Raw genomic sequence first — 57,671 nt, forward strand, 5'->3', positions numbered from 1 at the left:
TCATCTTATTCAGATTAATAATTGCAGCCTGCATAGAATCGGGATTAGCATTGTATGCGTCCATGATGATGGTATTGCTACCTTTCTCAATCAGCTGAGAACGTTTGTTAGAAGGTTGGTACTGGCTTACTGTCTGATTAGCAGCTTCAGCTGGTATTTCAAAATATTTACCTATACAAAGCGCCGCAGCAATATTTTCAAAGTTATAAGCACCAATCAGCTTAGTCTCAGTTACTTGGCCGTTTTCATGCTTATATATGATAAATGGGTCAGCACTGATCAGCTTGCAATGAAAATAATCACCTTCTGCGGGATAAAACAGTGGCGCTTCAAAGCGCTTTGCCATATTACTGAGAATGGGGTTTTCCGAATTAATAAAGACAGTGCCCCTTGTTTGGATAAGATAGTGGTACTGCTCACTTTCACCGCGAATAGCACCTTCAAAGCCCCCGAAACCTTCCATGTGAGCTTTCCCGATGTTGGTAGTCAAACCATGCGAAGGTTCGGCGATTTCACATAACATGGCAATTTCACCAACGCTATTTGCTCCCAGTTCAATAATTGCTATCTCATGCTCTTTTCGGAGCTGAAGTAAGGTCAGAGGTACACCAATATGATTGTTGAGGTTACCTTGCGTAGCCAGCGTTTTGTATTTCACACTTAATACCCGGTTTACAAGTTCTTTGGTCGTTGTTTTACCATTAGTACCATTAATTCCTAGTACGGGTATATCAAATTGACGGCGGTGATGACGGGCTAATTTCTGCAAGGTCTGCAGCGTATCCTGAACTAGAATAAACCGTTCATCCTGCTGGTATTCTGCCTCATCAATCAGGGCATAGCGGGCGCCTTTCTCCAGTGCATCGGCAGCAAATTGATTTGCATTAAACTTTTCCCCTTTTAGTGCTATAAACAAGCTGCCTTGTATGATATTGCGGGTATCTGTAGAAACTTGGACACATTCCAAAAATTTCTCGTAAATATCTTCTATCATTGTGATTTAATAGTTCTTAGAGTTATGGTTCTATAGTTTTAGGGATAATGATATCAAAGATTTTGAAACATATAAATGCTGTTTCATGTAAAACCTCACTTAAGGAAAAATGATTACGTCTATGAAAATCATATAGCCTTGAATCACATACAACACTAAGAACTATAATACCATCGTATCTCACGCAAGTAAGCAAAAAAATTAACTATGAGCTATATTCTGAGCCTGGAAACCGCTACCAAAACATGCTCAGTTGCACTGCATCGTGACAGACAACTTTTAGCCTTGCAGGATTTTCATCTGGAAAAATCACACTCCTCCATTTTGCACCCACTTATTGCTGATCTTATGGAATATTGTGAGGTAGATAGAAAACAGTTAAGTGCGGTAGCACTTTCTATGGGGCCCGGTTCATATACAGGCTTGCGGATAGGTACATCTACTGCTAAAGGCTTGTGCTTTGCGCTGGAGATACCTCTAATTGCTATTAACACATTGGAAGCGATGGCTCTAAGTGTTCAAAAATATAACAAGAAAAATGCTTTGCTCTGCCCTATGCTGGATGCGCGAAGAATGGAAGTGTATTATCAGATAAGAGACTCAGCAGGTGAAGAAGTGCATGCTACAGCCCCTTTAGTAGTAGAAGAAAATAGTTTTGATAAGTACTTAAACGACAGGGAAGTTTGGTTTTTTGGTGATGGAAGCGATAAGTGCCGCTCCTTCTTAGAAAATCGTTCAGAACATGCTATTTTCATAGAACACATACAGCCTTCAGCCAAAGAGGTCGGAGAACTGGCATGGCAAAAATTTGATGCAAAAAGCTTTGAGGATGTTGCCTACTTTGAACCTTTTTATCTCAAAGAATTTCGCACGACTAAACCTAAAAAGAAATAGTTGCGTTGCCTAAATTGTAAAGCATTGAAGAAAAATTATGAGACAGCAGGAAGGAGAAATTATCAATAAAGTCGCCCAAAGTCCTCTGGTAACATTTAATCTGGAAGACTACTATCCAAAGGGTGAAAGAATAGTGTATGACATCAAAGATAATCTTTTTCAGGAAGCTATCCTGAGGGAAAAAGACTTTAGGGCTTTTGTCAAAGAACACGACTGGTCTCAATATGAAGGGAAGTATGTAGCACTTAACTGCTCGGTAGATGCTATCGTACCTACCTGGGCTTATATGCTTCTTACTATTAAGCTGGAGCCATATGCGGCCATGGTAACCTATGGAAGTTTAGAAACTTTAGAAGTGGCACTTTTTACTAAAGCATTGGAAAAAGTAGATATTGAAAAATTCAAAGACGCAAAAGTTGTAGTAAAGGGCTGTGGAAACTTGCCGGTGCCTACTTATGCTTATGTTGAGATCACACGCATGCTTCGCCCTTATGTAAGCAGTATCATGTATGGTGAGCCTTGTAGTACAGTTCCATTGTATAAAAAGCCAAAGAAATAAATTTATTCCCAATATTTTCATAACGTTAAGAGCAGGTGCCAATTGGGTATTTGCTCTTTCTTTTTTTTAAGAAATTTTTTTATGCTCATCACTTTACAGATTTAATGAAGTGAAATTAGTCAAGTGTCTGATTTTCTAGCTTTTGTAGCTAAGCATAGAATTCCTACCTGCCTGGTAGAGCATTGCGCTGACCAAAAACGACTTTTTTATCCGACATATATCTATAAATTCGTAAGCTCCTTAAATCTCTATATCATTAAAATACAATCTAACCTCATGATACGAACCGAAAGGTTGCTGGATACGCTCATTGGTGCTGCTAATCTTGGTATGTGTGTAGTAGATGACCGTAACAAGATTATTGATGTCAATGAATTTTTCTGTGCTATTTATGAATACGAAAGAGAAGAGCTGATCAACAAATCTTACTCTATCTTGCAACCTGAGAGTTATCGTGCTCGTGCTAGTTTATACTACCAGAATTATATTGAAGGGCATCAGAAGTCTGGACTGCGTCAGATTATCAGTAAAAATGGTACTCGCAAAAATGTTTATTCGTTTACTGCTAATACTGTAGATGAAGAAGGCAATAAACTAAAGGTTTTCAATGTGGTGGAGGCCACAGAGCCGTCCGAAATTAGTAAGGAAGCTCCTTCTACACCTTTACAAACAAGCACTCAGGAAGTTGTAATCGGAAATAATGTAAAGACAGGAATTCTCAGGTGTAGCCAAGAAGGAGAATTACAATACGCCAACCCTCATGCACGAACTTTATTATTCTTACCAGCAGGATCAAAGAGTTTGCATAATGAAGTTACGGTTTATAAAGGGCAGCATTCAAGAAAGCTTACTTTAGTGCAACTGTTAAATGAGGAGCGCTTTGTCGACAATCAATCACTATTAATAGAACGACCGGATCACCCTCCGTTCTGGGCCGTATTAAGCGCATCTACAACCATTACCGATGAAGGGCAGGTTTGCTTTGACATTACAATCGTAAGCCTGGAAGATCAGAAACTACTGGAGCGAAAACTCAACAAGAGGATTGAAGAACTGAAAAATTCTAATAAGAGCTTAGATCATTTTGTATATGGTGCCACACACGATCTGAAAGCACCTCTCGCATCTATTTCTGGCTTGATTAATATTTTGAAGAGAGAGCAGGATTTCAGTCAAAGAGAGCTGTATATTCAGATGATGGAAAAGAGTGTGCACCGTCTTAATGAATTTATTAAAGAGATCGTTGACTATTCTCGTAATGCTAATCAAGATTTGAAGCATGATCATATAGAATTTCAACCCCTGGTGGAAGAGATCTTCGAGAGTATGGCTCATTTGGAAAATGCTGCCAAAATAAGACCTGTGATACAGGTTGAGCAGGATTATCCCTTTCTCACAGACGCACACCGCCTCAAAGTAGTATTAAACAACTTAGTGAGCAATGCTTACAAATACAGCAGCACTCATAGAAGAGATTGCTTTATAGAAGTTAAGGTAAAGGTTAGTCCGGTAAAAGCTACTATTCACGTGAAAGACAATGGCCAGGGCATTGGAGAAAGTCATATTGAAAAGATTTTTGATATGTTTTTTCGTGCTTCTGAAGGACAGACGGGTACAGGCCTAGGACTCTACATCGTCAAGGAGACACTTGACAAAATGCAAGGTTCAATCCACGTAGTTTCTGAGCTGGGTCAGGGAACGAGCTTTGTTGTAAATATACCCTCTGCAAGTACATTTGGCAGTAACGAGAAGCAAATGAAACTGGATATATAGCGGCAGCATGCCTACCGTAAGGGACAATATGATAAGCCGTTAGCAGTAAACGCTAAGCTGTTTCAGCCTGCATTTTTTCTTTGATAGCCTCAAGATCTTCTGTAAGCAGAGGCTTGACAATATAATCAGTAACCAGATGGTAGTTTTTTGCTTTGTTAATATCTGACTGCTCAGAGGAAGAAGTCAGCATATAAATGGCGGTACCCTCAAAATAATGATTTTTATTGAGCTTACTTAATCTTTCCAGGAACTCCCATCCATTGACAATGGGCATTCTGATATCCAGAAAGATTATGTTAGGGGGAGGGGCTTGCTCTTCTTCCAGCTTTTGTAAGTAGTCAAGGCTATCCACCGCACTAAGAAATGGTATGATTTCCTCTGCAAAATCTACAAATTCCGATAATTTCTGAAAAATAATGTTGTTTATAGGGTCATCATCAATGACAAATACTTGCTTAATTTTCTCCATCGTATGCTTTCTACAATCTAAAGATCAACACCATGTATTTCGTTGGGCAAAATCACCTCAAAGCAACTCCCTTCTTTGAGTTTGGATTGTACACTTATACTACCGTCCAGTTTGTTGATCGTTTCTTTAACTATAAATAAACCTAAACCTGAACCTGAAGATTCGCGGGCTGCCTGAAAAAACATGCCAAATATTTTATCCAGGTGCTTCTCTTCTATTCCTATACCATTATCTTCCACCAAAATATGTGCCTCATCGGGTTTGATCATTACTTTTATGTTGATATAGGGGTTAGTTTCCTCGTATTTATGATATTTTATAGCGTTAGAAATCAGATTTATCAGTATGACGTACAGGCGAATTTTGTCAGTATAGAATTTACTTTCTCCCCCGATAAAGGTGTGAATATTAACATCATCAATATGTTCCAGGTACTTTAAGCGTTGCAGCACGTCAGTGATCAGGCTTTCAAAATGGATCTCTTCACACTCTATTTCCAGGCGGGCGTTTCTGGAATAGTCAGTAATATCCTGAATGATTTTATCCATTTTATTTAAGCTTTGCTCCATCATATCCAGATAGCTCATGCGCTCACTTTCATTTTGTGTGAACCTTGATATATTGATGAGGCCTAAACTTGACGCAAGTGGAGCCCTCAGGTCATGTGAGGCACTGTATACAAAGCGGTCAAGCTCTTCATTCGTTTTTTGAAGCGCAGTATTTTTTTCCTGCAAAATCTTTTCAGATTCTTTGCGCTCAGTGATATCCCGAATGGCCCCATCATAGTATTTGATACCCTGATCTTCGTTGATGATGAAGCTGGTAAGTCCCCAAAAGGTTGTTCCATCTTTACGTTTAAATTGGAATGACCTGTTATTGACCATCCCTTTGTTTAAGGCTTCTTCAAATTTTGTGGCAGCTTCTTTATTCGCGAATAATTCTTCCAGGCTGATGTTTTCATCCCTATAGCCAAAAAGATCCCGGAATGACTGATTGGTATATTGAAGGTGTTTCAATGCATCAGTACGCAAAATGGCTTCCTTGATATTCTTATTGATAGACTCAAGAAAACGCTCCTGATGTCTTACCTTTTCTTCGGCTTTTTTTCTGGCACTAATGTCCCGATGGATTGAGATCCAATGTGTTACCTCACCCTGATCGTTTTTGAGGGGTACAATTGAGAAGTCAACCCAGTAATAACTTGCGTCTTTTTTATAGTTAATGATTTCGGTACGGACCGGTTCACCATTCTGTACAGCCTGATTAATGGTATCTAAAGCATCAGTAGACGTAAGCGAGCCATATAAGAGGTTATGACTATTACCAATCACCTCATCTTCCTCATATCCGGTAAGAGAGGTAAAAGATCGGTTGACATAAATGATATGACCATGGATAAAGTCTAATGATTTTACTTCAGTGATCAAAATCGCATCATTGGTGTGAACTATAGCAGAATTCAGAAGTCGAAAGAGTGCTTCCTCTTGTTGTTTTTTTGTAAGATCCTGAATGAAGCAGGAAATCCCTCTTACTTTTTGTTCTCTGAAGATTGGAAAAAGTTTAATGTTAAGTATTGCGCTTTTACCATTTGTACTTAGAATTTCAGAAAACTGACACTGCTCACCCTTGATTGCTTCATTGAAGTATTGCTGCCATTGCTGCTGGAAAGTAGACATACCTTCCAAAGTCATCAGTTTTTGACCTGCTTCAAGCTGTTGGCCAAAGAAGTTTTCAAAGAAAGAAGTAAAACGTTGATTGCAGTCTACCAGATTACCTTCTTCATCCAGCAAGCCTACACACATATCCGTACTTTCGATTACTGCATATAAATTGGCCGTTTTACGGTTAAGTGCTTCCTCTTTTTCCTGCAGCTGATTGAGCACATCATTTTCAAAGTTATTAAGTAGCGCTTTGATATCATTCAGTGAAGAAGGATTATTATCTTCTTTCTCTTTTACATCAATTTTTTCACGAATCTGACTGATGGCTTCTTGTGTATGCTCAGACGAAGACATCATTAATGAAATGATGGCATCCTGCTGAAGCTTCTGGGCCTGGACGATGTTGATCAGGTCATGTTTATCAAGATGTTCCAGGTTCTGATAATCACTCACATGCTGTTTATACTTGTACTTCATACACATTTTGTAAGCTTCTTCAGAAGTAGAAGCGATCGTAATGCTTTCGTTGTGTACAAGGGCAGCCTGTACTTCGCTCACCTGACTTTTTGGAACCACATAGAAAATAAAGCCATGCTCAGAAAATAACTCATCAGTACGCCTGCTGATCAACTGGGCTGTTGCAAGAGATAAGTTTTTGACTAAACTTAAGTCACACACATAATAGGGATAGGGTTTGTCTTTAATTACATCTCTTAGCGCATGTTTAGAAAAGAAAAAAGTCTTTTCATCCAGATTTCCCTTATCCTGAGAGTAAATCATGTCTGGAAGAAATTGCTGAACATTCAGACTATATTCTGCTATTGCATGAAAAAAAGAGTAATTATTAGAAGAATTGTTAAGTGTATGAAATGACAACTGCTGCTCTTGACGTTTTTGTGGTTCGTTTGATTCCTGGTACAAGTAATTCATACGATTGTAAAAAGCTTATTCTTGATGGATTTTCTTACAGAAAGTGAAAATATGTAAAATCAGTTTGACCAAGAAATCAGGCAAAAATCTGCCAGTTGATAACAAGTAACAAAATGGAAACAATTTCAGAAATAATAAACTATACGTAGTGACTTTGATTTTATGGAATAAGAAACATTGCTGCAGAAAAAACAGATTGATAAAGTGAATTCAAGATCAACAAATAGCTCTCTACAACAGTAAAATTTCAGGCTTCTGAACCGAGGAATATGGCTGGATAAATATTGTGGTTATAGCGAATTTTTATTGTATTATTTTAATACTAATATTTATAAAGTTTCATTTTGATTTTAAATAGTTATGGATTGACTACATCAAAAAAGCCCACCATTTGTATTAACTTTAACTGAAATCATTACACAAAACCGACTTGCTACAAATAATATTTTTATAGGATAAATGAACTCTGTTTATGTTTTCTTAGACTGAGATTTTTACTTTGAAAGCAAGATGTAAGTTATTTGCTCAAAAAATGTATCCATTTAAACAATAAAGGGCTCTATCGCAAGGACAGTAAAGCCACATTCTCTACATGATGAGTGTGAGGAAACATATCAACTGGCTGGAGCTTTTCTACCACATATTTTTCACCAAGTAATGCAATGTCCCTAGCTTGGGTAGCTGGGTTACAGCTTACGTATACAATACGAGAAGCGTCAAGCGAAAGTAGCTTTTGAATCACATCAGGATGCATGCCACTTCTGGGTGGGTCGGTTATGACCACATCTGGCTTTTCGTGTTCATTGAGAAAGTTATCATTGAGCATATCTTTAATGTCTCCGGCAAAAAATTGAGTGTTATCAAGCTGATTAAGCTCAGCATTAATTTTCGCGTCCTCAATTGCTTCCTCAATATATTCAATGCCAATCACCTGCTTGGCAGATCTGGCTACAAAGTTAGCGATGGTACCAGTACCAGTGTACAGGTCATAGACTGTCTCATGCCTTTGAATATCCGCAAAGTTACGTGCAAGCTGGTATAAATGATAAGCCTGTCCGGCATTGGTCTGATAAAATGCTTTAGGGCTGATCCTAAAGGTCAGGTCTTCCATTTTTTCGGTGATATAGGGCTTTCCGTCGTATAAAGTTACCGGAAGGTCATAGTAAGTATCGTTTTTCTTGGGATTAATAATGTATTGCAGAGCGCTAATTTCAGGAAACCTTTCTTTCAGGAAGCTCATCACCTGCTCTACTGTTTCCTTTTTTGCTGATGCATCACCGCCAAACTGCACAATTACCATCACCTCCTGGGTATTGCTGGTTCGTATAATCAGGTTCCGCAGCATCCCTTCGTGTTTTACATGATCGTAAAATGCAATATCATGCCTTTTGGCAAAATCATCCAGGGCCAGTCTGATCTGGTTTGAAGGTTCAGGTTGGAGATAACAATGCTCAATGGGTAGTATTTTCTCAAAACTCTGAGGAATATGAAAGCCAAGTGCCCTACGGTCAAAGTCCTCACCAGTACTGATCTCCTCTTTGGTCAGCCAGCGGTTAACGGAAAAAGTGTATTCAAGTTTATTGCGATAGTAGGTGGTTTCTTCGGAGGGAAGAATCGGCAGTATTTCGCCAATCTGAATCTTGCCGATACGCTCAAAGTGATCAATAACCTGCTGTTGTTTGTATTCTAATTGTAATTCATAGGGAATATGCTGCCATTTGCAGCCCCCGCAGATTCCAAAGTGACTACAAAAGGGCTCAGTACGGAGTGAAGAAAGTTGATGAAAGTGTACGGGACGCGCTTCCATAAATGATTTTTTCTTCTTAGTAACTTTAAGATCTACCACATCTCCGGGAGCTACATCCTTTACAAAAATCACCATGTCATCATGATGGGCTACACATTTCCCTTCAGCAGCCATACGTTCTACCGTGATATTTTTCAGCTTCAAGTTTTTCCTTTTTCCCATAGCGCGCAAAGGTATCATATTTGAATTTTAGATGTATGGATTTAGGATAATATTGTTAAATTTAGAGATTAGCCTACAACCAATGCTATGAAACAGCTTGTCTTTGAGTAGATAGCAAGGTTTACATCCATATGAAGAAGCTTCTCACATTCTTGTTAATCATTCTTCCATGTATCAGTATGGCTACTCATATTGTTGGGGGTGAGTTCAGACTAATTCATATTGAAGGAACACGTTATGAGCTTCGGCTGATTCAATACTTTGATGAAGTAAATGGCGATCCTGAGGCAGAGGATGACTTCGCTCAGATTCATATCTTCCGAAAAAGTGATGATGTGAATATGAGGATTTTGAATGTGTATCAGGTTTCATCCGCATTTGTGCCCTACACTAACCCTTCTTGTACAGATGAGAGTATTCTTTTCCGACAAATCATTTACAGTGCGGAGCTGAACCTACCTCCGGCTCAGTTTAATGACCCGGAAGGATATTATGCTGTTTTTGAGCGATGCTGCCGTAATAATATTGTCAGCAATGTGGTATCGCCTGAAACTACCGGACAAACCTTTTACATGGAGTTTCCTCCGGTTTCTTTTAACAACCAGTCATTCCTCAACTCTTCTCCTGAGCTATCAGCGCCCATCAGCGATTATGCCTGTATCAATGAAAGTTTTGTATACGATTTCAGTGCTACTGATCCTGATGGTGACTCCCTGGTTTACAGCCTGGAAGCACCGCTCAACAGTTCTCGCTTTGAAGCAGTGCCTACACCAACGCCTGCACCGCATTATCCTGTAAATTTTACGGATGGAATTGAGGTCAATAACATGATCCCCGGAGCACCACCTTTGCGCATTGACAATGAAGGTAAGCTCAGAGTTATTCCCAGCGAATTGGGAGTTTTTGTGTTTGGAATCAAAGTAGAAGAGTTTAGGAATGGTAATAAAATAGGAGAGGTGAGGCGTGATTACCAGCTTTTGGTAGTAGACTGTAATCCCGGCGAAGCACCTGAAATATTTGCACGGCATGAGGGTGTTTTTTACAATGAGGGTGAACTGTTAAGTCTTTCTAAAAATGGAAACCGCTGCCTGGAAATTTTAGTAACAGACCAGGATCCTTCTGAAGTAATTCGGGTAAGTGCCGAAGGAATCAATTTTGATGATGACATAGCTTCGCTCATTAACCCTTCTTTGCAATTAATGGAAGGCCCTGACGATACTTTGAGGTTTGAGCTTTGTCTTCCCCAGTGTCCCTATACCGAAAGACCTATGCAGATCAACCTAATCGCCTATGATGATGCCTGTAGCCAGCCCCTCTCGGACACATTGCGCATTGACGTAGTCATAGACGGAGCTGAAGATAACGATCCGTTTATCGTGGGTAACCCTAATGTAGTGGAGGTAAGTCTTGAAGAAGGTGAATCTTTTAGCTACCCAATTCGGGGGCTGGATGAAGATGGGGATCTGCTGCAACTGGAAGCGGTAGGGGATGGCTTTGACGTTGCTGATCTGGGCATGAGGCTGCAAGAACGACTACTTATTCCCGGTGAAGTGCAGAAAGTATTTGAATGGACGCCCAGCTGTGAGCAGGTGGACTTTAGTGAGGGCAATGAGTTTGAGGTAGATGTAATTTTGAGCGATAATAGTGATTGTCCGTTTGGTGAACCTGACATATTACGGTTTCGTTTTACAGTTAACCCACCTGATAATGAGCGCCCCATACTTACTACCTCAGGACTGGAGGAAACAGAAATCAGTATACGTATTGACGAAACGCTCTCCTTTAAGGTTCTTGCCGAAGATATTGACAATGATTTTATCGTACTAAGTGCCGAAGGTGATGGATTTGAACTAAATGACTATAACATCTATTTTCCGGGAAATCAGGGGATCAAGAGTATAGAAAGCCCATTTAGCTGGCGACTTTCTTGTAATGTGATTGATCTTGCGGAAAGAAGCAGGTTTGAAATTACATTTCTTGCCCGGGATAATAGTTCTTGCGGAGCACCTTCTGTGGACAGTTTGAAATTAATTGTAAACGTATTGCCTCCTCTCAATGAAGCCCCCGAACTATATGTGAGAAATTTTTCTAACGGTGATACCATAATTGCACAGGTGAACAGGCTGGTCAGTTTTGATGTGATCAGCACCGATGCCGATAATGACATCGTAACCCTCAGGCTGGCAGGTGCAGTATTTAATGGAAATGAAGTAGATACCGAGATTATTAATTTCAACTTTTTTCCGGTAAGAGGAAGAGGATCAGTAGGTTCTATTTTTAATTGGGCACCTCGCTGTGAAACCGTAGCGGCTGATAACCGCGACTCTTATTTGGAGCTCTTTTTTGTCGCTATAGACAGTAAGTGCTTTAACAATAAAGAGGATACCGTTAGCATAGTATTGCGTATCGTGGATGAACCACTGAACCTGGAAGCTTATGAGCCAAGAAATGCGATTACTCCCAATGGTGATCAGCAGGGTGACTTCTTCTTTTTACGACTTTGTAATGATCCTGACGGAAATTGTGATCTCCCTTCTGGTAATTGTTCCAATATTTTTCAGAGAATAGACATTTTTAATCGTTGGGGTAAAAAAGTGTTTTCTTCGGATGATATCAACTTTGAGTGGCATGCTGAAGGAGTACCGGCTGGTGTATACTACTACACACTTTACTACAATACCGAAAGCTACAAAGGACAGGTATATGTATTTCTTAGAAAGCCTGACTAGGCTACGTTAAGTACGGCTGTTGTATTAAATCTAAAGCAGTAAGAACGATGGCTCATTCATATCGCAATGACTCAATCGGGTCCAGGCGGGAAGCTTTGAAGGCAGGGTAGTAGCCTGAAAATAAGCCAACCCCGATACAAATGAAAAGAGAGGATAAAATCCATACCCAGGGAACCAGAAAGCGTTCTACATCCATAAAGGTAGCTACTACGTTGCCCATGCCCATGCCCATAAGTACACCAGCTATGCCTCCGATCTGACATATGACAATCGCTTCAATCAAAAATTGCTGCCTTATTCTTTTTGGTGAAGCTCCCAGTGCTTTTCGGATGCCAATTTCACGGGTACGCTCAGTTACAGATACCATCATAATATTCATCAAGGCTACGGATGCACCCAGGAGTGTGATCAGGCCAATGGCAAAACCGCCGATTCTCAGATAGCCGGTAATTTCACCCAGTTGATCACTCAGGGACTTTTTTTCCTGTATTTCAAAGGATAATTCTGCGCCTATCGGATCCTGGCGAACAGCACGCATAAGGCTGGTGGCCTCGCCCATTGCCGCTTCAAGTGTTCCTGTGTTACTTACAAGTACATCTATCCTGTAGTCAAGCTCACGGTTTGAGCCTAGCTGTCTTCCTTTGGCGAGAGGGATCAAAATCTTACGGTCAGCATTACCCCCTCCACCTACTGAGCCCATCTTTTCCATGAGCCCGATTACTTTAAATATGTTGCCATAAAGAGAAATCTCCTTGTCTATAGGATCTTCATTATCATCAAATAAGGCTTCATAGGTTTCATAACCAATGATGGCTACATTCAACCCCTTTTCAAGATCAAAACTGCTAAAGTTACGTCCCCACTCAATGTTATATCCTTCCGTAATGATATAACTTTCGTCAGTACCATATAAACGGATGTTGGGGTTCGTTTTCTCAGAACTACGTTTTACTTCAGCATTTCCGGTTACTTGGGTATTCACCGAAATCTTAGCGGGATAATCATAACGTTTCTTGAACTCTCTTACATCGCTAAACCTGATGGGTGGGTAACTTTTCTCTGTTCTTCCCTGCTGCCGCCTTCCGCTTCCACTTCTCTCATCAATAGAAAAAGTATTTACGCCTAGACCGGCAAAACTATCATCTACTGAAGCCTGAATTCCGTCTATGGCGGTAAGTATACCTACCAATGCAGTAATCCCTATTGCGATAATCAAAGCTGTAAGCGTGGTGCGCAGTAGATTCTCCCGGATAGACTTAAGACTTTCTTCTATATTATTCAGTATATTCATTCAATAACCTACATGAGTTAAACAAATAACGGAAGGTACGAGTAGTTAATTTAAAATGCTCAAAATATTTTAGTAGTTTCAATAATAGCCAGTCTTAAGTTGATAACTGCTTTCTTTCGCAATAAAATACTTATACGGGCATTTTATTATAAACAGGGATTCATATGATGAAGCTAAGGTTATTTATTTTCTTTTGTGTATTTAGTTTTCTTTCATTTAATGTGAGGGCTTCGCATTTATTAATGCCAATGGATCAGGCACAAGCTAACCACCTGAAAGCCTATGGCATCTCCTACTGGGTTTTGCAAAATGAGGGAACGGTGGATTGGCTGTTGAATTACAGAGGCGGAAGTTTTGCCGTTGAGTATTCTCAGAAACTGGAAAATGAGTGTGTGATTCGTGGGGTAAGTTATGAGGTGATCTCCGATGCTCAGTACAATCAAATCATCAGTACGATTGCCAGCCCATCTTCAAACAAAGATCTGATGAAGCTGGAAAAGCATCCCAAAATTGCGGTCTATTCTCCTAAAAGCAAACAACCCTGGGATGATGCTGTAACCCTGGCGCTTACGTATGCTGAAATTCCTTATGATGTGATATTTGATGATGAAGTGATGTACGATAAGCTGCCCGAATATGACTGGCTGCATCTGCACCATGAAGATTTTACCGGACAGTACGGTAAATTTTATCGCATTTACCGCAACACTCCCTGGTATATTGAGCGACAAAGAAAATATGAGGAAACTGCGCGTGAACATGGATTGGAGAAGGTCTCACACCTCAAGCTGGCTGTGGTAAAGAAAATCAGAGAGTTTGTCTCTGGCGGAGGTTTTATGTTTGCTATGTGTTCAGCCACAGATACTTACGATATTGCCTTAGCTGCTGATGGAGTAGATATCGTAGAGTCTATGTACGATGGTGACCGAGCAGATCCCAATGCGCAGGAAAAGCTTGACTACAGTAACACCTTTGCATTTCAGGATTTTAAATTAGTGCGGAATCCTTATGAATATGAATACTCAAACATTGATGTTGACCCTCGCTCCCGTGGATTGAGTCAGGACAATGACTATTTCAATCTTTTTGAGTTTTCAGCCAAATGGGACCCCATCCCTACCATGCTTACCCAAAACCATGAACGCATAGTGCAAGGATTTATGGGCCAAACCACTGCTTTTAATAAAGCGCTGATACGTCCTGATGTGGTGGTACTAGGTGAGAATAAAGCCGCCGGCGAGGCCAAATACATACATGGTGTCTACGGAAAAGGCTTCTGGACATTTTATGGTGGCCATGATCCTGAAGATTATCAGCACAGGGTAGGTGAGGCTCCGACGGACTTAAATCTTTACCCCAACTCGCCGGGCTATAGGTTGATCCTTAACAATATTCTGTTTCCGGCAGCGAAAAAGAAGAAACAAAAAACCTGATTTCTTTCAAACCGTTGAAAATCTCAACGGTTTTTTTTGTGTTGCCGCCCCTGAGGGGAGTCAGATTATTACAAAATATGGCATCTTTGAAAAGTGATGAAAGATGGGCCAGAAGAATTTACAAAGGCACATAAAGCACAAATTTTTCTTTAAAATAATCTTCTTTGAAATAATCAGATATTGGGTATAGTGCGTAATTCAACTGTACCTCCTTCACTTCATCATCCAAATTTCCTCCTTTCAGACAGATCAATCCATTGTATAAATCATGCTGAGATTTGGTTTTGACCTTTTGTCTTGACCAATGATAAAGGGTTTTAAGAGGAGCGACGGCACGAGTGATAACAAAATCATACTTGCCTTTAACTTTTTCTGCCCTCAGGTGGTCAGAACGTACGTTTTTAAGTTCCATTGCATCTGCTACGGCCTGTACTACTTTAATTTTTTTGCCGATAGAATCTACCAGGTAGAATTGCGTTTTGGGAAACATAATCGCCAGAGGTATTCCGGGAAATCCGCCACCCGTACCAATATCAAGTATATCAGTACCCGGTTTGAAAGGGCTTACTTTGGCTATAGCTAATGAATGAAGTACATGATGAAGATAGATATGAGCAATATCTTTACGTGAAATAACATTTATTTTAGCGTTCCAGTCCTGGTAGAGGTCAAATAATTGGGCAAACTGGTTCATTTGCTTTTCACTCAACTCCGGGAAATAAACAGATATTTTTGAAAATTCGTCCTCTACAATTTTATCAGTAAACATGGCTGGTTTTTTCTTGATTCAACTTGTTTAAGAGTGATTTCAGTTCTTGATACACCAAAGGTGCGGTTTCAGGACCCACTGAGTTAACCTCTCCGTAGGGTGATTTCTCAGCGTCATAGAGATAAGGAGGTTCCGCATCCCATTCACTTTTCGGTATGATGTAACCAATCTGGTCATTGGCTAACCCAATGACAAATTTGTACTTCCCCGGCATGAGTGAGCGCAATGGAGGAGTTTCAATAGGAGCAATCTCAAAATCCTGTCCTTCGGGGCTTTCAATGCCGCCATTTACTATTTCGGGATAGATCTCTCCCGGTACACAAATGATGCTCACCGGACCTAGTCGTAGGGCTGCTACCTCGGTACGAATCTTCATCCAACCGCTATAGCCCCGGTCCAGAAGTCCGATGATGGAAGCTAGCCGGAAGTTGGTATTATCCAGGGGAATATTAAATGAGCTGGCTTCAATCTGAATGGGGGCTTGTGCTGCACTGATTATTTCTGCTGAATCGCTTAAGGTCCTGAGTACAATCTGAGCCAGTTGCTTTCCCTGTGTTGCCGCTTTGGCAAAAGATGGCGCCAAAAAAGTAGTATCCAGCCATGGGTCTTGTATTGGCCAGTCAGGATCGGTAGTCATGAGGCCACCTATGGCTCCGTTTATATATACGCAGACTCCCCCCAGGCCAGGAGCAATTAAGCTGTCATTCACATAAATACCTTCTTCAACACCTTGTCTGAGGTAGTGAGGGAAGTCTGAACTAATCATTAAATTTTTACTCCATAGTGTTTCCGGATGATTGCCCCAACTCACCAAAGTACCCAAGGTTACAGATGAATCAATGGCGATAGCCTGAATTACTCTGATCCCAGGATCTAACACTTCGGGCTTGCGGGAATCTGTAACAAAAGGAATGGCTGAAGATCTATCTCTTCCTATTTTTAATATGGCTTCCTCCCGCTGCTTATATGCCTGTACAATGGACTTAGCGGCCTGCTGTTTAACAAATTCCATATAAGCGGTGTCTACTCCGCTTTTGAATATACCAGGTCCCCAGATTCCCTGTAAGTCGGGAGCTTCATGTGTATGTGTACTGCTAATAATGGGAAAAGTGATTTCTGCCTCCTCAGTAACCCGTGCTCTGACATCCAAAACATCATCATGCCCAAATCCGATAGCATCCAGGGCTGTAATAGAAATGACCGAGCTGCCATCATCAATGACCATCGTACGTGCCCACAGCTCATCATGTATGCCTTGTGCAGGGCGGTTCTGGTGGAAACCGGCCATCCAGACAGCATCAAATTTTCCGTTATTATTATTGTCGGAATAGGTATCACCGTCGCTAAGCTTATAGCGGGCGTCATTATTGACATCAACCCATGTATCTGTTACTTCCGGGCTGATAGGCAGTGCAGCAAAACCAATTTTAAATGTAGGCGCACTATTTTCTGAATTTACCTCCAGGTTTAACTGATAGTTAGGGTGTCTGTCTCTAACATTAGAATATGCCCAGAAAAAAGTGCTGATGAAAAATAGCATAACAATAGCACCGATACCCTGCCACCATCTTTTCATATACAATAGTTTAAAAGTTGGCCTGAAGGTAAGAAAAGAGATAGAGACTCACTATGCTGAATATAAGAAGTTCAGATATGCTCTTTCTTATTTTTCACCAGGTCGTACATCAACTCACGGGCACGGTGTAGCTGTGCCTTAACGGTACCCAGGGGAGCATCCAGCTCTTTGGCTATTTCGTCGTAGGAATACTCCTGAAAATAGCGAAGTTTTACAAGTCGCTGGTATTTAGGCGGCAGTTTGGTTACAAAAACACGTACCAGTTCTTTCTTCTGGCTTTTGATGGCCTCTTCCTGGGGATCAAGATTATTGTCTTCTACATCAATATTTACCGCATCGCCATTATCATCCTTGAAAGAAGTGTTCAAGCTAAGCGTCTCCAGCTTCTTTTTACGGATAAAGTCAATGGTATTATTAGTCGCAATACGAAAGAGCCAGGTACTAAAAGTATAATCTTTCTTAAAACGGTGCAGGCTGCGGAAGGCTTTGGCAAAAGCTTCTATTGTAAGGTCTTCAGCATCATCGACATTGCGCACCATTTTCAGTATCATATGGTAAACCGGCTTCTTATAGCGACGCATCAGTTCTGCATATGCCTGCTGGTCTTTATTCTCTGTCGCTTCATCTATTAGTCTGAAATCTTCTAAGGCCTTTTTAGAAAACTGTTTTTTTAATTCCATCTGGTATTATTTGAGGAGAGTGCGCGAATCCCAAGAACTACATAGTAAATAACGTACAAAAAATCTAATATTGGCAATAGTACTAGATCAATAGGATCGTTTAACTTACGACTGGCAGTTTTTATAAATATAAACTGCACATAACCCTTTATTATCAAACCTGATATTATAAAGTAAGGTTCAGTTCCCGCCAATATAAGCACTATAAGTCCTATCCAGAAAATTATTTGCGAAATAGATAATGCACCCAACCATTTTTTGTCAAATTGTTTATAATATTTGCCTACACTTAGATGACGTATTTTCTGGCGATAATATGCTAACAAAGTAGTTTTTGGGATGGAATGCACCTTGGTCTGTGGGCTTATACGTATAGCTACATTATCTGAAGTGGCATGCTCATTGATAAACAGATCATCATCCCCTCCGGCTATCCTTATGTATTTGTAAAACCCTTTTTTTGCTAAAAAAAATGACTTACGGTAAGCAAGGTTCCTTCCAACGCCCATATAGGGCTTGCCAGCCAACGCTGCCGAGCAGTATAATGTTGCTGTAAGCAGGGTTTCATAGCGTATGAAAGCATTGAGCAAGCCTTTTCTTTTTTCGTAGGGTGAATAACCAAGCACAAAGTCCTTTTTATTCCGCAGAGTGGAGCTCTCCGGAGTGGAGCTCTCCAGAGGGGCACTCTCCAGTGCGGCACTCATTCCCCGGATCCAGTTATTGCTATCGGGCAGGCAGTCGGCATCGGTAAGCAGAATTTTGTCATGACTTGCCGCCCTTATGCCTAATGTAAGTGCGTATTTCTTTCCTTTGATATATTCGGGGCGAGCACGTACCCACACGATTTTAAGATTGGGATGATTTTTTTTTTCCTGATACAGGAATTCAAGCGTTCCATCAGTTGAGCGGTCATCTACCACCACTATCTCAAACCTTTTAAAATTCTGTGCATAAAGCACTGGCAGTAGTTGCTTCAGTCTTTCTTTTTCATTGTGAGCACAGACAATGACTGATACGGCTTCAGGCAGACTTTTATTCCTGTGAAGGTAAGGAGTATCGTCTTCAGTATATTTGCTCAATAGAGCATGAGCATACCAATAAATCCCAGATTGATATAGGATACAAATCATCCAGAATATCCAAAACCCCCAAACCCACATACTGAAAATGCTTGAATCATATTGACTAAAATGTCAAAAATAATAATAATATCAGGCTGATTATTATGCAGATTGAAAAATTCGCTTAATTATTTATATCTTTAATTGTAATGAATATTATCATTTATACGAATTTTTTACTTTAGATTTTACGTTCTTCAGTTAAAATCATCTGAATACTGTGGCAGACCTAGATTTCTTTATTCTTGCGATACTCGTACTTTTTTTCCAATACCTGGCAGTATATCTATTTATCCGTTTAGGTGGGAGGTGGCAGCCTAAGCATCCTCTCAGTTTTTATGTGCTGGCAGCCCTTGTAGGAACGATTGGCTTCAGCCTTATTTTCAGCCTTTTTAAATGGTATTTTAATTATACTTTCGTAAGCCTCAATTTTGAATTTGCCCGTAACTGCATGGGCTTTGCCATGTTTTTGATGATCGGGAAAATCTACGGTCTGATGCCCATGGAATTTATGGTCAGACATCTGCAACGCTAATTCTTCCACAAAAAGTTTGTATTGCTGAGCGGCTTGGTATATTTATGGCATTTTAAACCAAGCCCTTTTTGCTATGGAGCAAATATCAACCTCTTCTAACTGGGAAAAGCTTAAGGAGATCATTGAACTCAGGGATAAGCAGCGATTAGAAGAACATATAGAGAGTATCAGTACAGCTGAGATGGTGCATGCCATGGCGCATTTGGACAAAGAAGATCAGCTGCGCTTGCTCAACCTGCTCTCCCCCGATTATTCAGCTTATCTTTTTGAGGAAATTCCAGATGCTCAGGCTTCTGAGCTGATTGAAAAACTGTCAGCAGAAAAAGCGGCTACTATCATACAGGAAATGTGGAGTAATGACCAGGCTGATCTGATAAGCAGTCTGGAGAAAGAAGATGCTGAGGCTATTCTCGCAAAAATGAGCCCCGAAGAGGCGGAAGAAGTACGCCGACTTGCCCGCTATGCTGATGATACCGCCGGAGGACTGATGATCACCGAATTTCTGGTTTTTCCGGAATCTGACAAAGTTTCTGATGTCATTGAAGATATGAATGAGCATGCGGAAGAATACTCCGACTATAACGTACAGTATTGTTATGTCAAGTCTGTGAAAAATAAGCTGATAGGGGTGCTAAGGCTACGCGACCTGCTCTTATCACCTCCCAGAACACCTATCCGAAATATCATGCTCAAAAATATACTATCAGTTCCAGCAGACCAAAAGCTGGATCAGTTGCTGGACTTTTTTGAAGAACATGATTTTGTAGGCGTTCCCGTCACAGATTATCATGAACAGTTGGTAGGAGTGGTACTGAGAAAAGATGTGCTGGAAGCCGCTGCTGATCGTAGTGACGCTGAGCTTATGAGGACCCGTGGTATAGTTGGGGGTGAAGAGCTGAGAAGCATGCCTCTCTTTTTACGTTCCAGACGCAGGCTTTCCTGGCTAAGTGTGAATATAGTGCTGAATGTGATTGCTGCCAGTGTCATCGCTATCTATCAGGATACACTTAGTTCAGTGATTGCTCTGGCTGTTTTTTTACCGATCATTTCCGATATGAGCGGTTGTTCAGGCAACCAGGCCGTTGCAGTAAGTATGCGGGAACTTTCACTTAATATTCTTAAGCCTAATGAAATTATCAGGGTGGTATGGCAGGAGTTATCGGTAGGGATTATCAATGGAATAGTGCTGGGTGTGCTCATTGGCATTGCTGCCTGGATATGGAAAGGTAATCCGTATCTGGGGATAGTAGTGGGAGGAGCTTTGGCTTTGAATACTTTGGTGGCAGTAGGGCTGGGAGGTGCAATTCCTCTTTTTCTAAAAAGAATAGGTATGGATCCTGCTCTGGCTTCCAGTCCTATCCTAACTACGGTAACCGACATGTTTGGCTTCTTTTTAGTGCTAAGTCTGGCTTCCGTCATGCTGCCTTTATTAACCTAGTGCATAATCTTAAAACCATTTCCACGGTTAATGATTATATATAAGTAGGATCTGCCACAAGGGTCCTGCCTATTTTTTAAAATTATATACATGAGCCGTGTGAAAGATAATCCATCTACGGCTTCTGAAAAGGATAAAAAGAGAGATATAATCAGCTATCTCCCTAAAGGCTTACAGGATAATTTTTTAACAGCTGCAGGACTTTTTCAGTTTGCCGTAAATTTTTTTAAAGAGCTATTCAGAAGACCATATGAGTTTAAAGAAGTCCTGAATCAGGCCTATCGCCTGGGGTTTGGATCTTTGCTGCTGGTAGGTGTATCCAGCTTTATCATGGGCATGGTATTTACCTTACAGACACGTCCTACTTTAGTGGAGTTTGGTGCGGAGTCTTACATTCCTGCCATGGTATCGGTAGCGATCATCAGAGAGATCGGCCCGGTCATTACCGCCATGATATGTGCGGGAAAGGTAGGTTCGGGTATTGGTGCGGAGCTGGGTTCTATGAAGGTTACTGAACAAATAGACGCCATGGCGGTTTCAGGTACTAATCCCTTCAAATATGTAGTGGTTACCCGTATTCTTGCGATGACCATCGCTTTGCCGATTCTGGTTTTTTACGCTGATTTTGTGGGGTTAATTGGTTCTTTTCTGGGAGCCAATATAGAAGGAAATATTTCTTTGCCCTTGTATTTTATTGAAAGCATAGGGGCAATCAATTTTATAGACATTTTTCCTGCTACCGTAAAATCGTTCTTTTTTGGCTTTGCCATTGCCCTGGTAGGTTGCTATAAAGGCTATACTACTGGCAAAGGAACTGTAGGTGTAGGTATTTCAGCAAATTCTGCGGTGGTAGTGGCTTCATTGCTGGTTTTTATCATTGACCTGATCACAGTACAGATCACACAATTTTTTAACTGATTTATGGAACGTCAGGAAGTACATACACAAATGAATGAGCAGCAGAGGAATGAGGAGCCTGTTCTGGTGAGGGCAAGAGGTTTTAGAAAAAGCTTTGGAGATACTGATGTACTACGCGATATCAATTTTGAGCTCCGAGAAGGAGAGAACATGGTGGTGCTTGGCAAGTCTGGTACCGGCAAGTCAGTACTGATCAAAAGCATGGTGGGCTTGCACATGCCGGATGAAGGTGAACTCAACGTCTTGGATTATAACCTCACCGGTATTAATGATGAAGACCTGCTGAAATTAAGAAGAAAAGTAGGCTACCTGTTTCAGGGTGGTGCTCTATACGATTCCATGACAGTCAGGGACAATATGCGTTTTCCTTTGGAAAGACAGGTAGAAACAAAGCCGGAGGATGAAATTGAGGAACTGGTGGAAGAAGGACTTAAGAGTGTAGGTTTGATTGATGCCATTGATAAACTACCCGCCGAGCTTTCTGGAGGTATGCAGAAAAGGATTGCCCTGGCAAGGACGCTTATCTTGCGTCCGAAGATCATGCTTTATGATGAGCCAACCACTGGTCTTGATCCCGTTACTTCCAAAGAAATCAGCCATCTGCTGATGGATATGCGGGATCGTTATAATATAACTTCTATCATCGTTACGCATGATATTGCCAGTGCGGAAATGACAGCTGACAGAATACATATCCTGCGTAATGGCACACTGGACATACAAGGAACTTTTAACGAACTAGCGAATTCTGACGATGAATGGGTTCGCGCATTTTTTCAATGATAACAATTTATTAGCTATGGATGATAGCAAGAAAAAAAATATAAAACTGGGTTTATTCGTAATCCTGGGTCTGTTGCTCTTCGTGGCAGCCATCTTTTTTATAGGAGCACGTCAGAATCTCTTTGGATCTAATATTGAAGTAACTGCTACATTCAAAAATGTAGAAGGTTTGCAGGTAGGAAGTCAGGTGCGATTTTCAGGCATCAATATAGGTACAGTTGAAAGTGTAACGCTGAAAAATGATTCGGCAGTACAGACTACGCTCCTGCTGGAGCAGAGGGCAAGCCAGTTTATCAAAGAAGATGCGGTAGCAGCAATATCTACTGCCGGCCTGATGGGGAACAAGATCATTACCATATCCTCAGGTTCGCAAACAGCGGCAAGCATAAGCGATGGGGATCAGTTAGAAACCACTTCACCGGCAAGTGTTGAAGACATTATGGCCAACCTGAAAGAAACCAGTAATAGCGCCATGCAAATTGCCAGCAATATAGAACGAATCAGTACAAGAATAGAAGAAGGGAAAGGTGTAATTGGCAACCTGGTAGCGGATACTACCAATGCCGAACAGGTAGAAAGTATGATCAATTCTTTTGAGATGGCTACAGGAAATGTACAGAGCATATTACAGGATATAGATGCCCTGGCAGAACGTACACGAAACGGAGAAGGCGCTTTAGGTAAGCTGATGGCTGACCAGGAAACCGCAGAGAAGGTAGAGATGATCATTGATTCTTTGGCTAAGACCGGATCTATTTCAACCGATGTAGCACAGAATATCCTTGAGTTTAGCGAAAAGCTAAGCAGTGACAGAGGAGCACTGGATAAAGTGCTGACAGATACAGCCTTTGCCAATGATATCAATGAAACGGTGAATTCTGTAAAACAGACTTCAGAAAGTATTGATCAGACTACAGAAAGAATTAACGACAGCTGGATTCTAAACATATTTGGTGGCGGAAAGGACCGGGATAAAATTGAGGAAGAAAATAAAAGTGATACAAGCAGCGTGGAAGAATGATAATCCTTGTGAGTTGGCAGGCGGAAGACCACATTTACGGCAAAGCCTAAACCTGCGGTAGTGGGGGAGGGACTATCAACTCACTAGCCGTATATACAAATGGGTTGGTTATTTTTTGATTTCCTTTATTTCTTCTTTGAGGACAGGAATATCCTTGAGCAATATTCGCCATAACGTGGTTGGATCAATTGAGTCATAAGCATGAACGATCATGTTTCTTAGCCCAATGATTTGTTTGTAGCCGGATATCTTTAAGTGTGGATCAATTTCTTTGAGTTTTCGGACTGCCTCACCGATAATTTCTAAATCACGTTCTACGGTTCTTACTGCCATGAAATTTGAGCTAAACTTTGTGTAGTCTCCGGCATGTAAGCTTATTACATTCTCAAGTTCCTTGATTAAAGACTCAATATCAAGAATATATTTAAGCACTTCTTTAGGCGGCATAAAGAACTACTTTAGTTTTGTCAAGTTCCTCCTTAAATATAGGGTTTTTAACGACTCTATAAGACAATAAATCAATTTCACGACCAAATAAATTCTCCAGGTCTTCTTTCAAGGAAAAAAATGCATCTCCATGTTCTAAGGGCGACAAAGACTCAAAAAATAGTACAGCAAAATCTAAATCGCTCTTGTCAGTAAATTCTCCGGTGGTAGCTGATCCAAATAAATAAAGCTCAGAAACCTTGTTTAATTTACATATGGAATTAAGCGCTTCAATATTTTCCTCTATTATCCTGATCATATTCCAAATATATTGAATTAGTAAGATATATAGCTTTGTACACCAGGGCTTTAAAAATCCCAGTGGATGAAGTAAATCACTAACGCACTATCTGCACACATCAAGGTAATAAAGGGTAGTAAAACTTGCTACTCCAATAAACCAACCGCTATTATTTTCTTGCTTGTGGTGAGCATGGGAATACGGAAGACCACAACTTACGGCCAGGCCTAAACTTGCGGTAGTGGGGGGAGTTTTCATAAATTGTTCAATCATACCTTATGCCGGGTATATGTAGAGTTTAAACAGTTGGTTTTCTTTCAAGTTTTTTCATTCATTTTAATCTTCAAAAATTGGATCTATTAATCCGCGAGTTCGCCACCGGTTCCCGTTAACTAAAGATTCAAATGAAACCCCATTAGACAATGTCAAATTATCCGCATGGTCTGTCACGATGATTTGAGGGCTAAAGCCTTGACTTTGCTCTAACTCATCACAATAAATCGAAAGGCGACTGAATAGATTTTCTACAGCTTTAATGTCCTCATCGACGTCTTGTTGTATGTCAGATTGTTTTCGTTGTTCGGCTTCTTTACTCTTTTGCTCTTCGAAAGTCGTAGAATTATCTCTATTGAAATTCGGGAAATACACCTGAGTGGGTTGATCGAAGAATATTAGCGAAGGTATTGCGCATTTATCACCCAGTTCTACAAAATATTTGTGTAATGCCAGAAAGAGCGTTACATGGCAATACAACCAGTTTGCACCGCTGCCCATTGATCTTAGGTAGATTTTTTCGTCCTCTGATGTTAAGTGGTACAGGTCAAATGTCTCAAAAGAAAAATGAAGATTGATAGGCTTATAACTAGTTTCAAATTCAAAATAACTACCAATTTCAGCCATATATTCATTCACTTTTTTAGAGGCATTTTCTAGTCCTTTTTGCACGTCGTATTGTTTAAGAGCTTTGTTGATATCTTTAAGCTGTTTGTTTAATGCCTTAATTTGCTTTTCAAGCTTGGCATCATCTGCCATGTTGAGTATGTCAAGAAGTGTAAAAAGCTTGGCCTTCTGCATCAATATGCTTTCATATAGGCTCTTCTGTTCAGCCAACTGTTTTTCAGACTTCTCTATTTCCACTATTTGCTGGTTTAGCGCCGTAAGTTCTTTATCAGAAACCTCAATGTTGCGTTGAACTTCAACCAAAGAAGATTCAAACTTCGCTTTCATCGGTCGAGCTTGCGCAAGATTACCGGATACTTTAGTTATGGCTTGCTGTAACTTAACTGCACTTTTATGCAAAGAATCTTTTTCAGTATTGCAAAACGGGCAAATTGAAGCTGATATGTGAACATGTTTTGGGGAGCTGAATTCCTTTATGTTGTCAACAAAGCGTTCTTCTTCTTGAATATGTTTCTCAATCGACGTTGCTTGGCGCTGTAACTTTCTTAGTTCGGCTGTCTTTTGGTTCCTCTCCAACTTGAGTTGATTGTAACGTTGAGTACCCGCATCAGAGTTATAATTGATTTTTTCCGGGACGATAATTCCATCGAGCTGGTCTTTTGCGTCCCGAGGGTGACGAAGTACCTCTTCTAAAGATAGCGGCCACTCCTTAAAACCCATCGAAGCATAAAGCTGACTTAAAACAGGACTAACCTCTTGTTTATAGTTTTCAGAGGCACGTTTGTTTGTTTCTTTCCGACGTTCCAAGCGTTTAACATCTGCGCTTAAACGCTCTTTTTCTTGTGACAAGTGAAAGTATTTCTGATCAACTAATCCTAAGAAAATCTTAGTGTGACTTATTACCTGATCACGCTTTTCCTTTTCATCAAACCGATAAAACAGAGCATGTTTATTGGCGATAAGGTTTTGATGCTGAAGAATGAACGACGAAAAACTACGTATTGATGGGGTAGCAGCTTTAGCGTTAAAGCGACGGTTAGATCTAGCAGCCAAAGATTCATCCACATCATCTATGTCTAAAAAAAAGTCTCTTAGATGTTTTTTAAAATCATCTAACGGTCGGAAATAGCTATTACTAAAATAATTACGCTCTATATCCTCAGAATTGAATGAATCGACTCGACGAAAGAAGCCCTTACTTGCTATTTCAGGGTCACGGGCAATCACAATATCTTGCTCATTTATTGAAAGTGCAACATAATAGATTGAGGCTGTCTTAGTAATAACCCCCATAGGAATCGTGTTTTCAACGCTCCCGAAGCAATAATCGAAAATTTCAATCAAGGCGCTTTTACCAGTAGATGACTTTCCTGTAACGACGTTTAGCCCCTTTTTGAAATTAACAGGATGTTTACTCCCTTGCTTATCAATGACGCCAATTTCATGAATTAATGTTTTCATCGCGGTTTCCCTCCTAAAAATGCATATATTTCAACCACTGAGTGACCGATAAATAATCGCCCTAACTTCTCAGCACTTTTTTGATTGGTAAAGACTAAATTAGAATCATCATATGCATAAAGTGATAAACACTCTTCATTCACAAACAGCCAATCATTAACTAAGCAATATTGAATGCTTTGCTCTGTTAACTCTTGAAATCCATCTATTCGTTCTTGTAAATCATAAAGCTTGGTACGATCGCTAAAAACTGACCAGATAGTGCTTCTAACATTAGAGTTGAATAACTTCTGGCCAAATATAGGATGGCTACAAAGAGGGATCACCAATGGAGCGAGTAAAAGATTATTTTCTAACTCGCCTAAAGCACGGTAAAACGAAGCAAAATATGCCCCGTACTCAAACGGGTTATACTTCAACTCGTACAGGGTATCGACAATACTGCTCATAGCTCAACTCTCCATTTTAGGTTACGTTCATCATCATCCATAGCATCATGTATTAGGCCATTTTTGTATTCTAAAGGAGGGATATTATTACCCATATTTAGCGGTGGTTCGCCAATAGTTTTGTTATAGAGTAATTTGGAACTTTTGATTGGATCTGTGGCTTCGAGTTTAGCACTTGAATAGGCAAGCTTATATTTAGTGACCAGTTGATTTTGGTATGTAATTGTCTTTTCTTTATAGAATGCGAACTCATCTAGTTGTTCTAGCAGAGAGTTTTGCAACTCAATCCAATTACCTACAGCATCAGGAATCATCTCAATATGCTCAATTTCAGCAATCTTTTGTACAAAAGGCCTATCTTGGTGTGATTCTACTTCTAGCTCAGAGGCTTCATAGCCTGAAAAAATCGGGAAGGTAAACTCCTTTTTACAGAGAAGCGTGGTTAATTCTTCACACTTAGCGTAAAATTCTTGATGCTTAATAACCCAAGATTGCTGAGTCGCTTTTGCATACACAAAACCAATAAGCCCATGTAAGTAACTTTTTAGGTTGTTTTTTGGAATGCCTACAGGTTTGGAGAGTATCTGCTTTTCCAGCATTTCTTTGTTATCAGATTGCGTAAACAAGGTGACTTTGCCTAGTAGACTCTTAAGTAATAAATCATCAGATGCCATTACTGCCTTATGTAGTTTGATAACTTCTGAGGGCTGTTCGGCGTTCAGTTGATCTTTGGATCGTTCAGCAAAAATATCACTAAGTACTTGCAGGCGTTGTTCTGCACTTTGTGAGTTCCAGTCTTTTAGAAGAGTAGTGGTCCCAAATGCTTGTGTTGTGTGAAGTACCAAAACCCCGTATTGCTCGTGGTTAAACTCTGGTGCAAGCCAGTTCTTCAGGGTTTTCCAAAGGTTTTCATGATGATCAGTCAGTGGTGCAGCGTAGTCTTTAACTTCAGTTTGTGTAGATTCCAAAGTATCTGGTGAAATCAGGCTTACATCACCGTCTTTTTCAAACCAAACTGACTGGTTCTCTTCAAGCGAGAAGCATTTATCTAAGCCAATCAGTACTTGGTAGTGAAAGGCTAAGGCGGTTGTTAACGCTGCATTTTTAGTCTTTCCCTCATTCATCTTTCAGGTTAAACGCATTTAAACGTATGTAAAAAAAGAGGAGAGAGCTAACTTTGCCAGATGAATTGGCAAAAGGTTTTTGGAAGCGTTCCTGATTTTAGGATAAATCGGCGCAAGAAGCATAATCTGGTAGATATTTTAGTCATAGCCTTATGTGCGATAGTAAGTGGAGCAGATGATTTTGAAGAGATAGAAGCCTATGGTAAACGAAAGGAGGTATTCTTGAGAGGATTTTTAGAGCTACCGAATGGTATTCCCTCTCATGACACTTTTAATCGCGTGTTCAAATATATGGACAAATCAGCTTTTGGAGGTTGCCTGTATCGTTGGTCTAAGGAGTTATTAGGGTTTATCAAAAGTAGTATTGTCCAAATCAACGTGGATGGTAAGGTGCTTTGCGGTACAGCAAAGTCAGGCTTTAAGAAGAGCGGCATTTGTATATTAAGTGCCTGGGTAGCCGAACACCACTTGATATTAGGTCAGGAAAAAGTAGATGCTAAAAGCAATGAAAAGACCGCTATTCCTGAATTGTTGAAGTCTTTGGATTTGGAAGGCTCCTTAGTGAGCAGTGATGCAGCCGGTTGCCAGCTCAAGAATGCAGACGGTTCGCCGTGCGATTTAATTATAGAGAAAGGAGGAGACTATTTGATAGCTATCAAGAAAGATCATAAGCATATGTATGAGCAGATTACAGACTGGATGAGTAAAAGAAAAAAGCATATGTGCTTTGATGAGTGGATAGATTTTGGTAGTGGCCGCATTGAGAAGAGAGTCTGTTATGTGGAAACCCAGCTTGCATTACTAGATGATTTATCAGAATGGAAACATTTAAAGTCAATCATAATGGTGGAAGCAAACCGGGAAAAGGGTGGAAAAATTACCTATGAAAACCGCTTCTATTTAAGCAGTTTAGAGGTTACTGCTAAAGAGTTTAATAAACTCATTAGAAATCATTGGAGCATTGAAAATCATCTGCATTGGAAACTTGATGTTGTATTCCGAGAAGATATGAGTAGAACTAAAACAGGCAATGCTGCTGAGAATATGACAACCGCTCGGAAGTTAGCTCTGCAACTGCTCAATCAAGTTCAAGATAAGGAAAGCGTGAAGAACAGAAGAAAGACAGCAGGTTGGGATGATAATTATCTGCTAAACATTCTTAAAAACTTGACTAAAAATTAAATGCGTTTAACCTGTTCATCTTTGACTACCAAATATTTTTTCAAATATTTATTTTTCATTTTTTCTATCTGCAAAGGATAGCAAATTTTTTTGGCAAGTATTCTACTTATATAACCCAAATCGAATTTGGATAAGCCATATAGGGGTTATTTCTAATACAATCTTCAATATAGGTTTAATTTATATACTTTTTAAATATAATGTATGAAAAAAATGGGGAGTTACCCGATTGGTTATAATCATTTACAAAGGTTTGTACACATTTTTATTGCTTTTTGCTCTACAGCGGAAGGTTTTGCTAATCATCTTATTGAGCTGGCATACAAAAAGCCTGAAAATGCCTAAGCTAATGCCCTGCATACTCCCAAAAATTGTAAAATTCTCATGACTTAGGGGCTAACATATCCCGAAAAACCGTTTTTCATGACCATTTCCCAGCTAAATGGTGACGAAATGACATAAAACGTGAGTGTTTACCTACTGAGCAGTGACGAAAAACGGTTTTTTGCCACCCTTTCGCAAGGTAGCAGTGTGCAAGGTGTAAGTTTTGTGACTATGGACTTAGTGAGCAGTAATGTCGGTGTAATTTTTCAGACTGATACAAACCTCCCCATAAAGGTGAAAATGACAGTGTGACAGAAAAATAGTCTGAAAACAGGCTTTATTGCATTTTTTGCCTAAAAATTACGGGGTAATGGCATTATTCATTTGCCTAAGTATATGATACACAATCATGCTTACTTGCGGGGCTGTAATTTTATAGCTACAGCACTATTAGTAGAGCAACATTATTCTTCATTTAAATTACGCATCATGCCAAGTCTTTCTATATCCAAGCAACTTACTACTGCCCAGTCGGCGATCTATAACGCGATGGAACTACCCGGCATACAGGAAAAACTGAACAAATACGGTTTTAATGCCAAGCGTATGCAGGAAGGCAATGCGCTGGTGACCCATGCGGTTCTGCTCCATAATGCCAAACATGATATTTATGGTGAAAAGCAGGAAGTAGCCAGCCAGCTGAATGCCCAGGAAAAAGAAACGCGCCAATTGTTTAGAAAACATATAGATACGGTCAGACTTGCTTTCCGTGAGGATGAGGTAACGCTGGCAAAGTTTCGCGTAGAGCGTATTGCTAGCAGAAAAGACGCATGGCAGCTACAGGCCAGCTATTTCTATAGCAAGGCTATCCTCCATGCGAATGTATTGGCAGGTTATCAACTATCACAGGAAGAACTGGCACAAAACCAGGCCAGTGTAGAGGCCCTTATTGCCATACGCAATCGTCGTTTGCAGAAAAAAGGGGAAGCCGAAGAGGCCACATTACAGCGAAATAATGTGATGAAGGAGTTGAATGCATGGATGAAAGAATTCCGTACCATTGCACGCCTTGCTCTGAAAGATAGCCCCCAGTTGCTGGAGGCATTGGGCATGAAAGTACCGAGTAAGAAGGTGTTTTAGGGAAGACCGAAGTCGGTAGATAGGAGACCGAAGTTTAACTTCCGTCCCGGAGGGGCACCACTTCGGACTCCTGACTTATACGTTTTCAAAGTCTCACTTACTCTCCTTAATTGCTTCCAGCATTACGTCCACTACCGTATTCAGTTCATCCAGGCTGATGACCAATGGAGGCACGAGTCTAATGATATTATCTCCGATAGCATTAGCAATCACGCCTTTCTCCATCATTTTCATGACAATAGGGCGGGAAGGGATATTAAGTTCAATACCAATCATCAGCCCTTTGCCCCGAACGTCCTGGATGGCAGTTTCCTGATGAGCCTCTTTGCGGACACGCTCCATGATTTTATTTCCGTTTTCCAGCGCTTTTTCCATCAGGCCTTCCTCTTCTATTGCTTCAATAGTAGCCAGGGCAGCCGCACAGCCTAAGGGATTACCGCCGAAAGTAGTGCCATGATCTCCATAGGTTAGCGCATTTGCTACATGCTCACGGGCAAGAGAAGCGCCAATAGGAAAACCTCCTCCTAATGATTTAGCCAAAGACATGATATCCGGCATCACGCCATAGCCCTGAAAAGCGAAGAAATCACCGGTACGGGCCATGCCGCACTGTATCTCATCAAAGATCAATGCCATTTTGTGCTTATCGCATAGCTCACGGAGTCCTTGAAGAAATGAAGCATCCGCAGGGTGAATACCACCTTCCCCCTGTATAGGCTCAACCATAATCGCTGCTGTCATGTCAGAAACAGCTGCTTTTACTGCATCCAGGTCATTGAACTCAATAAGTTGAAAACCTGAAGGTATAGGGGCAAAGCCTTTCTGATATTTAGGTCTGCCGGCTGCAATGGTCGCTAATGTACGGCCATGAAAACAGCCGTCCATCGTAATGATCTCTCCACCGCGCCCATTCATATGACCATATTTACGTGCCATTTTGATGGCAAGCTCATTGGACTCAGCACCTGAGTTAGTAAAGAATACCCTGTCCATACCGGACACTTCTACCAGCTTTTTGGCCAGGTTCATTTGCGGCTCGCTGATAAAGAGATTGGAGATATGTATCAGTTTAGCTGCCTGATCCTGTATTGCCTGGACTACCTTAGGGTGGCAGTGTCCTACACCATTTACCGCGATGCCCGCCAAAGCATCAATGTATTCCTTTCCGTCAGCATCCCACACTTTAGCCCCCTTGCCATGAGAGAGTGTCAGCGGGTATCTCTTAAAGACTTTGAGGTGATAGGCATCATCAATTTCTTTGAGATTGGTAGCAGTATGAATATCTTCCTGAGAGGATTGCATAAGTTTTAAAAATTTACGAGATAAAATAAATGCGAATTTACCAATAATATCGTCAAGGTGCTAGTCTTTCTATTGTCCAGCCCTTTTCTGAGCGAGTGTAGAGAATTCTGTCGTGGAGTCGGCTCGGCCTGCCTTGCCAGAATTCAATACTACTAGGGTAAACTGCGAAGCCTCCCCAATGTTCGGGATAGGGGACTTCCTGTCCCTCAAACTTTTCTTCAAGCTCCTTCAGGCGATCCTCCAGAAATTTACGCTCAGGAATAACATCGCTCTGAGGCGACACCCAGGCTCCGATCTGGCTGGCTCGGGGGCGGCTATGAAAATAACTGGCAGAACGCTCAGCTGATACTTTTTTTACTTCACCTTCTATTCTGACTTGCCTTTCCAGTTCTACCCAAAAAAAAGTAAGCGCTGCCCAGCCACTATTTGTAAGCTCTTTCCCTTTTCTACTTTGATAGTTGGTAAAAAAAACGAATGATTCATTTTCTATGCCTTTCAATAATACTATCCTGCCGGCGGGTTTACCTTCTGAAGTAGTGGTAGAAAGATGCATGGCATTGGGTTCGGGAAGCTGAGCCTGAGTAGCCTCATCAAACCACTTTTCAAACTGGAGGATAGGACTACGTAATACATCATCTGCGTCTAATGACTGTTGGGAATAATCCTTGCGCATATCTGCGATAGACATACTCATAAGCTTGTAAAATAGATATGATCAGCTATGCTGATAGTGAAAAAATTAGTAACTGTCAAAAGGGGGCACCCTCATCCGGATCCTCATCCTGCCTGTCCGCATCACTGGACTGCTGATTAAAGCGGTTATTCGCTTTGCTGGCAAAAGTCATGATGTTAGGATCATTAAATGATTCGGATGAGCCGGCACTCATTAAGGTATTTCCATAGGGGTTACCATCAAAGGAAGAATCGTCAAGGTCAGTAAATTTGGTGTATTTGCCGATAAACTTGAGTCTCACTGTATCCAACGCCCCGTTACGGTGCTTAGCAATGATCACCTCACCGGTACCCTGTACAGGGTGATTGTCTTCATCTTCGGTAATACCATAATACTCAGGACGATAGAGAAACATCACCATATCGGCATCCTGCTCAATAGAACCGGATTCCCTAAGGTCAGAAAGCTGAGGGCGTTTATCACCCCCTCTGGTTTCCACCGCACGGCTTAGCTGAGAAAGAGCGAGTACGGGTACATCCAGTTCCTTGGCGATGTTTTTCATGGCCCGGGAGATAGATGCAATTTCCTGCTCACGGTTACCCTGGTTGCTTTTAGTGCTATCGCCCGACATCAACTGAAGGTAATCCACGATGATGAGCTCAATATTGTGCTGCGCTTTGAGGCGGCGACATTTGGAACGCAGTTCCCGAATTGATAACGCAGGTGTATCGTCAATAAAAATAGGAGCTTCGGTCAGGTCAGCCGTTTTGTGGTATAGCTGTTCCCATTCAAAATCTGCCAGGTTTCCCTTTTTTATTTTCTCACTTTCCAGTTGTGCTTCAGCAGAGATAAGACGATTGACAAGCTGTACGGAAGACATCTCCAGAGAGAAGATGGCTACCGCATGTCCAAAGTCTACCGCTGCGTTTCGAAGGGCAGAGAGTACAAAGGCGGTTTTACCCATACCCGGCCTGGCTGCAATAATAACCAGGTCAGATTTTTGCCAGCCAGACGTTACCCTGTCCAGTGCGGTGAAGCCGGTAGGCACTCCCGTCAGTCCGTCTTTGCGATGCTTCTTAGCCTCCAGTTCGTTAATCGCATCCCGCATGATAGAGCGCATATCCGCGTAGTTTTTCCGGATGTTGGACTCAGACACGCTGAATATTCTTTGCTCTACCTTATCCAGTAAATTGAAAGTATCGGTAGTATCTTCGTAGGCTTCATGTTCAATTTCGGAAGCTATGGTGATCAGCTCTCTTTTGATTGCCATCTCGGATACGATGCGGGCATGAAACTCCACATTGGCAGCAGAGTTTACTTTTTGTGTGAGCCCACTAACATAGAATGCTCCACCCGCGAACTCCAGCGTACCTATCTTCCTCAGCTGATTAGTGACTGTAAGAATATCAATAGGCTCCGAATTATCAAAAAGCTGAAGGATCGCCTTATAGATTTCTTTATGACTGTCTTTGTAAAAACTATCTATCTGCAGGATATCGATCACGGTGGTGAGGGCTTCTTTCTCAAGCATTAATGCTCCAAGTACTGCTTCTTCCAGATCAGTCGCCTGAGGAGGGAGTTTCCCCATCGTATTATTAACCCCAGCCTTATTGAGAATGCCATCAATCCTGTTTCTCCGGTTTCTCTGGTTGGTCGCTCTACTACTTCCTGGATTTTCGCTGCTCATAGCTTTGGTTAAAGTTGATTCGGTACACTTTAAGTGTGAAGTGATTTTTAATTTACAAAATTTTATGCCTTACTCACAACGCTTTGCCAGCGCTTCCTATGATTTATTATCTAACTCACTGACAATCATAAAGTAAGAATTTTACTATGCGTTTTGCTATCATTTCCTATCAAAAAAAGGGAGGCAATATTAAGTAAATTTCTTTACAGAAGTAAGGAGATGGAACGAAGTTTTAGCAGAAATTTTACGAAAAAAAATAAACCCTTTTTACAAAAAATCGGACCGGTTTTTAGTCTGAAAACTGAGGGTCATCAGGGGTTTCTTTAGCTTTCAGATAATCATCAAGATTGGTCTGTCTCCAGAATGGTACTCTGATCAAGCTGGCTGCTTTGGCAATAACATGGGAAGAAATAGGGGAGCTAAGTACCACAAAAACCGATATGGAAATAGTTTTAATAATGGTTTCAATCGTATTGAAGTAAATGCCTACTCCTGTCAGGAGTAGTCCTAAGCCGATTGTAGAAGCCTTGGTCACTACCGACATACGGATGTAAAAGTCAGGAAAGCGAATAATCCCAATAGAGGCAATCATCATAAATGCTACGCCTGAGAGGATAAATATGGCAGCTAGTATTTCAGTCATGATTCACTTTGGTTAATGAGGTAATAAGCAAAAGCTAAGGTGCCCAAAAAAGCGATTAGCGACAAAATAACCGCGGCATCTATCAGCAGTGTATCTTTGCTGATCGCAGCGTACAAAGCGATTATTCCAATGAGGTTAAAAGACATCAGGTCCAGGGCGGTAAGCCGGTCTACGATGCTTGGTCCTTTCACAAAACGTATGGCGACTAAGACTACTCCAAAAGTCATAAAAATGATGCTGATGATGAATACTGTTTCCATAATGTGTTATTTTATTCTGGTAGCCAGCAATTTTTTTTCAAAGCCCTGTTTAATATTCCGGCGAAAAGTCTCCAGATCTCCTTCCGTATAAAGCGTATGTACATACAAATGCCGGTGGTCTTCGGCCACGTCAATGCTCAATGTGCCCGGAGTAAGGGTAATCATATTGGCCAGTATCATAATTTCCAGCTCAGTGTCTATTGCCAGGGGTACGGATATAACAGCAGGCTTAAGGTTGTTTCTAGGAGTGAGTACCTCGTAACTGACGCGTAAGTTTGCTACGATCAACTCTTTTATGAAGAAAATCGTCAGGTTGATAATGCTGGAAAACTGGCTGAAGCGATCACGACTGTAGAGTGCTGAGAGTAGCCATAAAATCAAAATGCACAGCAGAAAAGCTATTAAGGTAAGTAAGCCGGATACGTACAAAACCTCAATATTATTTCTGAGCGTGATAGTCGCAAAGATGGCAACGAAAAAATTAATAATGTAGAACCACATACTTTTAAAATCTTGTGACCTGTATTCTTCAATGTTATTTTCCTAAAACATTTTCAATGTACTCCTGGCGATTTAGCAGTTGCTCAGCAGCAGTCTCTGACCAATACACAAATGGCTGAGCATAAAAGCTCATCACCAATATGATAAACATCAACAAAATTACCGTAGTGTACATCCCTTTGTGCCGTCCCACAAAATAGCGCTCCTTTTCTTCGTTTTTTTGTTCTGCCTTCTCTTCAGGTTTTTCTTTTAAAAATACCTGGAGCCAAACCCTGCTGATGACATACAGGGTGAGTAAGCCGGTAAGCAATGATACCGCTACAATGATATAGTCACCCCTGATAAGTCCTGCCTGCGCAAGGGCATATTTCCCCCAAAAACCACTCAGAGGAGGTATACCCGAAAGCGACATGGCAGAAATGAAGAAGCAGGTAGATAATAGTGGCAGTCTTTTATATATGCCTCCCGCACGGTCTAAGGCAAATGTGTCACTGCATTGACCGACCAGCCCTCCGATAAAGAATAAATTAGACTTAACTACGATGCTGTGCAAAATGTAAAATATAGCTCCCGTAAGTGCGGCAGTAGTGCCTATACCCAGGCCCATTACCATATACCCCATATGGCTGATGATAAGGTAAGAAAGTACTTTGCGATAATCTTTCTGAGCAATTGCTCCCATAATGCCGGTCAGCATCGTAAGTCCGGCCAGTACTAATATCAACTGACGTAGTGATGGGTTATCGGAAGGAAAAATAAAAATGGCAGTACGGAAAAGCGCATAGATACCCACCTTGGTCAGCAGACCGGCAATGATCGCCGAGATCGCGATAGGCGGTGTATGATAAGAGGCAGGTAGCCAGAAAAAAAGTGGGAATAAAGCCGCTTTAATGCCAAAACTGGTTATAAAGAAAAGCAGACCCACGTGCAGGAGGGGCGAAGCTTCTTCAGCATGTAATTGTACTGAAAGCTGTGCCATATTGGTACTACCCGTAATGCCGTATACAATGCCAATTCCCGCCAGAAAGAGGGCAGAAGCAACAAAATTTATCGTTACGTATTTTACCGCTCCTTCCAGTTGCCCTTTTTCTCCTCCCAGTGTAAGCAATACAAAGGAGGCGATCAGCATTACCTCAAACCAGACGTAAAGGTTGAAAATATCGCCCGTAATCAGCGCTCCGTGTATGCCGAAGAGCATCAGAAGCAAAGCAGGATAAAACCCAAAAGCTTTACGCTCATAGGTGACACTGGTATGTGAGAGGGAGAAAAAATGGATGACTACGCCTAAAATCGCACTGGCGCTAAGCATGAGTGCACTTAGCATATCCACGATCAAAGTAATACCGAAAGGAGCTTTCCAGTTGCCTGCCTGTATAGTAAGCATGCCTTGTTCCTGAACCTGCTGGATAAGCACCAGGCTTCCGATAAGTGTGATGAGGGTAAAAATGAGATAAACAGTTTTCTGTACTTTAAGGTGTTTCCAGAAGAAAATACAAATTATCCCTCCAATGAAAGGAGAAAGCAGTGGAGTGAGTATCATCAATGATTCAGACATTCTCCTCCTCTCTGTCTGTGGTTCTGAGTTGATCCAGGTCGCTGGTACCTGCTACATGATATACACGTTTGAGCAAAACAATGGCAAAAGCCTGAATGCCCAAGCCAATTACTATAGCAGTTAGGATAAGCGCCTGAGGCAAAGGATCGGCAAGCTCATCTACCGACGGCTTGCCATCGTGTACAAAGGCGGGCATAGCCCGAGTAATGCCTCCGGCGGTGAAAAGAAAAAAATTGCTGGCATGAGCAAACAGAATAATCCCAAGAACCAGCTTGATAAAGCTTCTCTGCATCAGCAGGTAAAGTCCTGCTGCGTAGATGATGCCTGTTATGATTGCCATGAGAATTTCCATTACTTTTTGTCTTCAAAGAGGTTAAAAGTTATTTTGAGCGTAATACCGATCACCAGCAGGTAAACTCCCAGGTCAAAAAGGGTAGGCGTACCTACTTTTCCGATGAGTGGTATTTCAACTCCTAGCCACATACCTTCCAGAAAGTGCTTCCCCAGCAATAGAGGGAGCAGGGCGGCACAAACAGCAGCCAAAAGCCCGCTACCTATCAGCGCAAAGGCATTGATTCTGTACTTTCTCTCCGTCTTGTCAATACCAAAGGCCAGCATATGTAGTATGAAGCCTATGGAAGCGATGAGCGCAGCGATAAATCCCCCGCCCGGTTGGTTATGACCTCTAAAGAAAACATAGACCGAAATGAGGATAAAGACTGGCATCAAAATGCTGATCGCTTTGGAAAGTATGACAGTTCTCATTTTTCGTGTTCTTTTAAATTAAGGCTGCTTAGCGCCAGTATGCCGATCGCAGTGATTGCCAGAACGGTAATCTCTCCCATAGTATCCAGTGCTCTGAAATCAATCAAAATCACATTTACCACATTCTCTCCTTTTGCTTTGGGGTAGCTTTGGCTTAGATAGTATTCCTTCATAGCTGAGGCTACCGGCACCTCATGTATGCTTAATAAAATCAGGCACATCATCAGGCCAAATACCAGGGACAGGGCCAGTTGACCATATTTCTTTTTTCCACTGATGGAAATAAGCTTGGGTGGCAGGCGGTGCAGTATCAGCATGAAAAAGACCAAGGTGATGGTTTCTACCAGAAACTGGGTCATGGAAACATCCGGAGCACTGAAAAACACAAAGACTGAAGCTACACCAAAACCCAGCATGCTGGTGGCAATGAGAAGGCTTAGACGAGAGCGGGTTTTGAAAATCATGTACATGCCTAGCAGAATGAGCACGTAAGGTACAAACTCATAAAGCCGCTCTGCCATAACAGGTATTTCTAAATGAAATTCCTGCGGGAAAAGCCCCTGCAGAATATAAGTACTGCCAGACACCAACACTAAAAAGCTGAAAATGGTAAATATGTAAGCCCGTAAATAACCATTTTGCAAACCATGACTAACCCTTACCGAAAGTCGGTGAAGCAGGGCAAGGCCGCTGAAATATAGATTCTCAGGAGCTATCCGGTATTCACGATTCAGGAAACTAAGCGCTTGATTTGCTTTGTTTTGGAAACGGTAAAGCACAAATCCCGCCAGGTAAGTGATAAGGCTAAGCCCCAGCACCCAGGTGAAGCCGTGCCATAGCGATAGGCTGATCTCACTTTTTTTGCCGATGATATTTCCAATAGCCGGACTCAGCAGCCCTTTATTTAAGTCACTATTGATGAAGCCGAAAGCTAAACCTGCTCCGGCCATCAAAACTGGTGGTAGCCACATTGCCCAGGGCGCAGCATGAGGGGATTTAGGAGCCTCTTCATTTTTTTGACTAAAAAATATGCCCCAGGCAATGATAAGCGCGATAGTTACATAGAGCATACTACTGATGAAGGCAGCGGTAGTTAGAAAGATTGCCAGCTCAGGGGCATGTAGCGTAGCTTCATACAACTTCTCTTTGGCAATAAAACCCAAAGCAGGCGGTAAGCCAGCCATGGAGAGGCTAGCCATAATCGCAGCGGTAGCGGTCCAGGGCATTTTTGAAGCGAGTTTACCCAGCTTTCTGATATCTTTGCTGCCTGCCTCGTGGTCCAGGTTACCAGCTACCAAAAACAAGGCTCCCTTATAAAATGCATGTACCAGCAAGTACAGGAAGGCGGCTTTTAGTGCTAGCTCAGTGCCTATCCCGATAGCTGCCACCATCAGCCCCAGCGCACTTACGGTGATGTATGCCAGTATTTTCTTAATATCAAACTGGGTGAATGACATGAGGGCAGCAAATACCATTGTGATACTGCCTACAATCATCAGCGTGACTGACCATCCTTCAACACCAGACAGTACAGGCTGAAAGCGTAAAAGCAAAAAGATGCCTGCTTTGACCATGGTAGCAGAATGTAGGAAAGCACTGACCGGGGTAGGGGCTGCCATAGCGTTAGGGAGCCAGAAGTGAAAGGGAAACTGAGCTGACTTTGTAAAACTCCCCAGTAACACCAGTATCAGGATGGCTGTCAGGTAAGGGCTATCTTGCACTCCCAGCTTCAAGATTTCGGCAAGCTCATAACTACCCGCTGCCATTCCTATCAGGATCAACCCTGCCAGTAATGCCAGTCCGCCCCCTGCAGTGACCACCAGTGCCTGCAAAGCAGACTTACGGGCTTCTGCCTCTTCGTTTTCGTAGGCAATCAACAGAAACGAGCTTATGCTGGTAAGTTCCCAGAAAATGTAGAGTTGAACCAGGTTTCCGGAAAGTACCAAGCCCAACATAGAGGCCATAAAGGTAAGCATGTAGGCAAAAAAGCGGTTGGCTTGCCTATCACCTTCCATGTACGCGGTGCTGTAAAGTAATATCAATGCACCAAAAATGGTAATCAGCAGGGCGAAAAACAGGCTGAGGCTATCCAGATAAAAGGATAATTCAACTCTCAGTGAAGGTACCCAATCGTATGTAAACAAAAGGGGGTGACTCTCATTGACCTCACCCCAAAGTGAAAAAAAGTAAACTGAGATACATGCCACCCCGACCACTGAGAGATAGCCCAATGCTTTGGGAAATCGTTTGTAAAATACTGCGCACGTTAAGGCCAGAACATAGCCGGTGAGAACTGCTATAAGCATGAGGTCAAAAAATAAGGCTCAGCACAAAATGTATTAGGTCAACTAAGACACTGAAAACTTGTTTGAATCAGATTTAAATCTTCAGCAATGCTTCCAGAAAGCTCATATTATGATTTTTCTCTTTGACGATAAAAACAGGAATATTGTTATTGTAGTGTAGAATGTGTTCGGCCACACTTCCGAGGAGTATAGAAGCAGCGGCAGTTCTACCCTGTGAACCTACCATAATCAGGTCAACATCCTTTTCAACAGCAAAGTCATTCAGCTCGTCATGAACTTTATCGTCATCACTTAAGGTAAAATGCATCTCGCACATGTCCTGTTCAATATGGTGTTTCTTGAAGAACTTTTGTGCGTCTTTCTCTGCATGGCCTTTCATAATTTCGGCAAATTCATCATAGCTTTTGCCAGTCTTATGGTAGCCATGCGGTACGGTGTATACATTATGCCCATATATTTTAACATCGTCATTTTTTTCTTTGATGTGCATAGCCTGTTCCAGCGCTCTTTTGGAGTTTTCTGAAAAGTCGGCAGCTACCATGATACTACGAATTTGAATATTTGCTCCCTTGGGGACAAAAAGTACTGAACAATGGCTTAATTCGGCAATTTTTCCCTGGTTGATTTTAGGCTTCCCTTTATGGGTATGTTTACCCAAAATGATAAGGTCTACGTTTTTACGTTTAGCGTATTTTAGGACAGTGTCGGTAGGTTTACCTTCCAGTATATCAATATGCTCTTCGGTATTATCCTCTTTACTAAAGTATGAGTAAACTGTGTCTTCTACCTGACGTTTGATGGTTTCGTCTACAGGAGCCAACACATCCTGATATTTGTTAGCTACATCCTGAGGAAGGTTAAGGTCTTTGGCCGCATGCAAAAAATACACACTGTCAGCCTCAGTGATTTTTGCTATCTCGGATGAATACCTTATTACATCCTCGTCCATTTCACTTAGGTCTACACACACCAAAATTCTTTTGAGCTGGTACATAGATTTGTGTTTACAATTAAAATTTAGGTTAAGTCATGCCCTTTCTGCTGCCTTCAACTGTTAACAAATAAAAATAACTTATTTTACAGCCAGAAATTAATTTTCCTATTTTAATAAAAAAATATCATTCCTGGGCCAAAGCTTCGCTTTTCTGCACATATTCTTACTAAAGTACCCGGCATCTGACGCTTAAGCACGACAGTGATTTGTCGCTAAGGGTTTTTGTCTTAATTTTGAACCATTAAATTGGAATTTGAGGAGGTTTAATCAATCAAAGTTTCTATGCAAAACAACATTTCCAGGGTACACTTTATTGCTATAGGTGGTAGCGTCATGCATGATCTGGCCTTGCACCTTGCCAAAAAAGGTGTGAAGGTGAGCGGGTCTGATGATGAAATATATGATCCTGCTAAATCCGCTTTAAAAGCCCAGGGGCTTCTTCCCGAGCAATTCGGATGGTTTCCCGAAAAAATTACTGACGAAATAGACGCTATTGTACTGGGAATGCATGCACGTCCGGATAATCCTGAACTGAAAAGAGCGCAGGAGCTGGGTTTGAAGGTTTATTCTTACCCTGAATATATATACGAACAAAGCAAAGATAAGCAACGTATCGTGATTGCCGGTAGTCATGGCAAAACAACGATTACGTCCATGATACTCCATGTGCTGCAATATCTAGATAGGGAATTTGATTACGTTATCGGAGCTAAAACAGCTACAGTAGAAGGGCTGGTAAAACTTAGTGACGCACCGGTCATCGTGATTGAAGGAGACGAATATCTGACTTCTCCAATAGACCCCTCCCCCAAATGTTTGAAATACCAGCATCATATCGGTCTGATCAGCGGTATTGCCTGGGATCATTACAATGTGTTTCCTACGCTGGATGATTACGTAAAACAGTTTGAGCTGTTTGCCGATGCTTCCCCCAAAGGAGGCTCGCTGATTTACTGCGAGGAGGATGACCTGGCTACCATGATTGGTGGCAAAGAAAGAGCAGATGTGAACCGTATTGAATACAGGGCGCATCCCCACCTTGTCAAAGATGGTGTTACCTATCTGAAAACTGAGGAAGGGGATGTGAAAATACAGTTGTTTGGTTACCACAATATGCAGAATATCAGTGGTGCTATGGAAGTATGCCTGCGGATCGGGGTACTCAAAAAAGATTTCTACCAGGCTATGCCTTCATTTGGCGGTGCCAGCAAAAGGCTGGAACTGGTGGCCTCCAACGCGCACACTTCAGTTTTCAAGGATTTTGCACATGCCCCTTCCAAGCTTCTGGCTTCTTCCAAGGCTGTTAAGCAGCAGTATCCCGGTCGTACACTGGTCGCTTGCATGGAGTTGCATACGTTCAGCAGCCTCAATAAAGAGTTTATTACGCAGTACCAGGATACGCTTAATGATGCTGATATAGGGGTGGTGTATCATAATCCTGAGGTGTCTCGTCATAAGAAACTGGAACCTCTTACTGATGGACTTATCAAGGAGGCTTTCAACCGGAATGACCTTAAAATATTTACTGACAGTCAAAGCCTGAAGAACTTTTTAGAGGAACAGGAATGGACAAATAAAAATCTGCTACTTATGAGTTCAGGTAATTATGGAGGAATAGACCTGGATGCTTTCGGCAAATCAATCGTAGCAAGTAATTAAAGAATAGTTGTTGACAGAAAAATGAACATGAACCTTAAGCTGAAGAACCCTCTCGCATTTTTTGACCTTGAAACTACCGGGACCAATGTATCCAACGACAGGATCATTGAAATACACATCATCAAGATGAAACCCAATGGGGAGCATGAAGAAAAGAATTTACGCGTAAATCCTCAGATTCCTATTCCTGAGGAGTCCAGCCTAATACATGGCATATACGATAAGGATGTTAAAGACCTTCCTCCATTCAAAGCAATTGCCAAAGAGCTGCATAAATTTTTGGAAGGCTGCGATCTGTCAGGTTTTAATATCATTCGTTTTGACGTGCCCATGCTGGTAGAAGAGTTTCTCAGAGAGAATATTGACTTTGACATCAGCAACAGGAAACTGGTAGATTCTCAGAAAATTTTTCACCTGATGGAAAAGAGGACGCTATCCGCTGCCTATGAGTTTTATTGTAAGAAGTCACTGGAAGATGCGCATAGTGCTGAGGCCGATACCCGTGCATGTATGGAGGTCTTATTTGCTCAGGTGGAAAAGTACCAGGACAGGCAGGTCGTAGATACCAAGGGTAATCCGCTGGGTACTATTAAAGGTGATGTAAACTCTCTCCACAATATTTCCAGTACCAAAATGGTTGATCTTGCCGGGCGCTTTGTTTTTAATGATCAGGGGGTGGAAGTGTTTAATTTCGGAAAATTTAAAAACCGCCCTATTTTAGATGTATTACAGTCAGAGCCAGCCTATTATGACTGGATGATGCGCGGTGATTTTCCTCTGGATACAAAAAGAAAATTAACAGAAATCAGGTTGAAGAGTTTTAAATACAAGCGATAAGGCCATTGTATTAATTTAGTATTCCTTGTCTTTTTGCTTTTAGTTGATTCTAATCATTACTACTTTGATAGAGAAAATCACAAATACACCACACCAAACAACCTGTAACACATGGCTAAAACCATTATTGTATCTAATCGCCTGCCGATCAAAATACAGCGAAATGAAAAAAGACAGCTAGAATATCATACAAGTGCCGGAGGCCTGGCCACTGGCCTGGGGTCTATTTACAAAGAGGGTAATAACCTCTGGATTGGATGGCCGGGACTGGTCTCTTCCCGCAAGGATGAAAAAGCTGAAATCACTGATGCTATCGCCAAGGAAAGCATGATTCCGGTTTTTCTTACCGAAGATGACATCAAGGATTTTTATGAAGGTTTTAGTAATGAAACCCTCTGGCCGAATTTCCATTACTTTATACAGTACGCTATCTATGATCCCAAGCTATGGGAAGCATACAAGCGGGTAAACCGTAAATTTGCTGAAGAGATAGCAAAAAAATGTGACCCTGACGATACACTTTGGATACACGATTATCAGTTGATGCTGGTGCCTGGCATGCTGAGGGAGCGTTTTCCTCAGGCAAGCATCGGCTTTTTCCTGCATATCCCATTTCCTTCTTATGAAATCTTTCGCCTCTTACCCTGGCGTAAAGAGTTGCTCAACGGGGTGCTGGGCTCTGACCTGATTGGTTTTCATACGTATGATGACATGCGTCACTTCCTGAGTTCGGTGAGCCGACTGGCAGGCTTGAGTAATACGCAGGGTCAGGTAATGGTAGGCAATCGCTCGGTGATGGTAGACTCTTTTCCCATGGGAATAGACTATGACAAATACGCGGAGGCAGCGGCTTCACCTGAAGCCCTGGAACGTGAAGTACATTACCGTATTTCCCTGGGCGATCAGAAACTGATACTTTCTATTGATAGACTGGATTATTCCAAAGGAATTCCCCAGCGGCTGAAAGCTTTTGAGCTATTTTTTGAACGCTACCCGCAATACCGGGACAAAATCTCTCTGATTATGGTCGTAGTACCATCCCGAGATCAGGTAGGTAAATACAAAGAACTGAAAGAAGAGGTAGATAGATTGGTAGGACGTATCAACGGTCGCTATGGTAAAATCAACTGGACGCCAGTGCACTTTTTCTACCGTTCTTTCCCTCTGGAAGAGCTTTCCGCTTTTTACCGCATGGCCGATGTAGCGCTGGTTACCCCTATGCGTGATGGCATGAACCTGGTGTGCAAAGAGTTTATCGCCAGTAAAATCAATAAGAAGGGCGTATTAATTCTGAGTGAGATGTGCGGAGCTTCCAAAGAGCTTTCTGATGCCATTTTGATCAATCCCAATGATATGGATCAGCTGGTAGAAGCCCTGCATCGGGCGCTTACTATGCCTGAATCTGAGCAAATTCTGCACAACACCAATATGCAGAACTCTCTGAAGCGTTATAATATTTCTCATTGGGTAGATCTGTTTATGACCAGCCTGACCAATATCAAGAAAGCGCAGGGAGGCATGCAGACAAGAAAGCTTGATGAGCTCTCTATGGAAAAGATGCTGAACGTATTCTCCAAAGCGGATCACCGGCTCATCTTTCTTGACTATGATGGTACTCTTACCGGCTTCCATCCCGATCCCAAAGATGCCAAGCCTGATGATGAACTCAGAGGAATTATCAAAAAGCTCACCGAGGAAGAGAAGAACAAGGTAGTCATCATCAGTGGCAGGGATAAGGATACCCTACAGGAATGGTTGGGAGACCAACAGGTAGACATCATCGCTGAACATGGAGTCTGGATGCGGGAACATGCTAAGGATTGGCGTACGATTACCGCCATGAAAAATGAGTGGAAGAAAGAAATATTTCCTGTACTGGAGCTTTATGTTAACCGTACGCCCGGCTCATTCATTGAAGAAAAAGACTATTCATTGGTATGGCACTACCGTAAAGTGGAAACAGGTCTGGGAGAGTTACGTACCCGCGAACTGACCAGCCATCTGAAATATTTGTCTTCCAACAGCAATTTACAGGTACTGGAAGGGGATATGGTGGTGGAGATCAAAGACAGGGAAGTGAACAAGGGGCGTACCGCTTTGCAGTTTCTCAACCAATACAAGCACGACTTTGTAGTTGCTATTGGCGATGATTTTACCGATGAAGATACATTCAAGGCTATGCCTAAGGATGCTTATACGATCAAAGTAGGAAGTAAAACATCAGCCGCCCGTTTTAGTGTCAACACTTTTAAAGATGTGAGGGATTTGTTGAAAGCTTTATTGGCATACTAACAAAAAATAACAAGCCGGAAGTCAACTTCCGGCTTTATCTATTTCTGAGCTACTGTTCTTTCATCCTTACTCCAGAAAATCAGGAGCATCTAGTTTGGTGGCAATACGGAATGCTGCGTTTACCAAACCTACATGACTGTAAGCCTGAGGGAAATTACCCCACTGGCTGCCAGTCGCGGCATCAACATCTTCACTGAAAAGGCCCAGGTGATTACTGTAGCCCATGATATTTTCAAAAGTGCGGGCAGCTTCATCCACACGCCCTACACAGGCTAGCGCTTCTACATACCAGAAAGCACAAATCAGAAATGTCGTTTCAGGCATACCAAAATCATCCATGTGCAGATAGCGATAGAAGAGACCATCTTCAGACTTCAATTCTTTTTCCAGACTCTTTAGATGGTTCTTTGCTTTGTCTGAATTGCCATCCAGGTAGTTCATCATGATAAGCTGTAAAGTGCTGGCATCCAGGTTTTTGGTGCCTACTGCCTGAGTGTATACAGTTCGGTTAGGATCATAGCATTCCTCTATTTTATCAACGGCAGCCTGTTTTAGCTGAGTTGCTTTCTGTTCCAGTTTTTTGTCTTTGAGTCTTTTAGCAATCTTTAATGCAGCGGAACTGCCAGCCCAGTGGAAAAGATAAGTATAGCAATGGTACTGACTCAGGTCGCGGAATTCCCAGAGACCGGCGTCCGGTTCATACATCACTTCCTCTATTTTGTGAAGTACATCATACACCAGGTTTTGTGAGCCTGTCCGCTCATCATTGATAAAGCGGTGGTCGACATACAGGGGTAATAAGGATAATAATACCTGCCCGTACACATCGTTCTGAATGTGCTCATACGCCTGATTTCCTACCCTTACCGGCTGGTTTCCCAGATATCCTTTCAGGTCCATAATCTTTTCAACCAGCAAGTCACTTCCACTGATGGAGTAGAGCGGCTGATACCGGCTTTTCTGGCTGGCAGAAATATTAGCGATATAGTAAAAGTACTTTTCCAGTTCTTCAAAGTGACCGATATGATTAAAAGCCGTAAGGGTATAATAAGTATCGCGGAGCCAGCAATAACGGTAATCCCAGTTTCGACCACTGCCCGGTGCTTCGGGTAAGCTGGTGGTAGTAGAAGCAATAATGCCTCCGGTATCCTCAAACTGGTGAATCTTCAACACCAAAGCAGAGCGGATTACCTGTTGCTGATAAAAGTCGCTGATACTGGTACTTTTTACCCAGTGCTGCCAGTAGTTGACAGTCTTCTGTTGAAATATCTCGGAAGTACTTTCTACCGGAGCCTCCAGAGGGGCACCATAAGTGAGCACCAGATAGCGGGTATCATTCAGCACAAAGTGCTGATCTTCCATGATGTAAGTCAATGAGATATTGGTAGTTAGCCTGATCTCACTTTTAAGGCCCAGAAATTTGATGTGGTTGCTAGCCTGATTCATAGAAGGCTTCAAGCCACCATACTCACCCACAGGCTCACATTTCACCTTGACCCTGGGAGTACCTGAAAGGGGCTCTATCTTACGGACCAGCATCAGAGGCTTAAAATACCGATCATACTGAAAGAAACGGGGGGCAAAGTCAGTGACCCTGTACTTACCATCTTCATTTTCTATCTCAGTACATAAGACATTGGTGTTTTCTATATAGTACTGGTGTGATTTATATGTATCGGAAGAAGGTAGAATACTAAATTCACCCCCCTTTTCGTCATCAAGAAGTCCTCCAAAAACAAAGCTGCTATCAAAGCGGGGCCAGCAAAGCCAGTTTACATTCGTATTCTTATGAACCAGTGCCAAAAAAGCACAGTTTCCTATCACGCCAAAGTCGTATGTATGTTTGCTCATGCTTAAATCTTGATTTTTCGCATATTAGACATCTCCTTAGAGAAATCAAATATTTTCTACTTTGTTATACAAGTAACATGCTCGTTAGAAAGTAAAGAGATTGTCAAACAATGACCAAGACAGCAAAGAATTTTTTGATTTAATTTGATTTTTGTCAATAATATGATTGTATCACCGATGTACTTACTTGCAAATAAACCATACGCTTCATTAATTTAAGCCTTAGCGATTTTACTCAACCTTCACCTATGAAAATATTAGCCATCGGCCGTAATTATGCCGAACACATAAAAGAATTAAATAATGAAAGCTCTGGAGAGCCGGTAGTCTTTATGAAGCCGGATACTGCTTTGCTTAAAAACAATGACCCTTTTTATTATCCTGACTTTACTAATGATATACATTTTGAAGTAGAAATTTTGCTAAAAATTGCAAAAGAGGGAAAGTACATACAGGAGAAATTTGCGCACAAATATTACGAAGAAATAGGTATAGGCATTGACTTTACGGCTCGGGATTTGCAACAGAAAGCCAAAGAAAAAGGCCTTCCCTGGTTGCTGGCTAAAGGCTTTAACGGTTCTGCGCCAATCTCAGAATTTGTGCCCAAAGATCAGTTTGACCTGGGAGATCTCAATTTCAGCCTGAAGGTAGATGAGCAAATAAGACAGCAGGGGAATACAAGTATGATGTTGTTTAAGTTTGACTTCCTGGTAAGCTATCTGTCAAAGTATTTTACCTTAAAAAAGGGTGATATCATCTTTACCGGAACTCCCAAGGGAGTCGGTGCTATTGAGAAAGGGGAGGTCTTAACGGCTTATATAGAAGACAAAAAAATGTTGGAGTGTGAAATCAAATAGAATTACTTTACTGCTATCGTTACTTTTAGTTTCAACCATATTTACCTCTCTAAAACCTGAAGGGGAGCCTGCAGAGGATTATTATATCTTTCCTATCAACCCGGGGCAGCGAAATTATCTCTCGGGTAATTTTTGCGAGCTCAGGAGCTCTCATATGCATGCGGGGCTGGATATTAAGGTTGGAGGAGTGGTGGGTGCTCCGGTGCATGCCGCAGCACAAGGTTATATCAGCAGGATAAAAATTTCATGGGGGGGGTACGGTAATGCGCTTTATCTTCAGCATCCCAACGGTACAACGACAGTCTACGCTCACCTGGATCAGTTTAACGACAGGATAGCAGAGTATGTCCGTGAGGCGCAGTACAGAAACAAAACTTTTGACATAGAGCTTTTTCCTGACAAAGCTGACCTTCAGGTAAAGAGAGGAGAGGTAATTGGTAAAGCCGGCAACTCCGGCTCCTCCGGCGGACCACACCTACACTTTGAGATCAGAGATGCCAATCAGGTTCCTATGGACCCTTTACAATATAACTTTAGTGAGATTGTAGACAATATTGCTCCATATGTGCGCAAAGTAGCATTAGTGACTCTGGATAAAGACGCTCGTATTAATGGTCAGTTTGGCAGATTTGAATTTCCGGTTCGCAGTAACGGAAATCGCTATGAAGTGAGTGAAAACATCAAAGTACATGGTAAGATAGGCGTAGAAATCGCTGCTTTTGACCGGGCCGATGGCGTGCGTAATGTATATGGAGTAACGGCTGCCGCAATGACTTTTGATGGAGAGCCTCAGTTTAGTTACCTCACTGATAAAATGTCTTTCTCACAGACTAAGAATATTCATGTTTTTACGAATTACGAAGAGCGCTATCGTCAGGACCGTACTTTCTTCAGGTTATATGTAGCAGATGGTAATACCTTACCGCTCTATAAAACCTCGCGCAACCAGGGAAAGCTTATTATCAAAGATAATGAACAGCATCAGGTAGATGTGAAATTGACCGATCACTATGGGAACAGTAGCAGCTTACGTTTGTCTTTGAAAGGTGCACAGCCTGAGCCGGAAAGCAACTTTAAGATTCGTTATTTCAGCAAGCCTTATAACAATAAAAACTACCATGTCCGGGGAAACACCTTACAACTCTATGTACCGGTAGAAAAGGACCCCGAAGGAATGTATGAGAGAAAACTGGCTAAGTTCTTCGCTAACCGTATGGATTATGAAGAGCCTCCTGCTTATGTAGTAAATGATATGGCCATTTACCTTTGGGACTTGAGACGTGGCACCCCGGATTCAGTGGATCTGTGTGGAAGTCAAGAGAAGCTTCCAATTAAAATGAAAGTGCCGGCCTATAATGCTTTCAGCTTCTATCAGCCTGAGATGGATATCTACTTTTCCAAATCCGCTCTTTTTGATACTTTATACCTGACTACTGACTATAAAGTAGATGCTGACCGCGAGATATTTACCATTCATGAAGATAATACTCCCCTTAAAGGTAGTATCAATATCAAACTGAAGCCTAAAATGCTACCCCCCGGCCCTAGAGATAAAATGAACGTGTATCGTATCTCTAATTCAGGTGATTTAAGTTACGAAGGAGGTGAGTGGAATGGTAACACCATCTCATTCAATACCCGTTCGTTCGGAGATTATGTGCTGGCTACTGATACGATCTCTCCGGTAATTACGCCTATCAATGTGAGTGCCAAGCAGCTAAAATTCAAGATTGAAGACCAGATGTCAGGTATCAAAAGCTACAATATGTATGTTGACGGTAAGTGGGTTTTGATGCGCTATGATTACAAATGGGATGTAATCTGGACTGATTCTGATGACCAAAGAGCGGATCTTTCAGGAGATTACAAGCTTGTGGTGGAAGATATAGCTGGCAATGAAATGGTGTTTGAAGGAAAAATATGATGGGGAATGTTATAGTTCACCCTTGTGTTGGTATGATTTAGTAAAAAGTAAAGCGATAACAAATACACTCAGACCCAAAGCACAATAACCATAGGAATCATCGCAACTCTAAAATGAAACTTAAACTCCACAAAGACATCATAGCCATCGTTGTATTTGTACTGGTTTTTCTTATTCTTTGGCTTTTCTTTCGCTGACAGTCTAGTCTTTGCCACATGTTTTTCATCCTTTCCAAAACTTTGTATTTTCTGATCATGCCGGTTACATTGATTGTGCTGGCGTTTTTGTTAAGCTGGTTTTATAAAAAATACCGCCGGCTTTTTTTGTTGACCGGGCTTATATTGTTACTGCTATTTACAAACTACATGATCGGCAATGCCTTGGTACGCTGGTGGGAAATACCTCCTACACCCCTCAATGAACTCCCTGCCTACCAAGTAGGAATCGTTTTAGGAGGAATTACTTCAGATAAAGATCCTCGTGACAGAGTGCATGTAAGTGGTGCTGCTGACAGAATTCTGCATGCTATTCATTTATACCGTGAAGGAAAAATTGATAAGATATTAATCAGCGGCGGGTCAGGGAAAATTCTGAAAGATGATATTCCTGAGGCAGAGCTGCTTAAGAAAATTCTACTGCTCAGCAAAGTGCCGGAAAAAGATATCATGATAGAAGCTTCCTCAAGAAATACACGCGAGAATGCCTTGTTCAGTGCAAAAATTTTAAATGAGAATTATAAACCGGAACGATTTCTTCTGATCACTTCTGCTTTTCATATGCGGAGAGCCAAAGCTTGTTTTGAAAAAGTGGGGTTGGAAGTGGATACTTATAGCGTAGACATGCGTGGCAATGAATTTGAGTTTACGCCTGACGAGCTGTTCATCCCTACCTCTACAGCTATTGGAAGCTGGGAAGTCGTAATACGTGAACTAACGGGAATGCTGGCCTACAAAATCTCCGGATACATCTGATCGCTTGTGAATAAGGCCTGAAAGTCATAAATTCTGTACTTTTAGAGATTAACCTATTTTTCCATGATCAAAATATTAGATCTTAACTTTTTAGGCATCAACAGAGCCATTGCATCTTTCCTTGTGGAGACTTCCGAAGGACCAATCCTTTTTGAAACCGGCCCCTATAGTACTTTCCCGCATTTGGTAGAACAGGTCAAAAATGCTGGTCATGCCCCCACTGACATCAAACATGTATTTCTCACCCACATACACTTTGACCATGCTGGTGCTGCCTGGGCATTTGCTAAGCAGGGGGCAAAAATTTATGTCCATCCGTTCGGAGAAAAACATCTGGCTAATCCTGAAAAGCTGTGGAATTCAGCTAAGCAAATTTACAAGAACGATATGGAAAGACTCTGGGGTGATATGCAGCCTATTCCTGAAGATCAGCTCACAGCTGTGGAGCATGAATCCGAGGTTACCATAGGAAATACTAAAATCAAAGCCTGGCATACCCCCGGCCACGCGGTACACCATATTGCCTGGCAGCTAGATGATATCATTTTTACCGGTGATGTAGCCGGTGTTCGGGTAAATCCTGAAGATCAGGTAGTAGAGCCTCCTTGTCCTCCTCCCGATATCAATGTAGAAGACTGGCTGGATTCTATCAGAACCATCCGAACACTTAGCCCCCAAGCCTTGTACTTGACCCACTTTGGAAAAATAGAAGATATCAGCTGGCATCTGGACGAGCTGGAAAAAAGGTTGATTGAGTGGAGTAACTGGATCAAAACGAAAATGGAATTGGGAAAAAATGCTGAAGAAACTGTGCCCGAGTTTAAAGCATTTGTGGCCAACCAGCTGAGTGAGATGGGGGTAGGAGAAAAAGCCATCCGGCAATACGAAGCTGCTAACCCTTCCTACATGAGCGTAGCAGGGCTTATGCGCTACTGGAAGAAGAAAAAAGAAAGAGAGCAGGCTTAATAACTGCTTTCATTAAGCTTGGTCTTTCCCCGATACGTCCAGTAGATCAATGAAGTATAGCCCAGAACAAAAGGTAGACCCCAGATTGCTACAAAAAACATGGTGCGCAGAGTATATCCGGAGGAGGCACCATTGTAAATATCCAGATTAAATTCAGGCGATAGGCTGGAAATCATCATATTGGGAAAAATGCCCAGGGCGAAAAGTCCTATAATGGCACCCATGGTACAAGCTGATGAAATGAATGTCTGCATGGGTTTATCTTTCGCTAGCGTACGAGGAATGTTCGCAATAGACAACAAATTAAGCAATACGATAAACCAGGCCAGGATAGAGATTAAAGTATGATGCTCAGCTACTAATGCATGATAAGCTCCTGGCAGCTCTATCAGACCAAAGGAAAAATTAGCGACCATTTCTGGTCTTAAGTAAAGCGTGGCGGCGGTAGTAATGGCAAACATGATCACAAAAATGATATAGCTACTTCTTATCCATCCTTTTACCTGGTTTTGAAGGGCGCCTTCAGTTTTTAAATTCAAATAGATAGCTCCATGCATAGTAAACATTGACAAATTGAAGAACCCGGTCAAAATGGTGTAAGGCGTGATTAGGTCAAAAAAAGTACCCTGATAAACTTTGTCTGAGCCTATTGCGAAACCCATCACGACATTGCCAATGGCAATACCAAATAGTATGGCCGCGATCATGGAAGCCATGCCAAAGCTGGTATCCCAGGTGCTGCGCCACCTTTTACTGGGCTCTTTACTACGAAACTCAATGGATACTGCTCTGAAAATTAGTGCGATGAGTAACAGCATAAAGGGAAGATAAAACCCTGAAAAAGCGGTAGCATACACCTCAGGAAAAGCTGCGAATAAAGCTCCCCCTGCGGTAATCAGCCACACCTCGTTGCCATCCCAGACCGGTCCGATAGAATTAAGCATAATACGGCGGTTATGGTCACCTTTGCTGAACAGATGGAGTATCCCTACACCAAGATCAAAGCCATCCAGAATAGCGTAGCCTACCAGTAAAAGACCAATAAGAATGTACCAGATTACATTAAAATCCATAGTTTTATGCGCTTATTTTATCAGTTTCGACAAAGGATCAATGCGTTCTTCACGGTGATGATAGGTTTCAGGTCCGTGAACGTGATCTTCCGGCCCATGCTTTATTTCCCTGTCCAGTACATACAGCCAGACAAAGAAGAGCAGGGTATAGACGATGAAAAACAGAATCAATGAGATTAACACTTCAGGAGCAGTGACGGATTTGGATAAGCCGTCAGATGTTCTCAGCAAATCTTGTACAATCCAGGGCTGCCTTCCTCTTTCTGCTGACACCCAGCCGGCTTGATTGGCAATGACAGGCAGCACTACGAGAGGGACATATAATTTCATGAGCCAGGTTTTATCAAAGAGTTTTTTTCTGAAGAGGAGGAAAAGACTCAGCAGGGTCAAAAGAATAAAAAACATGCCCAAAGCTACCATTAGGTGATAGGTCTGGAACACCTGAGCTACCGGAGGCCAGTCTTCCTTTTTAATTTGGTCTAGTCCTTTCACTTCAGCTTCAAAGTCCCCATACAATAGGAAGCTGAGCAGCCCTGGAATTTCTATACCATAGGTTGCCTGCTCTTCCGGATCCGTCCAGCCAATAATGGAAAGTGGGGCAGCTTTTTGTGTCTCGTACAATCCCTCAAAAGCAGCAAGCTTGGCGGGTTGATATTCTCCCACTACCTGTGCATGATAATGCCCGATTGCCGGTTGAATAAGCGCAGCGGTGGCTGCCACAATCAGAGCCAAAGAGAAAGAACGGTAGGCAAACTCCAGATCCCGCTTTTTGATAATAAAATAGGCCGCGACACTCATGATCAGAAAAGCGCCCTGTATCCAGGACCCTACGATTACATGAAAAAAACGCACCATAGAAGAAGGGTTGAAGACTACTCCCCAAAAATCGGTGATGACTGCCCGGGTGTAACCATCTGCAGTAACGGCAAGTTCGTAGGCGACAGGAGTTTGCTGCCATGAGTTGGCCACCACAATCCAAAAGGCCGACATCATTGAGCCAAAGGCTACCATACAGGTGGCAAAAAGATGCATACCCGGTTTTACCCGGTTCCAGCCAAACAGCAGGATCGCCAGAAATCCGGATTCCAGAAAAAAGGCAAAAATGCCTTCCGCTGCCAGAGGGGAACCAAAAATATCGCCCACAAATCTGGAATAAGTAGCCCAGTTGGTTCCAAACTCAAATTCCATAACAATACCGGTAGCTACCCCTATGGAAAAGTTGGCCGCGAATATTTTTATCCAGAATCGGGTAATAGACTCGTAGATTTTTTTACGGGTCACATAGTAAAGCGTCTCGTAGATGACCAGTAGCAGCCCCATCCCAATGCTGAAGGGGGGGAAGATGTAATGAAACATGATAGTAAAGGCAAACTGTAGGCGTGATAAAAACTCAATGTCCAGTTCCATGGTCGGCTTTTTTGTGTAGTAAATAAACAAGCAGGACGCCCAGACTGAAAGCCAGGCCACAAACGATTTTCATGATTTTGGTGAAAGGAAAGCCCATCACCAGTTCAGGGATGAAGGGCAAACTGGTCATCAACCGATAAAAAATCATGGTAATAAAGACCAGGATAAACACTTGCTGTACGGGTGACTTCTGTCTCAAGTGCTTCATAAAAATACTTCAGTTTGGAGGTGAAGCTACAGCCCAAACTTTGCATTTACAATAAGTATTCATAGAATACTTATGCGAAATAGCAGTTCCATAAAGGCTATAAAATTAATGATGAATTAATCATAAAAAATGAAAATACTATTGCTATCCGATACACATAGCTACATAGACGCATCAATTTTAAGTCATGCCGAACAAGCTGATGAAATATGGCATGCAGGCGATATAGGAGATTTTTCAGTAGCACAATCTTTGGAAGAAGTTAAACCGCTCAGAGCTGTTTACGGAAACATAGATGGAGAAGAGGTCAGGAAGTCTTTTCCTGAAGATCTATGGTTTGAAGTAGAGGGGATAACCGTTTGGATAACACACATTGGGGGATACCCTCCAAAATACAATAGGCGGGTAAAAAAAGTGCTTTCAGAAAGACGAGCAGATATATTTGTTAGTGGACATTCTCACATACTTAAAGTAGTCAGAGATCAGGAAAGAGGAGGAATGTTGTGTATGAACCCCGGAGCCATAGGTAAGCAAGGCTTCCAAAAAGTACGTACCATGCTCCGATTTGAAATTAATGATCAAAAGGTGAAGCATCTGGAGGTGATAGAAATGCAAAGATAAAAAAAAAGACACCCCTTATTGGAATGTCTTCAGAATAGATAGAGTCCTGGTCTTACTCCTCTGTTTTCTCTTTTGTATCTTTTACCTGAGCTTTAGCTGGCTCTTTTTTCTCGGCGGTAGTATCTCCTTTTTTCAGATCTTCTGCGGCATCTTTTTTTACAGCAGCTTCTTCTTTAGTTTTAGAAGTATCAGCTTTTTTGCTTCCGCCTTTTTTCTCAAACTCAGCCTTAATTGCCTCTACATCTACTGACTTGATAGGAGGCTGCTTGGTAAGCTGTTTTATTTTATCCTGCCTCTTTTTGGCATTCGCTTTATTCCTTAGTCCTTTTCTTTTAAGTCTGGTAACTCCCATGGCTTTATATCCTTATTGTTTCTATGATTCCGAAATAAGGTGCGAATTTAATAAATCGCATTTATTTATAAAAGTAATTAGCAATGCATCCGCCGAAATAGTTTAAATATCATCACTTTAGCTATTGGACAAGTGATCGCATTTTATAAAATAGATAGACAGACAAAGCTGAATGAAAAAAGGAATGAAGCTATTTATTCAAATCAATCTGTGCAGATTTAACCAACAAAAGGTTGATTCTTATCCATCAAACCATAAATAATAAATAGCTTGAGGCTTGTCTATCTGTTAAAAGTAGGATGGTTTCTTATGCTTAAGTAGTGATTCTTTATAGTTTATACTATTTTAAGTTAATATTGCTGCAAAATATTGATAAGAAGACTACGTTCACCGGGAGTGATCATCGGAAAATAAATCAGTAGTAAGTGCCAAGCTGAATTTTTTATCATATTTGTGTACAATAATTGCACAGCTTAAGCTTCTTACTTTTTAGATACATGGAACGAATCCACTGAGTAAAATATTTTTAGGGTATGAATAAACATTATATAGTCTTATCAATTCTATTTCTTTTTACGGTATTCAACCTACAGGCTCAGGAAGAAGGCAATATAAAGATTGAATTTCCTGATGGACAGAAGTGGAATGAAATCAGTGAAGGAACCACCCTTGAATTTAAACTTAACGCGAGTGGAGGGTTAAGTGGAAACTATAAGTTCTCAGCAAATAGTGAAACTTCTCTCAACTTTCAGCTTAATGAAGATGGTTTTTTCCGTTGGCAGCCAGCCTATGATCTGGTTACTCCCGAAGAAAGAAGAAAAACCTATCCCATTCTCTTTGAGGTAACGAATGAAGGGGGACAGGTGACTACCCGACAAGTAGAGTTTGTGGTGAAAAACCAGGCCAGAATTACTTCATTTTTTAATATTGAGCCTTTTTACGTCAATCCTGATCAGTCAAACACCTATGAACTATCAGTTAATGGAAGCGATTACAGTTTTTCACTCATAGAAAGTACTGCTCCGGAAGGCATGGAAATAAATAATGATGGCATATTTAGCTGGACACCAACTTCAGAGCAATTTACCTCCTTACAAAAAAATCCGCTTACCGTGGA

At 41.6% G+C, this 57,671-nt stretch carries 52 protein-coding genes (2 of these 52 running past the window's edge); 21 read left to right on the top strand and 31 right to left on the bottom strand.

The features are described 5' to 3' along the window. Nucleotides 1-994, bottom strand: partial view of a UDP-N-acetylmuramoyl-tripeptide--D-alanyl-D-alanine ligase gene (locus OKW21_RS05125; RefSeq protein WP_277477923.1) — the 5' portion only. 287 nt of this gene lie to the left of the window's left edge; the window shows 994 of its 1,281 coding nt (coding positions 1-994); its start codon is at nt 992-994; its stop codon lies off the left edge, out of view. A 207-nt stretch (nt 995-1,201) separates the two neighbouring features. On the opposite strand from OKW21_RS05125, the gene tsaB reads away from it, so the two are divergent. The 3 genes from tsaB to OKW21_RS05140 all read left to right on the top strand — a co-directional run bounded on the left by tsaB (nt 1,202) and on the right by OKW21_RS05140 (nt 4,220). Next, on the top strand, nt 1,202-1,888 hold the full coding sequence (gene tsaB, locus OKW21_RS05130; RefSeq protein ID WP_277477925.1) for a tRNA (adenosine(37)-N6)-threonylcarbamoyltransferase complex dimerization subunit type 1 TsaB: 687 nt from the start codon (nt 1,202-1,204) through the stop codon (nt 1,886-1,888). A gap of 37 nt (nt 1,889-1,925) precedes the next feature. After that, nucleotides 1,926-2,447: a DUF2480 family protein gene (locus tag OKW21_RS05135; protein WP_277477927.1), complete on the top strand. Its 522-nt coding sequence runs from the start codon at nt 1,926-1,928 to the stop codon at nt 2,445-2,447. Nucleotides 2,448-2,723: 276 nt separating this feature from the next. Beyond that, the gene (locus tag OKW21_RS05140) at nt 2,724-4,220 is read left to right on the top strand and encodes a PAS domain-containing sensor histidine kinase (RefSeq protein ID WP_277477929.1); all 1,497 of its coding nucleotides are present in this window, start codon (nt 2,724-2,726) and stop codon (nt 4,218-4,220) included. A gap of 52 nt (nt 4,221-4,272) precedes the next feature. Here OKW21_RS05140 and OKW21_RS05145 read toward each other — a convergent pair whose 3' ends face one another. The 3 genes from OKW21_RS05145 to rlmD all read right to left on the bottom strand — a co-directional run bounded on the left by OKW21_RS05145 (nt 4,273) and on the right by rlmD (nt 9,249). Continuing rightward, complete coding sequence (locus OKW21_RS05145) at nt 4,273-4,689, bottom strand: response regulator (RefSeq protein ID WP_277477931.1); 417 nt, start codon at nt 4,687-4,689, stop codon at nt 4,273-4,275. A gap of 17 nt (nt 4,690-4,706) precedes the next feature. Next, nucleotides 4,707-7,280 (bottom strand): PAS domain-containing sensor histidine kinase, encoded by a 2,574-nt coding sequence (locus OKW21_RS05150; protein WP_277477932.1) that lies wholly within the window; start codon nt 7,278-7,280, stop codon nt 4,707-4,709. Between the two features lie 559 nt (nt 7,281-7,839). Next, nucleotides 7,840-9,249: a 23S rRNA (uracil(1939)-C(5))-methyltransferase RlmD gene (rlmD, locus tag OKW21_RS05155; RefSeq protein WP_277477934.1), complete on the bottom strand. Its 1,410-nt coding sequence runs from the start codon at nt 9,247-9,249 to the stop codon at nt 7,840-7,842. A 131-nt stretch (nt 9,250-9,380) separates the two neighbouring features. On the opposite strand from rlmD, the gene OKW21_RS05160 reads away from it, so the two are divergent. Continuing rightward, nucleotides 9,381-11,978 (top strand): T9SS type B sorting domain-containing protein, encoded by a 2,598-nt coding sequence (locus OKW21_RS05160; RefSeq protein WP_277477936.1) that lies wholly within the window; start codon nt 9,381-9,383, stop codon nt 11,976-11,978. Between the two features lie 52 nt (nt 11,979-12,030). Here OKW21_RS05160 and OKW21_RS05165 read toward each other — a convergent pair whose 3' ends face one another. Further along, nucleotides 12,031-13,269: an ABC transporter permease gene (locus OKW21_RS05165; protein ID WP_277477938.1), complete on the bottom strand. Its 1,239-nt coding sequence runs from the start codon at nt 13,267-13,269 to the stop codon at nt 12,031-12,033. A 164-nt stretch (nt 13,270-13,433) separates the two neighbouring features. Here OKW21_RS05165 and OKW21_RS05170 point away from each other — a divergent pair, with 164 nt between their 5' ends. Beyond that, on the top strand, nt 13,434-14,702 hold the full coding sequence (locus OKW21_RS05170) for an asparagine synthetase B (protein ID WP_420870097.1): 1,269 nt from the start codon (nt 13,434-13,436) through the stop codon (nt 14,700-14,702). Between the two features lie 118 nt (nt 14,703-14,820). Here the strand turns inward: OKW21_RS05170 and rsmG are convergent, their stop codons facing one another. From rsmG to OKW21_RS05190, 4 genes are all read right to left on the bottom strand, one after another. Next, nucleotides 14,821-15,471 (bottom strand): 16S rRNA (guanine(527)-N(7))-methyltransferase RsmG, encoded by a 651-nt coding sequence (gene rsmG, locus OKW21_RS05175; RefSeq protein WP_277477940.1) that lies wholly within the window; start codon nt 15,469-15,471, stop codon nt 14,821-14,823. Continuing rightward, nucleotides 15,461-17,047, bottom strand: coding sequence for a hypothetical protein (locus tag OKW21_RS05180; protein ID WP_277477943.1), 1,587 nt, complete (start codon nt 17,045-17,047; stop codon nt 15,461-15,463). The genes rsmG and OKW21_RS05180 overlap by 11 nt, the downstream gene beginning before the upstream one ends. A gap of 71 nt (nt 17,048-17,118) precedes the next feature. Further along, on the bottom strand, nt 17,119-17,727 hold the full coding sequence (locus OKW21_RS05185; protein WP_277477945.1) for an RNA polymerase sigma factor: 609 nt from the start codon (nt 17,725-17,727) through the stop codon (nt 17,119-17,121). Then, nucleotides 17,718-18,806: a glycosyltransferase gene (locus OKW21_RS05190; RefSeq protein WP_277477947.1), complete on the bottom strand. Its 1,089-nt coding sequence runs from the start codon at nt 18,804-18,806 to the stop codon at nt 17,718-17,720. Before OKW21_RS05190 ends, OKW21_RS05185 begins: the two co-directional genes overlap by 10 nt. 262 nt (nt 18,807-19,068) lie before the next feature. Between OKW21_RS05190 and OKW21_RS05195 the strand changes: the two genes are divergently transcribed. The 5 genes from OKW21_RS05195 to OKW21_RS05215 all read left to right on the top strand — a co-directional run bounded on the left by OKW21_RS05195 (nt 19,069) and on the right by OKW21_RS05215 (nt 23,543). Continuing rightward, nucleotides 19,069-19,383: a hypothetical protein gene (locus OKW21_RS05195; protein WP_277477949.1), complete on the top strand. Its 315-nt coding sequence runs from the start codon at nt 19,069-19,071 to the stop codon at nt 19,381-19,383. Nucleotides 19,384-19,456: 73 nt separating this feature from the next. Then, entirely contained in the window at nt 19,457-20,821 is a 1,365-nt protein-coding gene (gene mgtE / locus OKW21_RS05200; protein WP_277477951.1) for a magnesium transporter, read from the top strand. A 90-nt stretch (nt 20,822-20,911) separates the two neighbouring features. Next, the gene (locus OKW21_RS05205) at nt 20,912-21,739 is read left to right on the top strand and encodes an MlaE family ABC transporter permease (RefSeq protein WP_277477953.1); all 828 of its coding nucleotides are present in this window, start codon (nt 20,912-20,914) and stop codon (nt 21,737-21,739) included. Nucleotides 21,740-21,742: 3 nt separating this feature from the next. Next, nucleotides 21,743-22,522 carry an ABC transporter ATP-binding protein gene (locus OKW21_RS05210; RefSeq protein ID WP_277477955.1) on the top strand — a complete coding sequence of 260 codons (780 nt, stop codon included), beginning with the start codon at nt 21,743-21,745 and terminating at the stop codon, nt 22,520-22,522. 16 nt (nt 22,523-22,538) lie between these two features. Next, the gene (locus tag OKW21_RS05215) at nt 22,539-23,543 is read left to right on the top strand and encodes an MlaD family protein (protein ID WP_277477957.1); all 1,005 of its coding nucleotides are present in this window, start codon (nt 22,539-22,541) and stop codon (nt 23,541-23,543) included. 108 nt (nt 23,544-23,651) lie between these two features. On the opposite strand, the gene OKW21_RS05220 is transcribed toward OKW21_RS05215, so the two are convergent. The 5 genes from OKW21_RS05220 to OKW21_RS05240 all read right to left on the bottom strand — a co-directional run bounded on the left by OKW21_RS05220 (nt 23,652) and on the right by OKW21_RS05240 (nt 28,204). Further along, the gene (locus OKW21_RS05220; protein ID WP_277477959.1) at nt 23,652-23,990 is read right to left on the bottom strand and encodes a HepT-like ribonuclease domain-containing protein; all 339 of its coding nucleotides are present in this window, start codon (nt 23,988-23,990) and stop codon (nt 23,652-23,654) included. Next, nucleotides 23,980-24,288, bottom strand: a complete 309-nt coding sequence (locus OKW21_RS05225) for a nucleotidyltransferase family protein (RefSeq protein WP_277477962.1) — start codon at nt 24,286-24,288, stop codon at nt 23,980-23,982. The genes OKW21_RS05220 and OKW21_RS05225 overlap by 11 nt, the downstream gene beginning before the upstream one ends. Before the next feature lie 318 nt (nt 24,289-24,606). Next, on the bottom strand, nt 24,607-26,631 hold the full coding sequence (locus tag OKW21_RS05230; RefSeq protein WP_277477963.1) for a DUF3732 domain-containing protein: 2,025 nt from the start codon (nt 26,629-26,631) through the stop codon (nt 24,607-24,609). Next, on the bottom strand, nt 26,628-27,080 hold the full coding sequence (locus OKW21_RS05235) for a three component ABC system middle component (protein ID WP_277477965.1): 453 nt from the start codon (nt 27,078-27,080) through the stop codon (nt 26,628-26,630). Before OKW21_RS05235 ends, OKW21_RS05230 begins: the two co-directional genes overlap by 4 nt. After that, nucleotides 27,077-28,204: a hypothetical protein gene (locus OKW21_RS05240; RefSeq protein ID WP_277477967.1), complete on the bottom strand. Its 1,128-nt coding sequence runs from the start codon at nt 28,202-28,204 to the stop codon at nt 27,077-27,079. The genes OKW21_RS05235 and OKW21_RS05240 overlap by 4 nt, the downstream gene beginning before the upstream one ends. 60 nt (nt 28,205-28,264) lie before the next feature. On the opposite strand from OKW21_RS05240, the gene OKW21_RS05245 reads away from it, so the two are divergent. Then, entirely contained in the window at nt 28,265-29,386 is a 1,122-nt protein-coding gene (locus OKW21_RS05245; RefSeq protein ID WP_277477362.1) for an ISAs1 family transposase, read from the top strand. A gap of 813 nt (nt 29,387-30,199) precedes the next feature. Next, the gene (locus OKW21_RS05250) at nt 30,200-30,850 is read left to right on the top strand and encodes a PQLLE family protein (protein ID WP_277477969.1); all 651 of its coding nucleotides are present in this window, start codon (nt 30,200-30,202) and stop codon (nt 30,848-30,850) included. 93 nt (nt 30,851-30,943) lie between these two features. Here OKW21_RS05250 and OKW21_RS05255 read toward each other — a convergent pair whose 3' ends face one another. From OKW21_RS05255 to OKW21_RS05305, 11 genes are all read right to left on the bottom strand, one after another. After that, nucleotides 30,944-32,152 carry an aspartate aminotransferase family protein gene (locus OKW21_RS05255; protein ID WP_277477971.1) on the bottom strand — a complete coding sequence of 403 codons (1,209 nt, stop codon included), beginning with the start codon at nt 32,150-32,152 and terminating at the stop codon, nt 30,944-30,946. 52 nt (nt 32,153-32,204) lie between these two features. Next, nucleotides 32,205-32,846: a pyridoxamine 5'-phosphate oxidase gene (gene pdxH / locus OKW21_RS05260; RefSeq protein WP_277477973.1), complete on the bottom strand. Its 642-nt coding sequence runs from the start codon at nt 32,844-32,846 to the stop codon at nt 32,205-32,207. A gap of 55 nt (nt 32,847-32,901) precedes the next feature. Further along, nucleotides 32,902-34,512 (bottom strand): replicative DNA helicase, encoded by a 1,611-nt coding sequence (dnaB, locus tag OKW21_RS05265; RefSeq protein ID WP_277477975.1) that lies wholly within the window; start codon nt 34,510-34,512, stop codon nt 32,902-32,904. A 289-nt stretch (nt 34,513-34,801) separates the two neighbouring features. Then, entirely contained in the window at nt 34,802-35,155 is a 354-nt protein-coding gene (gene mnhG, locus OKW21_RS05270) for a monovalent cation/H(+) antiporter subunit G (protein ID WP_277477977.1), read from the bottom strand. Beyond that, entirely contained in the window at nt 35,152-35,415 is a 264-nt protein-coding gene (locus tag OKW21_RS05275; protein WP_277477979.1) for an MrpF/PhaF family protein, read from the bottom strand. Before OKW21_RS05275 ends, mnhG begins: the two co-directional genes overlap by 4 nt. A gap of 6 nt (nt 35,416-35,421) precedes the next feature. Continuing rightward, entirely contained in the window at nt 35,422-35,916 is a 495-nt protein-coding gene (locus OKW21_RS05280; protein ID WP_277477981.1) for a Na+/H+ antiporter subunit E, read from the bottom strand. A gap of 34 nt (nt 35,917-35,950) precedes the next feature. Next, a complete protein-coding gene (locus OKW21_RS05285) occupies nt 35,951-37,471 on the bottom strand; it encodes a proton-conducting transporter transmembrane domain-containing protein (RefSeq protein ID WP_277477985.1) in 1,521 nt (506 codons plus the stop codon). After that, nucleotides 37,464-37,811: an NADH-quinone oxidoreductase subunit K gene (locus tag OKW21_RS05290; RefSeq protein ID WP_277477986.1), complete on the bottom strand. Its 348-nt coding sequence runs from the start codon at nt 37,809-37,811 to the stop codon at nt 37,464-37,466. The genes OKW21_RS05285 and OKW21_RS05290 overlap by 8 nt, the downstream gene beginning before the upstream one ends. An 11-nt stretch (nt 37,812-37,822) precedes the next feature. Then, nucleotides 37,823-38,236 carry a Na+/H+ antiporter subunit B gene (locus tag OKW21_RS05295; protein ID WP_277477987.1) on the bottom strand — a complete coding sequence of 138 codons (414 nt, stop codon included), beginning with the start codon at nt 38,234-38,236 and terminating at the stop codon, nt 37,823-37,825. Beyond that, nucleotides 38,233-40,542, bottom strand: coding sequence for a hydrogen gas-evolving membrane-bound hydrogenase subunit E (gene mbhE, locus OKW21_RS05300; protein WP_277477990.1), 2,310 nt, complete (start codon nt 40,540-40,542; stop codon nt 38,233-38,235). The genes OKW21_RS05295 and mbhE overlap by 4 nt, the downstream gene beginning before the upstream one ends. Nucleotides 40,543-40,615: 73 nt before the next feature. Beyond that, the gene (locus tag OKW21_RS05305) at nt 40,616-41,536 is read right to left on the bottom strand and encodes a universal stress protein (RefSeq protein WP_277477993.1); all 921 of its coding nucleotides are present in this window, start codon (nt 41,534-41,536) and stop codon (nt 40,616-40,618) included. A 282-nt stretch (nt 41,537-41,818) separates the two neighbouring features. Between OKW21_RS05305 and OKW21_RS05310 the strand changes: the two genes are divergently transcribed. From OKW21_RS05310 to OKW21_RS05320, 3 genes are all read left to right on the top strand, one after another. Continuing rightward, the gene (locus tag OKW21_RS05310) at nt 41,819-43,195 is read left to right on the top strand and encodes a UDP-N-acetylmuramate--L-alanine ligase (protein WP_277477995.1); all 1,377 of its coding nucleotides are present in this window, start codon (nt 41,819-41,821) and stop codon (nt 43,193-43,195) included. Nucleotides 43,196-43,222: 27 nt separating this feature from the next. Beyond that, the gene (locus OKW21_RS05315; protein ID WP_277477997.1) at nt 43,223-44,032 is read left to right on the top strand and encodes a 3'-5' exonuclease; all 810 of its coding nucleotides are present in this window, start codon (nt 43,223-43,225) and stop codon (nt 44,030-44,032) included. 111 nt (nt 44,033-44,143) lie between these two features. Further along, a complete protein-coding gene (locus OKW21_RS05320; RefSeq protein WP_277477998.1) occupies nt 44,144-46,324 on the top strand; it encodes a bifunctional alpha,alpha-trehalose-phosphate synthase (UDP-forming)/trehalose-phosphatase in 2,181 nt (726 codons plus the stop codon). Nucleotides 46,325-46,390: 66 nt separating this feature from the next. Here the strand turns inward: OKW21_RS05320 and OKW21_RS05325 are convergent, their stop codons facing one another. Then, the gene (locus OKW21_RS05325) at nt 46,391-48,175 is read right to left on the bottom strand and encodes a glycoside hydrolase family 15 protein (RefSeq protein ID WP_277478000.1); all 1,785 of its coding nucleotides are present in this window, start codon (nt 48,173-48,175) and stop codon (nt 46,391-46,393) included. A 248-nt stretch (nt 48,176-48,423) separates the two neighbouring features. Between OKW21_RS05325 and OKW21_RS05330 the strand changes: the two genes are divergently transcribed. Together OKW21_RS05330 and OKW21_RS05335 are read left to right on the top strand one after the other, a co-directional pair. Next, complete coding sequence (locus tag OKW21_RS05330; RefSeq protein WP_277478002.1) at nt 48,424-49,032, top strand: fumarylacetoacetate hydrolase family protein; 609 nt, start codon at nt 48,424-48,426, stop codon at nt 49,030-49,032. Further along, a complete protein-coding gene (locus tag OKW21_RS05335; RefSeq protein ID WP_277478004.1) occupies nt 49,019-50,956 on the top strand; it encodes a M23 family metallopeptidase in 1,938 nt (645 codons plus the stop codon). Before OKW21_RS05330 ends, OKW21_RS05335 begins: the two co-directional genes overlap by 14 nt. A 68-nt stretch (nt 50,957-51,024) precedes the next feature. Here the strand turns inward: OKW21_RS05335 and OKW21_RS05340 are convergent, their stop codons facing one another. After that, nucleotides 51,025-51,171: a hypothetical protein gene (locus OKW21_RS05340; RefSeq protein ID WP_277478006.1), complete on the bottom strand. Its 147-nt coding sequence runs from the start codon at nt 51,169-51,171 to the stop codon at nt 51,025-51,027. On the opposite strand from OKW21_RS05340, the gene OKW21_RS05345 reads away from it, so the two are divergent. Beyond that, nucleotides 51,172-51,927 (top strand): YdcF family protein, encoded by a 756-nt coding sequence (locus tag OKW21_RS05345; protein WP_277478008.1) that lies wholly within the window; start codon nt 51,172-51,174, stop codon nt 51,925-51,927. It abuts the gene before it with no gap. Between the two features lie 63 nt (nt 51,928-51,990). Next, nucleotides 51,991-52,893, top strand: coding sequence for an MBL fold metallo-hydrolase (locus tag OKW21_RS05350; protein ID WP_277478010.1), 903 nt, complete (start codon nt 51,991-51,993; stop codon nt 52,891-52,893). Here OKW21_RS05350 and cydB read toward each other — a convergent pair. From cydB to OKW21_RS05365, 3 genes are read right to left on the bottom strand one after another with little or no spacing between them, the layout of a single operon-like run. After that, nucleotides 52,890-53,966, bottom strand: coding sequence for a cytochrome d ubiquinol oxidase subunit II (cydB, locus tag OKW21_RS05355; RefSeq protein WP_277478012.1), 1,077 nt, complete (start codon nt 53,964-53,966; stop codon nt 52,890-52,892). The two genes, OKW21_RS05350 and cydB, sit on opposite strands and share 4 nt — an antisense overlap. 12 nt (nt 53,967-53,978) lie before the next feature. Then, nucleotides 53,979-55,373: a cytochrome ubiquinol oxidase subunit I gene (locus OKW21_RS05360; protein ID WP_277478014.1), complete on the bottom strand. Its 1,395-nt coding sequence runs from the start codon at nt 55,371-55,373 to the stop codon at nt 53,979-53,981. Next, a complete protein-coding gene (locus tag OKW21_RS05365) occupies nt 55,357-55,581 on the bottom strand; it encodes a hypothetical protein (protein WP_277478016.1) in 225 nt (74 codons plus the stop codon). Before OKW21_RS05365 ends, OKW21_RS05360 begins: the two co-directional genes overlap by 17 nt. 129 nt (nt 55,582-55,710) lie before the next feature. On the opposite strand from OKW21_RS05365, the gene OKW21_RS05370 reads away from it, so the two are divergent. Further along, nucleotides 55,711-56,202, top strand: a complete 492-nt coding sequence (locus OKW21_RS05370) for a metallophosphoesterase family protein (RefSeq protein WP_277478018.1) — start codon at nt 55,711-55,713, stop codon at nt 56,200-56,202. Nucleotides 56,203-56,254: 52 nt separating this feature from the next. Here the strand turns inward: OKW21_RS05370 and OKW21_RS05375 are convergent, their stop codons facing one another. Next, on the bottom strand, nt 56,255-56,554 hold the full coding sequence (locus OKW21_RS05375) for a hypothetical protein (RefSeq protein WP_277487848.1): 300 nt from the start codon (nt 56,552-56,554) through the stop codon (nt 56,255-56,257). A gap of 533 nt (nt 56,555-57,087) precedes the next feature. Here OKW21_RS05375 and OKW21_RS05380 point away from each other — a divergent pair. Further along, a protein-coding gene (locus tag OKW21_RS05380) for a hypothetical protein (protein ID WP_277478019.1) crosses the window boundary here: on the top strand, nt 57,088-57,671 show its 5' portion. The gene runs 1,615 nt beyond the window's last position; the window shows 584 of its 2,199 coding nt (coding positions 1-584); its start codon is at nt 57,088-57,090; its stop codon lies beyond the right edge, outside the window.

This window comes from Catalinimonas alkaloidigena, assembly GCF_029504655.1.
Classification (GTDB): domain Bacteria; phylum Bacteroidota; class Bacteroidia; order Cytophagales; family Cyclobacteriaceae; genus Catalinimonas; species Catalinimonas alkaloidigena.

Excerpts from the sequence above, each read along its gene's own strand:
- tsaB (WP_277477925.1), top strand. The coding sequence starts at position 1,202 with ATGAGCTATATTCTGAGCCTGGAAACCGCTACCAAAACATGCTCAGTT.
- OKW21_RS05135 (WP_277477927.1), top strand. The coding sequence starts at position 1,926 with ATGAGACAGCAGGAAGGAGAAATTATCAATAAAGTCGCCCAAAGTCCT.
- OKW21_RS05140 (WP_277477929.1), top strand. The coding sequence starts at position 2,724 with ATGATACGAACCGAAAGGTTGCTGGATACGCTCATTGGTGCTGCTAAT.
- OKW21_RS05145 (WP_277477931.1), bottom strand. The coding sequence starts at position 4,689 with ATGGAGAAAATTAAGCAAGTATTTGTCATTGATGATGACCCTATAAAC.
- OKW21_RS05150 (WP_277477932.1), bottom strand. The coding sequence starts at position 7,280 with ATGAATTACTTGTACCAGGAATCAAACGAACCACAAAAACGTCAAGAG.
- rlmD (WP_277477934.1), bottom strand. The coding sequence starts at position 9,249 with ATGGGAAAAAGGAAAAACTTGAAGCTGAAAAATATCACGGTAGAACGT.
- OKW21_RS05160 (WP_277477936.1), top strand. The coding sequence starts at position 9,381 with ATGAAGAAGCTTCTCACATTCTTGTTAATCATTCTTCCATGTATCAGT.
- OKW21_RS05165 (WP_277477938.1), bottom strand. The coding sequence starts at position 13,269 with ATGAATATACTGAATAATATAGAAGAAAGTCTTAAGTCTATCCGGGAG.
- OKW21_RS05170 (WP_420870097.1), top strand. The coding sequence starts at position 13,434 with ATGATGAAGCTAAGGTTATTTATTTTCTTTTGTGTATTTAGTTTTCTT.
- rsmG (WP_277477940.1), bottom strand. The coding sequence starts at position 15,471 with ATGTTTACTGATAAAATTGTAGAGGACGAATTTTCAAAAATATCTGTT.
- OKW21_RS05180 (WP_277477943.1), bottom strand. The coding sequence starts at position 17,047 with ATGAAAAGATGGTGGCAGGGTATCGGTGCTATTGTTATGCTATTTTTC.
- OKW21_RS05185 (WP_277477945.1), bottom strand. The coding sequence starts at position 17,727 with ATGGAATTAAAAAAACAGTTTTCTAAAAAGGCCTTAGAAGATTTCAGA.
- mgtE (WP_277477951.1), top strand. The coding sequence starts at position 19,457 with ATGGAGCAAATATCAACCTCTTCTAACTGGGAAAAGCTTAAGGAGATC.
- OKW21_RS05205 (WP_277477953.1), top strand. The coding sequence starts at position 20,912 with ATGAGCCGTGTGAAAGATAATCCATCTACGGCTTCTGAAAAGGATAAA.
- OKW21_RS05210 (WP_277477955.1), top strand. The coding sequence starts at position 21,743 with ATGGAACGTCAGGAAGTACATACACAAATGAATGAGCAGCAGAGGAAT.
- OKW21_RS05215 (WP_277477957.1), top strand. The coding sequence starts at position 22,539 with ATGGATGATAGCAAGAAAAAAAATATAAAACTGGGTTTATTCGTAATC.
- OKW21_RS05220 (WP_277477959.1), bottom strand. The coding sequence starts at position 23,990 with ATGCCGCCTAAAGAAGTGCTTAAATATATTCTTGATATTGAGTCTTTA.
- OKW21_RS05225 (WP_277477962.1), bottom strand. The coding sequence starts at position 24,288 with ATGATCAGGATAATAGAGGAAAATATTGAAGCGCTTAATTCCATATGT.
- OKW21_RS05230 (WP_277477963.1), bottom strand. The coding sequence starts at position 26,631 with ATGAAAACATTAATTCATGAAATTGGCGTCATTGATAAGCAAGGGAGT.
- OKW21_RS05235 (WP_277477965.1), bottom strand. The coding sequence starts at position 27,080 with ATGAGCAGTATTGTCGATACCCTGTACGAGTTGAAGTATAACCCGTTT.
- OKW21_RS05240 (WP_277477967.1), bottom strand. The coding sequence starts at position 28,204 with ATGAATGAGGGAAAGACTAAAAATGCAGCGTTAACAACCGCCTTAGCC.
- OKW21_RS05245 (WP_277477362.1), top strand. The coding sequence starts at position 28,265 with ATGAATTGGCAAAAGGTTTTTGGAAGCGTTCCTGATTTTAGGATAAAT.
- OKW21_RS05250 (WP_277477969.1), top strand. The coding sequence starts at position 30,200 with ATGCCAAGTCTTTCTATATCCAAGCAACTTACTACTGCCCAGTCGGCG.
- OKW21_RS05255 (WP_277477971.1), bottom strand. The coding sequence starts at position 32,152 with ATGCAATCCTCTCAGGAAGATATTCATACTGCTACCAATCTCAAAGAA.
- pdxH (WP_277477973.1), bottom strand. The coding sequence starts at position 32,846 with ATGAGTATGTCTATCGCAGATATGCGCAAGGATTATTCCCAACAGTCA.
- dnaB (WP_277477975.1), bottom strand. The coding sequence starts at position 34,512 with ATGAGCAGCGAAAATCCAGGAAGTAGTAGAGCGACCAACCAGAGAAAC.
- mnhG (WP_277477977.1), bottom strand. The coding sequence starts at position 35,155 with ATGACTGAAATACTAGCTGCCATATTTATCCTCTCAGGCGTAGCATTT.
- OKW21_RS05275 (WP_277477979.1), bottom strand. The coding sequence starts at position 35,415 with ATGGAAACAGTATTCATCATCAGCATCATTTTTATGACTTTTGGAGTA.
- OKW21_RS05280 (WP_277477981.1), bottom strand. The coding sequence starts at position 35,916 with ATGTGGTTCTACATTATTAATTTTTTCGTTGCCATCTTTGCGACTATC.
- OKW21_RS05285 (WP_277477985.1), bottom strand. The coding sequence starts at position 37,471 with ATGTCTGAATCATTGATGATACTCACTCCACTGCTTTCTCCTTTCATT.
- OKW21_RS05290 (WP_277477986.1), bottom strand. The coding sequence starts at position 37,811 with ATGGCAATCATAACAGGCATCATCTACGCAGCAGGACTTTACCTGCTG.
- OKW21_RS05295 (WP_277477987.1), bottom strand. The coding sequence starts at position 38,236 with ATGAGAACTGTCATACTTTCCAAAGCGATCAGCATTTTGATGCCAGTC.
- mbhE (WP_277477990.1), bottom strand. The coding sequence starts at position 40,542 with ATGCTTATAGCAGTTCTCACCGGCTATGTTCTGGCCTTAACGTGCGCA.
- OKW21_RS05305 (WP_277477993.1), bottom strand. The coding sequence starts at position 41,536 with ATGTACCAGCTCAAAAGAATTTTGGTGTGTGTAGACCTAAGTGAAATG.
- OKW21_RS05310 (WP_277477995.1), top strand. The coding sequence starts at position 41,819 with ATGCAAAACAACATTTCCAGGGTACACTTTATTGCTATAGGTGGTAGC.
- OKW21_RS05315 (WP_277477997.1), top strand. The coding sequence starts at position 43,223 with ATGAACCTTAAGCTGAAGAACCCTCTCGCATTTTTTGACCTTGAAACT.
- OKW21_RS05320 (WP_277477998.1), top strand. The coding sequence starts at position 44,144 with ATGGCTAAAACCATTATTGTATCTAATCGCCTGCCGATCAAAATACAG.
- OKW21_RS05325 (WP_277478000.1), bottom strand. The coding sequence starts at position 48,175 with ATGAGCAAACATACATACGACTTTGGCGTGATAGGAAACTGTGCTTTT.
- OKW21_RS05330 (WP_277478002.1), top strand. The coding sequence starts at position 48,424 with ATGAAAATATTAGCCATCGGCCGTAATTATGCCGAACACATAAAAGAA.
- OKW21_RS05345 (WP_277478008.1), top strand. The coding sequence starts at position 51,172 with ATGTTTTTCATCCTTTCCAAAACTTTGTATTTTCTGATCATGCCGGTT.
- OKW21_RS05350 (WP_277478010.1), top strand. The coding sequence starts at position 51,991 with ATGATCAAAATATTAGATCTTAACTTTTTAGGCATCAACAGAGCCATT.
- cydB (WP_277478012.1), bottom strand. The coding sequence starts at position 53,966 with ATGGATTTTAATGTAATCTGGTACATTCTTATTGGTCTTTTACTGGTA.
- OKW21_RS05360 (WP_277478014.1), bottom strand. The coding sequence starts at position 55,373 with ATGGAACTGGACATTGAGTTTTTATCACGCCTACAGTTTGCCTTTACT.
- OKW21_RS05365 (WP_277478016.1), bottom strand. The coding sequence starts at position 55,581 with ATGAAGCACTTGAGACAGAAGTCACCCGTACAGCAAGTGTTTATCCTG.
- OKW21_RS05370 (WP_277478018.1), top strand. The coding sequence starts at position 55,711 with ATGAAAATACTATTGCTATCCGATACACATAGCTACATAGACGCATCA.
- OKW21_RS05375 (WP_277487848.1), bottom strand. The coding sequence starts at position 56,554 with ATGGGAGTTACCAGACTTAAAAGAAAAGGACTAAGGAATAAAGCGAAT.